The organism is Streptococcus mitis NCTC 12261 (genome assembly GCF_000148585.2).
GTDB classification, from domain to species: domain Bacteria; phylum Bacillota; class Bacilli; order Lactobacillales; family Streptococcaceae; genus Streptococcus; species Streptococcus mitis.
Genome location: NZ_CP028414.1, coordinates 925,730 through 983,400, shown reverse-complemented (window position 1 = coordinate 983,400; position 57,671 = coordinate 925,730). Strand labels below are relative to the sequence as shown.

The following is a 57,671-nucleotide window of genomic DNA, read 5'->3' as shown; positions in this document are numbered from 1 at the left end:
GTCATTGGATTAAGAAAGAGAGCTTGTCTGAAGCTGAAAGAGTAGCAGCCCAGGCTTATGCTAAAGAGAAAGGTTTGACACCTCCTTCAACAGAGAATCAGGGTTCAGGAGATACTGAGGTTAAAGGAGTAGAAGCAATCTATAATAAAGTGAAAGCAGCTAAGAAGGTCCCACTTGATCATATTCCTTACAATCTACAACATACTGTTGAAGTAAAAAATGGTAGCTTAATTATACCTCATTACGACCATTACCATAACATTAAATTTGGTTGGTTTGATGAAGGACTCTATGAAGCACCTAAGGGTTATAGCCTGGAGGATCTCTTTGCGACTGTAAAATATTACGTTGAACATCCTGAAGAACGTCCTCACTCAGATAATGGTTGGGGAAATGCCAGCGACCATGTTCGTAAAAATAAGGCAGACCAAGACAGTAAATCTGATGAAGATAAGGAAGATCGTCATGAATCAGACGAGTCAACTCGTCCTGAATCCAATGAAAAAGAAAATCATACAGGTTCAACCCCTTCAGTAGATAATCTTTATAAACCGAGCACTGATGAAGACGAGACAGAAGAAGTATCTAAAGATACAACAGACGAAGCTGAAGTACCTCAAGTAGAAACCGAAAAAGTAGAAGCCAAACTCAAAGAAGTAGAAGCTCTACTTGCTAAAGTAACGGATGCTAGTTTGAAAGACAATGTGACAGAGAGCCTATCTGGTTTACGAAATAATCTGAGTCTTCAAACCATGGATAATAATGGCATCATGGCAGAAGCAGAGAAACTACTTGCTTTGTTAAAAGGTAGTGAGTCAGTTACGACGAAACCAGAAGCATAAGTTTATCCTATTAAATCAATATGATGTAAGAGTCAGTAGCAATACTGGCTTTTATTTTTTTAAAATGACATAAAAATCTTGACAGATAAACTTAAAAAAGGTAAACTATTTACTGGTTAATTAATTGGTTAAATAACCAGTTTAGAAAAACTGTTTAACCGAGAAAAAGAAGTTAAGAAAAGCTTCATCATTTATTGAAATGAGGGATTTATGAAATTCAGTAAAAAGTATATTGCAGCCGGATCAGCTGTTATCGTATCCTTGAGTCTTTGCGCCTATGCACTGAACCAGCATCGCTCGCAGGAAAATAAGGACAATAATCGTGTCTCTTATGTGGATGGCAGTCAGTCAAGTCAGAAAACTGAAAACTTGACACCAGATCAGGTTAGCCAGAAAGAAGGAATTCAGGCTGAGCAAATTGTCATCAAAATTACAGATCAGGGCTATGTGACGTCACACGGTGATCACTATCATTATTATAACGGGAAAGTTCCTTATGATGCCCTCTTTAGTGAAGAACTTTTGATGAAGGATCCAAACTATCAACTTAAGGATGGAGATATTGTCAATGAAGTCAAGGGTGGTTATATCATCAAGGTAGATGGAAAATATTATGTCTACCTGAAAGATGCAGCTCATGCTGATAATATTCGAACTAAAGATGAAATCAACCGTCAAAAACAAGAACATGTCAAAGATAATGAGAAGGTCAGCTCTGATGTTGCTGTAGCAAGGTCTCAGGGACGCTATACGACAGATGATGGTTATGTCTTTAATCCAGCTGATATTATCGAAGATACGGGTGATGCTTATATCGTTCCTCATGGAGGTCACTATCACTATATTCCAAAAAGTGATTTGTCTTCTAGTGAGTTAGCAGCAGCAAAAGCTCATTTAGCTGGCAAAAATACGCAACCGAGTCAGCTAAGCTATTCTTCAACAGCTAGTGAGAATAATACTCAATCTACAGTGCAAGGATTAACTAGCAAGCCAGAAAGCAAAGTTGAAAATCTCCAAAGTTTATTGAAAGAACTCTACGATTCACCTAGCGACAAACGTTACAGTGAATCAGATGGTCTGGTCTTTGACCCTGCTAAGATTATCAGTCGTACACCAAATGGAGTTGCGATTCCGCATGGTGACCATTATCACTTTATTCCTTACAGCAAGCTCTCTCCTTTAGAAGAAAAGATTGCTAGAATGGTGCCTATCGGTGGAACTGGTTCTACAGTTTCTATAAATGAAAAACCTCATGAAGTAGCGTCTAGTCTAGGAAGTCTTCCAAGTAATCCATCTATATTGAATAAAGCTTCTTCAACGTTAAATAAGGAAATTCCTTCAACATCTGATGGTTATATCTTTAATCCTAAAGATATTGTCGAAGAAACTGCTACAGCTTATATTGTAAGACATGGTGATCATTTCCATTACATTCCAAAATCGACCGTAATTGGGCAACCGACTCTTCCAAACAATGGTCTAACAACACCTTCGCCATCTCTTCCAGTCAATCCTGGTGTTTCACATGAGGAACATGAAGAAGGTGGACACGGCTTTGATGCCAATCGTATTATTGCTGAAGATGAATCAGGATTTATCATGAGTCACGGTGACCACAATCATTACTTCTTCAAGAAGGACTTGACAGCAGAGCAAATTAAGGCTGCTCAGGAACACTTGAAAGGTGCAAATACAGCAACATCAAATCCAGCTCATGATGACGATCACGACGAAGATCATCATGGACACCATCATGATGAAGACCATGATCACGGTTTTGATGCCAATCGTGTCATCAGTGAGGATGAACAAGGTTTTGTCATGTCACATGGAGATCACAATCATTACTTCTTCAAGAAAGATTTGACAGCAGAGCAAATTAAGGCAGCTCAGGATCATCTGAAAACACATCATGATGCAGAGCCTGTAAAACCTCTTGCTAAAACGGTAGAGTCTTTCTCACGAGATGCTAGCGATGAAGAAAAGATTGCTTATATTTCTAAGACCTATGGTGTTCCACTTGAAGCGATTAGAATTTCAAACGGATTCTTTGTCTTTGGAAATCCAGACCAAGCCTACGATCCAACTCATATCCACCCATATGCTGTTCGTAAGGAACATGTTCGTTTGCCATTCCAAACTGGCAATCCAGAACTTGATTTCCTAAACGAACTCTACACGACTGCTTTGAGAGATGGCGTGTCTCCGTATAGCTTACAGGTAGAAAATGGTAGTTTTGTGATTCCTCATGGCGACCATAATCACTACATCAAGGTTCAAACTAAGGGGTATGAAGTGGCTTTGAAAAACAAGATTCCAGCTCTACAATCCAATTATCAACCTGGAGCTTTTGATGAGAAGGCAGTCTTGGAAAAAGTGGATCAACTTCTAGCTGATAGCAGAAGTATCTACAAAGACAAGCCTATCGAACAAAGACAGATTGAGTTAGCCTTAGGTCAGTTTACTGAAAACATGAAGAAACTTGCAACTAACTCTACAGCAGGTTATCTTGCAACCCTTGATCTCTTTGATAAGCAATATATCCATATTGATGAAAGTGTCAAACCTACTGAAACAAGTGCTTTAGATAAGAAATATCAGGCCTTGATTGATAAAATCAATACACTGGATACAGACTCTTATGGACTTCCAAAGAAAGACCTTCTCGTTCGACTCCAAGAGGCTAAGTTGGCTAAAGATGAAGCTGCTTTAGTAGCGGTTGAATCACAACTTCAAGCTCTTCAAGACTTTAATGATCGAACAGGTGTTACAACTGTAGAATACATCAAGTATTTCTACGAACACGTAAATGACGGTCGTTTAAATGATGAACTTCGGAACAAAGTAGCTCAGTTGACTTGGACCTTGTATCAATCTCAATCTTTCCTTAAGGCAGCAGAATTGAACAGACTATTCCCAAGCATCTATCAGGCAAAACAAGAAGTGGAAGAAGCTTTGAAAGCTCAGCCAACTACTGCGAAATCAAGTCAAACAGTTCTAGATACTGAAAAAGTAGATAATCAAAGTGCCAAGACAGCTATTTATGGCTTCTTGAAAGAATTGTACGGAGACTTTATGCCTGAAGAACATGTCAATCATGTTAGCAAGGAAGAAGTAGAAAGTCTTTTGAGCAAGGCAAATCAACTCTTGGAACAAATCCAAGAAGAAGGAATCAGACAATCCTTGGCAGAAGAAGTAGAAAATCTCAAAGCTGCCACAAACAAGGCTGATGCAGACTTGGATGAAGTAAACAGTCAGGTAAAAGATGTCTTGACTCGTATCGCTAGCGCCCTCCAACAAGAGAAGGAAAATGCTGAGCAAGATCCTCAGACACTTGTACTCTATCAAAAACTCTACGATATTCTCATGTCGCTTCACGCATATTTAGAAAACAATAAGGGGTCTGATGCGGACTTTGATAAGGTGGATGCTTTACTAGATCAACTTTCTGCTAAGAGTAAGGATAAAGCTGCTTTACTTGAATTGACAAAAACTATTCTAGTCTTGAATCAAGAAATCAAGTCAAAATCAAGTGCGAGTGAAGAAGCAACTCCAGCAACAAATGCCGAGGCAAATGGTGATAAGACAAGTCCCGAAACTGAAACATCAGCAGCTGCAGAATCTAACAGTGAAACTGCCAGCGACGAAAACAAACCGAGCAACGCAACAGATTCTAAACCTACTGAACCAGCGTCAGAAAAGGAAACAACAGAATCTACAACAAGTACTGGAAATCAAGAAAAACCAGCAGAATAAAAAGAAAGGCGAAGTAGCTGAGCTACCTCGTCTTTTTAGTCTTTATAAGCTACGATACCAATGATGGTATCAACCGCACGTTCCATAGTCTGAAGGCTGACGTATTCAAAACGTCCATGCATATTTTCTCCTCCCGCAAAGATATTAGGAGTTGGGATTCCCATAAAGGAAATCTTAGAGCCGTCTGTCCCTCCACGGATTGGTTCGATTATAGGAGTAATCCCCAAATCTTCCATAACTGCTTTGGCAATGGTAATTGGAGTCATATCTTTTTCAATGACTTCTTTCATATTGTAGTACTGGTCTGTCAAGTTTAGGGTGACACGGTCGCTACCAAGTTCTTGATTCATCTTATCAGCGATAGACTGCATTGCTGCTTTACGAGCTTCAAAGGCATCTTTTTCAAAATCACGAATGATGTAGCTTGCACGCGCCTCTTCGACACTACCTATCACATCCATTAGGTGGTAGAAGCCTTGGTAACCTTCTGTTAACTCGGGTCGGTCATTCTCTGGAAGTTGATTATGAAAATCAATTGCTAGCTGAAGGGCATTGACCATCTGCCCTTTGGCAGTACCAGGGTGGACATTGCGTCCTTGGAAATGCAATTCAGCACCAGCGGCTGAGAAGGTCTCGTACTGAAGTTCTCCGAGAGGTCCGCCATCTACAGTATAGGCAAAATCTACATCGAAATCTTCTGCATCAAATTTATTGGCACCAACACCGATTTCTTCATCTGGACCAAAACCAACACGAATCTCACAGTGCTTGATTTCAGGATGGGCAGTCAGATATTCAATAGCAGTCATAATTTCAGCAATCCCTGACTTGTCATCAGCACCTAGTAAGGTTGTTCCATCGGTTGTGATGAGCGTTTGTCCTGGATATTTCTCTAGACTCTTAAAGTCAGCTGGATCGAGTTTGAAACCAGAATTTCCAAGTTCAATCACACCACCATCGTAGTTTTCAATTACCTGTGGCTTGACTCCTTCGGCATTAAAATCAGCAGTATCCATGTGGGAGATGAAGCCAATCTTACGTGTTAAAGATGGATCATTGGCTGGCAAGGTTCCAATTGCAAAACCATTTGGTAGATAATAAACATTTTGTAATCCAACACGTTTCATTTCAGGGATAAGAACATTGGTTGCGAAGTCAACCTGACTCTGTGTACTTGGAGTAGTAGTAGAGTGTTCATCAGAGCGCGTGTTGACCTTAACGTAGGTCAAGAAGCGGTCCAAGAGATTGGGGTAAGTCATAAAAAACTCCTTTTGAATTCATTTTTTCCATTGTATCATAGAAAGAAAAGAAAAACAAAAGACAGAAGTTAGAGAAATTCGCTATGTTGGCGTTTACTTATTAATGGATAAATGATAAAATAAACTTGATAAAAATATCACAAGGAAGCGATTATGAAAAAAGCAATTTTAATGATGACTTTCGGTTCACCAGAAGAGATTACCTTTGAAGGTGTGGCTGATTTTTTCACAAATATTCGTCGTGGAGTGAGACCTCAAGACCATGAGATTCAAACTCTCTATGATAATTATGTACGAATTGGAGGCACGCCTCTGCAAAGAATTACGCGTGAAGAGGTTGCCTTGGTAGAAGCTAGGCTAGGAAATGAATATAGTGTCTATTTTGCCAATAAGTTTTCTAGACCCTTTATCCCAGACGTGATTGGTCAGATGGAAGCAGACGGAATCGAGCAATGTATTTGTTTGATTTTGGAGCCTCATTATTCTTTTTACTCTGTCATGGGTTATGAGAAATTTTTAGAAAGCAAGCAAATTCAGTTTTTGGTCATTAAGGACTGGTATCAAGAAGAGGCCTTGCTAAACTATTGGGCAGATGAAATTGCTAAGATTTTAAAAGATGAAGTGAAGCAGGATAGCTTTAAAGTCATCTTTTCAGCCCATAGTGTACCCATTTTTGCCTTGGATTTTGGCGATCCTTATATCGATCAAATTTTTGAAAATAGCAAGCTAGTCGCTGAAAAACTAGGTTTGAGTTCCGAGCAATATACCAACACTTGGCAGAGTGAAAGTGATATTGGTATTCCATGGATTAAGCCAGATGTTTTGGAGTATCTCAGAGAACAGACAGAACATCCAGACCATTATATTTTTGTACCTATTAGTTTCATCAGTGAGCATATTGAGGTCTTGTTTGACAACGATGTGGAATGTTATGACTTGTGTCAAGAATTGGGTGTGAACTACCATCGACCACCAATGCCAAATACGGATTCTCGCTTGATTGATGCCTTGATCAATACAGTCAGAGCCAATGAACATCAAGAGTTTAAGGAATTTCTCCCAGAAGAAGAAACCTTTGATGAGTTAGTTCCTTCAGACGAGACTAAAAATATCTTGGCCGAATCTCAAGATTTACAAATGCCGGAGTTTGTGAAAAAACTGATTGAGAAAAAAGGTCGGGAAAATGTTAAGATGCCTTATCTTATTAAGAAAATGCTTGAGAAAGCAGGTAAGTTACCGAAAGAGTAAAGAAAAAAGGATTTAGCTTTGTGCTAAATCCTTTTAATCGATTATTTTTTCTCAAGAAGGGCTTTGATTTCTTGAAGTACTTCCAACTCAGTTGGACCAGCTGGAGCTTCCTCAGCAGCTTCTTTCTTAGTAAGACTTTGAGCTTTTTCAATACCTTTGATTACAAAGAAGAGAACAGTACCGATAACTAGGAAGTTGATAACAGCGCTCAAGAATTTACCATATGTAACACCATTCCAAGCAAGCTCAGCGATGTTTTGTACTTTCGCAGCTTCCAAGGCTGGATTCAAAATAAGTGGAGTGATGATATCGTTAACAAGTGATGTAACGATTGCACCAAAAGCAGTGGCAATGATCACACCGACAGCAAGGTCAACAACATTACCACGAAGCAAGAATGCTTTAAGATCTTTTAACATTTTCATAATTTCCTTTCAAAAAACTCTTACACTTAATTATATATTAATTAAGAAATTCTTGCAAGCTATATGTTTAAAATTTTTCTTATTTTTTAAAAATAAATACCTTACTAAAAATGTAATTGAGGATAATTATTAAGAATTGTGCAATAATTGTTTCAATACGATTCACTCTATTAATATTATTATTTACAAATTGCCCGATAATATTAGGAAACTGAGTTACAAAGAGAAAAGTTAAAAACAAGTCTAAAAGAAAGGTAGAAAGACGTGCTATAGTAAATTTTACTAAACGGATTGACCAATTCTGCCTAGCTTGCTTAAATACAATTGTATCATTTGTGATAAAAGCAAATAGGATACCGATTATATTTGCTAGTCCAGTTGCAAGGAGTTCTCTATGAGTTAGTTGATAAATGACTAATCGGGATAGAATCGAAACAAGAGTAGTTGCTATACCAAAAAAGAGGTAGGCAAAGAGTTCATTATCCAAGAGAATTTGAATACATTTTTTCATGCTTTTAGTATAGCATAAAGCAGGCTATTGTGCTATACTAGTAAGGTTGATTCAAGCAACCCTTGGTGCTTAGCTTCTTTCACCAAGCATATTATACGCGGGAAACCGCCAAAGGAGAAAAAATGAAAAAATTAACTATTCGTGATGTTGCAGATATTGCAATCGTCGCTGCTATCTATGTCGTTTTGACTGTTACACCGCCCCTAAATGCTATTAGCTATGGTGCTTATCAGTTCCGTATTTCAGAAATGATGAACTTTATGGCTTTTTACAATCCTAAGTACATCATCGGAGTTACTATCGGTTGTATGATTGCTAATTTCTTTAGCTTCGGACTGCTAGATGTCTTTGTTGGTGGTGGATCAACCCTAGTATTCCTTAGTCTAGGTGTTTGGCTTTTTGCAAAATACAGCAAAGATTACCTCTTTAATGGATTAATTCGAAAAGATCATTTCTTCTTTTCAATCCTCTTTTCAATTTCCATGTTTACTATCGCTGCCGAGTTGAATATCGTAGCGCAATTACCATTTTTCCTTACTTGGTTTACAACAGGGATTGGTGAATTTGCCTCATTGATTATTGGAGCGATTATTATTGGTAAAATTGGTCGTCGAATCGATTTAACTAAATAGAACCAGAAAAGCTAGGTAGCTATTACCTGGCTTTTTCTTATGGAAAATATCTAAGGAAACTTGACAAGATTTTCTAACTATAGTATACTTTTTAAGTAAGCTGATTTAGCTCAGTTGGCAGAGCGCATCCATGGTAAGGATGAGGTCGCCGGTTCAATCCCGGCAATTAGCATGATATTTACAGGGAAACTCTTGAACACAAGAGTTTTTTTCTTATGCTCGTGAGAAAAATTTTGACTTTTGTATAATAAAAGTCATCCTGCAAAAATTTCCTATTGACAAAACCACTTATTTCAAGTAATATAATAGACGCGATGAGTCGATAGGTAGTCTTCAGGCTACTATTGAGCATAAGGAGGTCATAACGCAGGAGCGGACCTTGATGAGTTGTGTGAACCTGCTCATCACATGAAGATGCCTCTTAGTCCCTAGTCTAGCGACTGGGGATTTTTATTTTCCAAAAAATGATGAAAAAGCTTTGCAATTCATGGAAAAAGTAGTATAATACATCTATTATAGAAATTTTTAGAAAATTCCGAAAGAGGTTATTTATGGGATATACAGTTGCTGTAGTCGGCGCGACAGGTGCTGTCGGAGCTCAGATGATAAAAATGTTGGAAGAATCAACACTTCCAATCGATAAAATTCGTTTACTTGCTTCTGCACGTTCAGCAGGCAAGACTTTGAAGTTTAAAGATCAAGATATTACGATTGAAGAAACAACTGAAACAGCTTTTGAAGGAGTTGATATTGCTCTTTTTTCAGCAGGTGGTTCTACATCAGCTAAGTATGCACCATACGCAGTGAAAGCTGGAGCGGTAGTAGTAGATAATACATCTTACTTCCGTCAAAATCCAGATGTTCCTTTGGTTGTACCAGAGGTCAATGCTCACGCACTTGATGCCCACAACGGTATCATTGCCTGCCCTAACTGTTCAACAATCCAAATGATGGTGGCTCTTGAGCCAGTTCGCCAAAAATGGGGCTTGGACCGTATCATTGTTTCAACTTACCAAGCAGTTTCAGGTGCTGGTATGGGAGCAATTCTTGAGACTCAACGTGAACTTCGTGAAGTCTTGAATGATGGAGTGAAACCACGTGATTTACATGCGGAAATCTTGCCTTCAGGTGGTGACAAGAAACACTATCCTATCGCCTTCAATGCTCTTCCACAAATCGATGTCTTCACTGATAATGATTACACTTACGAAGAGATGAAGATGACTAAGGAAACTAAGAAAATTATGGAAGATGACAGTATTGCAGTATCTGCAACATGTGTGCGTATTCCAGTCTTGTCAGCTCACTCTGAGTCAGTTTACATCGAAACAAAAGAAGTGGCTCCAATCGAAGAAGTAAAAGCAGCTATCTCAGCCTTCCCAGGTGCTGTTCTTGAAGATGATGTAGCTCATCAAATTTATCCTCAAGCCATCAATGCCGTGGGTTCACGTGATACCTTTGTTGGTCGTATCCGTAAAGACTTGGATGCAGAAAAAGGAATTCACATGTGGGTTGTTTCAGATAACCTTCTCAAAGGTGCTGCTTGGAACTCAGTTCAGATTGCAGAAACTCTTCACGAACGTGGATTGGTTCGTCCAACAGCTGAATTGAAATTTGAATTAAAATAGTCATATTGTTTAGGAGTTCAGATGAACTCCTTCTTTGAAATAGAGAGGTGTTTCTCATGTCTTATCAAGATTTAAAAGAGTGTAAAATCATCACAGCCTTTATTACTCCCTTCCATGAGGATGGTTCCATCAACTTTGACGCTATTCCAGCCTTGATTGAGCATTTATTGAGCCATCATACGGATGGAATTCTTCTCGCAGGGACGACAGCTGAGAGTCCAACTTTGACTCACGATGAAGAATTGGAGCTATTTGCAGCTGTACAGAAGATTGTCAATGGACGTGTACCTTTGATTGCGGGTGTAGGTACTAATGATACGCGTGACTCTATTGAGTTTGTCAAAGAAGTAGCGGAATTTGGCGGTTTTGCTGCTGGACTTGCTATTGTTCCTTACTACAACAAACCTTCTCAAGAAGGAATGTATCAGCATTTTAAGGCCATTGCAGATGCTTCTGACCTACCAATTATTATCTATAACATTCCAGGGCGTGTAGTTGTAGAATTAACTCCAGAAACCATGCTTCGTTTGGCTGACCATCCAAATATTATTGGTGTCAAAGAATGTACTAGCTTGGCTAATATGGCTTACTTGATTGAGCACAAACCAGAAGAGTTCTTGGTCTATACTGGTGAGGATGGAGATGCTTTCCATGCCATGAACCTTGGTGCGGATGGGGTTATTTCTGTTGCCTCTCATACAAATGGGGATGAGATGCACGAGATGTTCACTGCAATTGCAGAAAGCGATATGAAAAAAGCCGCAGCTATTCAGCGTAAATTCATTCCTAAGGTCAATGCCCTCTTCTCTTATCCAAGTCCTGCTCCTGTTAAGGCGGTTCTTAACTACATGGGATTTGAAGCTGGACCAACTCGTCTACCTCTAGTTCCAGCACAAGAAGAAGATGCCAAACGAATTGTCAAGGTTGTCGTAGATGGCGACTACGAAGCAACCAAGGCAACTGTAACAGGGGTCTTAAGACCAGATTACTAATAAAGACAATAAAATCCATGACCGCAACAACGATCATGGATTTTTCTATTTTCCTAAACAGAATTGACTAAAGAGTTGGGTAATAAGTTCATCAGGAGCAGCATCTCCAGTGATTTCTCCGAGGATTTCCCAAGTACGAGTCAAATCAACTTGAAGCAAATCAACAGGCATCCCCAGTTCAAGACCTTCATTAACAGCTTGTAGGCTTTCTACTGCCTTTTCAATTAGAGAAATGTGACGGGCATTTGACAAGTAAGTAGCATCTTGTTCAACCAAACCAGCGTTTTCAAAGAAGAGGTTGTTAATTCTCTCTTCAATCTTATCAATGTTTTGATTTTTAAGGACTGAAATACGGATGACATCTTCTGGAAGTTCTGAAGCTTCAATTGCTTCAGGAAGATCAGTTTTATTAAGAAGAATAATACGGTTTGTATCTTGGCTAATTTCAAGAAGTTGTCTGTCTTGAGCAGTCAGTGGTTCGCTAGCGTTTAGCACTAGTAGAACTAGGTCAGCTTCCTTGAGGGCTTTTTTTGAACGCTCAACTCCGATTTGTTCCACGATGTCATCCGTTTCACGAATACCAGCTGTGTCAATCAATTTTAGTGGAACACCGTTGATGTTGACGTATTCTTCGATGACATCTCGAGTTGTACCAGCAATATCGGTTACGATTGCCTTGTCTTCACGCAAGAGGTTGTTGAGAAGGCTTGATTTCCCAACGTTAGGGCGTCCGATGATAGCAGTTGAAATTCCTTCACGGAGGATTTTGCCACGACGGGCTGTCCTAAGGAGATTGGTTAGTAATTGTTCAAACTCCATTGTCTTCTCACGGACAACAGCAGTAGTCGCTTCTTCAACATCGTCATACTCAGGATAGTCAATATTCACCTCGACTTGGGCAAGTGTATTGAGGATTTCTTGACGGGTATTATTGATAAGATCAGAAAGGGAACCATCTAATTGTTTGACCGCAATGTTCATGGCCTTGTCTGTCTTGGCACGGATGATATCCATCACTGCCTCAGCTTGAGTCAAGTCCACACGACCGTTTAGAAAGGCACGTTTAGTAAATTCACCAGGTTCTGCCAATCGAGCTCCTTCACGGATAGCTAACTGGAGAATCTCATTGGTCACCGCAATCCCACCGTGGGTGTTAATCTCGATAATATCCTCACGAGTAAAGGTTTTTGGAGACTTCATGGCTCCAACCATGACTTCGTCCATGACTTTACTAGTCAGAGGATCAACAATGTGACCGTAGTTGAGAGTGTGGCTGGCAACCTTGTTCAAGTCTTTTCCTTTAAAAATCTTTTGCGCAATAGCAAAACTTTCTGTTCCGCTCAGGCGGACAATACCAATAGCCCCTTCACCTAGTGGAGTAGATATGGCAGCGATGGTATCAAATTCACGTGTAATCATAATGTTTCCTTTAATTAATAGCTCTTTTCTTGGAAATTTTCCCAAGTATCCTTTCAAATTGTAACAAATTTGAACTATTTCTTCAATGGATGTTACTTGGAGATTGAAAAAGCCTAAGCAATTCTGCTTAAGCTAGCTTATTTGGTGCGCATTTCCCCTTGTGGGAAGTAGGTTCCTTCTGGCATGTCATTGATGATGACATGGACAGCAGATTGAGGTGCTCCAGTGTTACGGACAACAGCTTCCGTTACTTCCTTAGCAAGAGCTTTCTTTTGCTCGAGCGTGCGTCCTTCAAATAAATCGATGCGTACAAATGGCATAATGGCTTCCTCCACTAGTTTTTGATTTCTTCTATTTTACCACATTTTGCCGTTTAAAGCTTAAGAAAATTATGATATACTAGAATGTAGCAAAAATTTAGAAATGGACGTGAAGCAAGAAACATGGCACAGTTGTACTATCGTTATGGGACCATGAACTCTGGTAAGACAATCGAGATTCTTAAAGTAGCCTATAACTATGAGGAGCAAGGAAAAGGTGTTGTGATTATGACCTCAGCTCTTGATACGCGTGACGGTGTTGGCTATGTGTCGAGTCGAATCGGTATGAAACGCCCTGCCATTGCGATTGAGGAAACAACTGATATCTTCGGTTATATCCGAGATTTACCAGAAAAACCTTACTGTGTGTTGGTTGATGAAGCCCAGTTTCTCAAGCGTCATCATGTTTATGACCTAGCTCGTGTTGTTGATGAGTTAGATATACCCGTCATGGCTTTTGGTTTGAAGAATGACTTTCGCAATGAGTTGTTCGAAGGTTCAAAATACCTCTTGCTCTTAGCAGACAAGATTGAAGAAATCAAGACCATCTGTCAGTACTGTAAGAAAAAGGCGACTATGGTGTTGCGAACTCAAGATGGTGTGCCAGTCTATGATGGCGAACAAATTCAGATCGGTGGAAATGAAACCTATATCTCAGTTTGCCGTAAACATTATTTTGCCCCTGAAATCAATAAGGAGAATGAAGAAAAATGAACATCTATGATCAACTACAAGCTGTAGAAGACCGTTATGAAGAATTAGGAGAGTTGCTCAGTGACCCAGATGTGGTTTCGGACACCAAGCGTTTCATGGAGCTTTCAAAAGAAGAGGCTTCTACTCGTGATACGGTAACTGCCTACCGTGAGTACAAACAAGTCCTTCAAAACATCGTTGATGCAGAAGAGATGATTAAAGAATCTGGCGGGGATGCGGACTTGGAAGAAATGGCCAAGCAAGAGCTCAAAGATGCCAAGGCTGAAAAAGAAGAATACGAAGAAAAACTCAAAATTTTGCTCCTTCCAAAGGATCCAAACGATGACAAGAACATCATTCTTGAAATCCGTGGCGCCGCTGGTGGAGACGAAGCAGCACTTTTCGCTGGAGATTTGCTAACCATGTACCAAAAGTATGCTGAAGCTCAAGGCTGGCGCTTTGAAGTCATGGAGGCTTCTATGAATGGTGTCGGTGGTTTCAAAGAAGTGGTTGCCATGGTTTCGGGGCAATCTGTTTACTCTAAACTCAAGTACGAATCTGGTGCTCATCGTGTGCAACGTGTTCCTGTGACAGAAAGCCAAGGCCGTGTTCATACTTCGACAGCAACAGTTCTTGTCATGCCTGAAGTCGAAGAAGTAGAATACGATATTGATCCAAAAGACCTTCGTGTCGACATCTATCACGCCTCTGGTGCTGGGGGACAGAACGTCAATAAGGTTGCGACAGCAGTTCGTATCGTTCACTTGCCAACCAATATCAAGGTTGAGATGCAGGAAGAACGTACCCAGCAGAAGAACCGTGAGAAGGCCATGAAAATCATCCGTGCGCGTGTTGCTGACCACTTTGCACAAATTGCTCAGGATGAACAAGACGCTGAGCGTAAGTCTACTATCGGTACTGGTGACCGTTCAGAACGGATTCGTACTTACAATTTCCCACAAAATCGTGTCACAGATCACCGTATCGGCTTGACCCTCCAAAAACTAGATACCATTTTGTCTGGTAAATTGGATGAAGTTGTGGATGCCTTGGTTCTTTATGACCAAACGCAAAAATTAGAAGAATTAAACAAATAATGAAATTAGCTCAATTATTTTCAGATTTTGAAGAAGAATTGATAAGACAAGGAGAGGAAGCAGAAAGCCTCTCTTTTGTCTATCGTAGCCTGAAAAATCTATCTTTTACGGACTTTGTTTTTGCCCTCCAGCAGGAAGTGACTGAAGAGGAAGAAGTATTTGTAAAAGAAATTTTCCAACAGTTAGCAACTCATAAACCGGCACAGTACATCATTGGACAGGCAGATTTTTATGGAATGCAGTTAAAAGTTGATGAGCGAGTATTGATCCCTCGTCCAGAAACAGAGGAGTTGGTGGAGCTTATCCTGGCTGAAAATCCTGAGACGAATTTTTCAGTTCTGGATATCGGAACAGGTAGTGGAGCCATTGCCCTTGCATTAGCAAAAAACAGATCAGCTTGGTCGGTGACGGCAGCAGATATTTCCCAAGAGGCTCTTAACCTTGCGTCCGAGAATGCTAAAAATCAAAAACTTAATATATTTTTCAAAAAATCTGATTGTTTTGCAGAAATTTCTGAAAAATATGATATAATTGTATCCAATCCACCCTATATCTCTCGTGAAGATGAGTCAGAGGTTGGCTTGAATGTCTTGCATTCGGAACCTCATCTAGCTCTTTTTGCAGACGAGGATGGCCTAGCTATTTACCGTAGAATTGCGGAAGATGCAACAGACTATCTCAAAGATGGTGGTAAGATTTACCTTGAAATTGGATACAAGCAAGGTCAAAGTGTTCCTGAACTTTTTAGGAAACATCTTCCTGAAAAACGATTACGAACACTTAAGGACCAGTTTGGTCAAGATAGGATGGTTGTAATTGATGATGGACAGGATTAGACAAGAGTTGGAAAATGGTGGAGCGGTCGTTCTACCTACTGAGACAGTTTACGGTCTCTTTGCCAAGGCTCTAGACGAAAAAGCAGTTGACCATGTTTACCAACTCAAACGTCGTCCAAGAGATAAGGCGCTTAACCTCAATATCGCCTCTCTAGAGGACATCTTGCACTTTTCTAAGAATCAGCCAACTTATCTACAAAAACTTGTAGAGACCTTTTTACCAGGTCCCTTAACCATTATTCTCGAAGCTAATGACCGAGTTCCCTATTGGGTCAATTCTGGTCTTGCAACTGTTGGATTTCGGATGCCTAGTCATCCCATTACCCTTGATTTGATTCGAGAGACAGGACCTCTGATTGGACCGTCAGCTAATATCTCAGGTCAGGCAAGTGGAGTGACTTTTAATCAAATTCTAGAGGATTTTGACCAAGAGGTTTTGGGTTTGGAAGACGATCCTTTTCTAACTGGACAGGATTCAACTATTTTGGATTTGTCTGGAGACAAGGTGAAAATCTTACGCCAAGGGGCCATTAAGCGAGAAGATATTCTTGCTCGGTTGCCAGAGATTTCTTTTGAGGAGGAATGAGATGTTAAGAGACTTAAGAGAAACTGATGTGAAAGCAATATGTGAGATCAACCAAGATGCTTTGGGCTATTCTTTTAGTCCAGAGGAAACGGCTAGTCAATTAGCTAGACTATCTCAGGATTCCCATCATTTCTTACTTGCTTATGAGGATGAATCTACTCATGCCTTGCTTGGATATGTCCACGCTGAGGTCTATGAATCACTTTATTCTAAAGCAGGATTTAATATTTTAGCTTTAGCAGTTTCACCTCAAGCACAAGGGCAAGGTATTGGTAAAAGCTTATTACAAGGGTTGGATCAAGAAGCAAAAAGACGTGGTTATGGGTTTATCCGCTTAAACTCTGCCGATCATCGTCTGGGTGCTCATGCATTTTATGAAAAAGTTGGTTATACTTGTGATAAAGTGCAGAAACGATTTATTCGCATCTTTTAGTTTATTTTCTTGTTGCAAAACAAACTAAAGGACCAGTCACACTATAAAGGAGAAGACCTATGATTTTTGACAAAGACGATTTTAAAGCATATGATGCTGATCTCTGGAATGCTATTGCCAAAGAAGAGGAACGCCAACAAAACAACATTGAGTTGATTGCTTCGGAAAACGTAGTTTCCAAGGCAGTTATGGCAGCTCAAGGGTCTATCTTGACGAATAAATACGCTGAAGGTTACCCAGGACGCCGTTATTATGGTGGAACAGATGTAGTAGACGTGGTGGAATCTCTAGCCATTGAACGCGCAAAAGAAATTTTCGGTGCAAAATTTGCCAATGTCCAACCACACTCAGGAAGCCAAGCTAACTGTGCAGCTTACATGGCCTTGATTGAGCCTGGCGATACGGTTATGGGAATGGATTTGGCTGCAGGTGGTCACTTGACTCATGGGGCTCCTGTTAGCTTCTCAGGTCAAACCTACAACTTTGTTTCTTATAGTGTTGATCCTGAAACGGAACTCTTGGATTTTGATGCTATCTTGAAACAAGCCCAAGAAGTAAAACCAAAATTGATCGTAGCAGGTGCTTCAGCCTATTCTCAAATTATCGACTTCTCAAAATTCCGTGAAATCGCAGATGCTGTTGGGGCTAAGCTTATGGTGGATATGGCCCATATCGCTGGTTTGGTTGCAGCTGGTTTTCACCCAAGCCCAGTGCCATACGCTCATATCACTACAACAACGACCCACAAAACTCTTCGTGGCCCACGTGGTGGTTTGATTTTGACCAATGATGAAGACTTAGCTAAGAAAATTAATTCAGCTATTTTCCCAGGTATTCAGGGTGGTCCTTTGGAGCATGTTGTGGCAGCTAAGGCTGTTTCTTTCAAAGAAGTTTTGGATCCAGCCTTCAAGGAATATGCTGCCAATGTTATCAAGAACAGCAAGACTATGGCAGATGTCTTCTTGCAAGACCCTGATTTTCGTATCATTTCTGGAGGAACTGAAAACCACCTCTTCCTAGTGGATGTGACTAAAGTTGTAGAAAACGGCAAAGTTGCTCAAAACTTGCTGGATGAAGTCAATATTACCCTAAATAAAAACTCAATCCCTTACGAAAGCTTGTCACCATTCAAGACAAGTGGTATTCGTATCGGAGCAGCAGCCATTACTGCTCGGAGCTCCCTCACCAAGAAAGTCGCAAAGTGAAAGAACTTATTTTATAAACCTTTAAGAATGCAGAAAATGAAGCTGTCTAAAAAGAAAAAAGAAGTGCGGTTAAAGAATTAACAGATGCCTTCCCATTATACGAGGACTAAAACTTTTATGGACATTTATATTAAGAAAGCTATTCTTTCATCAGTTCAGTCCGGATGACACCGACCTGTTCCTAGCGGATAAGTTTCTCAATATTACTCCAAAAATCGAAGAATACTTGCGTAAAAAAATTGAACGTGTGTATTCAGATGAAGCCAAGTCTGGGATTTTCGAGGAAGAAAATCCCTTCTTCAATCATATTACAGACGATTTGTTGGAGACATCAGTAACGCTGGCTAATCTCTGGAAAGAGGAGTTCAGCATTTCCGAAAATCTCAAGACCAATGACTTGATTTTTGTGCAATTTTCTAAAGAAGGTGTAGAACATTTCGCTTTCTTGAGAATTGCCCTGAGGGAGACCTTGACCCACCTTGGTGGAGAAGTTGATAATCCAATCAAGCTAACTCAGAATAACTTGCCTGGATTTGGAACGAGTGCCGACGAAGCCTTGGTGGTTAATCTTCAGAGTCGCAAGTACCACCTGATCGAGAAACGAATTAAGTACAATGGAACTTTTTTGAACTACTTTTCAGACAATCTTCTTGCTGTCGCTCCTAAGATTTCTCCTAAGAAATCTATCAAAGAACTGGAAAAGACAGCCCAGAGAATTGCCGAATCTTTTAATACAGATGATTTTCAATTTCAATCTAAAGTAAAATCAGCGATTTTCAACAACTTAGAAGAAAGCAATGAACTGTCGCCAGAGAAATTGGCCAACGACCTTTTTGACAATAATCTGACGGCTCGTTTGAGCTTTATTGATCAAGTCAAGGAAGCCGTACCAGAGCCTGTTCAATTTGATGAAATTGATGCCAGTCGTCAGCTTAAAAAATTTGAAAACCAAAAACTTTCCTTGTCAAATGGAATTGAGCTTATCGTTCCCAATAACGTCTATCAAGACGCCGAGTCTGTTGAGTTTATCCAAAACGACAATGGAACCTACTCTATCTTAATCAAAAATATCGAGGATATCCAAAGTAAATAATGTTTAAACGAATTCGAAGAGTGCTTGTACTAGCAGTCTTCCTTTTTGCTGGATATAAAGCTTACCGCGTTCACCAAGATGTCAAGCAAGTCATGACCTATCAACCCATGGTGCGAGAAATCTTGAGTGAAAGAGACACCCCAGCAAACGAAGAGCTTGTGCTCGCTATGATTTATACCGAAACAAAAGGAAAAGAAGGCGATGTTATGCAGTCTAGTGAGTCTGCTAGTGGCGCTACCAATACCATCAATGATAATGCCTCTAGCATTCGGCAAGGCGTTCAAACTCTGACAGACAATCTCTATCTGGCCCAGAAGAAGGGGGTAGATGTCTGGACGGCTGTTCAAGCCTACAATTTTGGACCTGCCTATATAGATTTTATCGCCCAAAATGGCAAGGAAAACACCTTAGCTCTGGCCAAACAGTACTCTCGTGATACTGTTGCTCCCTTGCTTGGTAATACCACTGGAAAGACTTATAGTTATATTCACCCCATTTCCGTTTTTCACGGTGCCGAACTCTATGTAAATGGAGGAAACTATTATTATTCTAGACAGGTGCAACTTAACCTTTACATTATCAAATGTTTCACTCTCTTTTCGACATCTGGTTAGTCCAGATGTTTTTGTTATAAGTTTTCTTTAAGATAGATATATTACTCTAGAAAGGTAAAGGAGGAAATTCCCTATGAGAAAGAAACTCTTTCTGTCCAGTGTTGCGGTCTTGTGGGCAGTAACAGCTATGAATAGTGTCCATGCAGCAACAGATGTTCAAAAAGTTATCGATGAAACCTACGTCCAACCTGAATATGTCCTAGGTTCATCATTGTCTGAAGACCAAAAAAATCAAACCCTTAAAAAACTAGGCTACAATGCCTCAACAGACACCAAAGAACTCAAGACCATGACACCTGATGTCTATTCTAAGATTATGAATGTGGCCAATGACCCTAGCTTACAATTGTATTCATCAGCCAAGATTCAAAAGCTAGGGGACAAATCGCCACTTGAGGTCAAGATTGAAACACCTGAAAACATCACTAAGGTAACTCAGGATATGTACCGAAATGCAGCCGTAACTTTGGGTGTGGAACACGCCAAAATCACTGTAGCAGCCCCCATTCCAGTTACAGGAGAAAGTGCTTTAGCAGGGATTTATTATTCGCTAGAGGCTAATGGAGCCAAGGTACCGCAAGCCAATAAAGATTTGGCTCAAGAAGAGTTGAAGGCTTTGTCAGATATCAATGCTGAAAACAAGGACAAAACTGGCTATGATGCTAATAAATTAAACGTTGCCCTAGCCGATATCAAGTCAGGACTCGCCAAAGCTAAAGAAAGCAAGGGAAATCTGACAGAGGAAGATGTTCGTAAAATTGTTGAAGATACCTTGAAAAATTACAAACTTGATCAGGTTATAACAGGAAACCAGATCAATATCATCATCAATTTTGCTTTGAATCTCTCAAAGAGTGATATCCTCAGCAATACAGACTTCACTAAAACCTTGAATGACCTGAAACAAAGTATTGTTTCACAAGCTGGCGACAGTTTTAAAAATATCAACCTTAACTTTGATGCTGATAAGGCGCTAGAGGACGGTGGTAACTTCTTAAGCTCCCTCTGGCAAGCCATTGTCAACTTCTTCAAGAGTTTTGGTTCTTAAGAAATTTCATGGTATAATAGATGGTAACCGTAACGTTGCCGTCTTTTTTGTCGGCCAATAGAAAGATGAAGAGAATGTTAAAGAAAAATGATATTGTAGAAGTTGAAATTGTTGACTTGACCCATGAAGGGGCAGGAGTTGCCAAGGTAGATGGCTTGGTATTTTTTGTTGAGAATGCATTACCGAGTGAAAAAATTCTCATGCGAGTTCTCAAGGTTAATAAAAAGATTGGTTTTGGGAAAGTGGAAGAATACCTTGTCCAGTCACCACATCGTAATCAAGATCTAGATTTGGCTTACTTGCGTTCAGGAATCGCGGATTTAGGTCATCTTGCCTATCCAGAACAACTCAAATTTAAAACCAAAGCAAGTCAAAGACAGTCTCTACAAGATTGCTGGAATTGATGATATAGAGGTTGCTGAAACTTTGGGTATGAAAAATCCAGTCAAGTACCGCAATAAGGCGCAGGTGCCTGTTCGTCGAGTGAATGGTGTCTTGGAAACAGGATTTTTCCGTAAGAATTCCCACGATCTCATGCCTTTGGAAGATTTCTTTATCCAGGATCCTGTGATTGATGAGGTAGTAGTAGCCCTACGAGACTTGCTCCGTCGTTATGATTTGAAACCTTATGATGAAAAGGAACAAGCTGGCTTGATTCGAAACCTTGTGGTGCGTCGTGGGCACTATTCAGGACAAATCATGGTTATTTTGGTTACAACTCGTCCCAAAGTTTTTCGTGTTGACCAATTAATTGAACAATTAATCAAGCAGTTCCCAGACATCACGTCTGTTATGCAAAATGTCAACGACCAAAACACCAATGCGATTTTTGGCAAGGAATGGCGTACGCTTTATGGTCAAGACTATATTACCGACCAAATGTTGGGAACTAACTACCAAATCGCTGGACCAGCATTTTACCAAGTCAATACTGAAATGGCAGAGAAGCTCTACCAAACAGCTATTGACTTTGCTGAATTAAAAGAAGATGATGTGGTTATCGATGCTTATTCTGGTATTGGAACAATTGGCCTCTCTGTTGCGAAACATGTCAAGGAGGTCTATGGTGTTGAAGTAATTCCAGAAGCGGTTGAGAATAGCAAGAAGAATGCCCAATTAAACAATATTTCAAACGCCCACTATGTCTGTGATACAGCCGAAAATGCCATGAAAAATTGGCTTAAAGATGGAATTCAACCAAGCCTTATCCTAGTGGACCCACCAAGAAAAGGACTCACAGAAAGCTTTATCAAGGCAAGTAGCCAAACAGGAGCTGACCGCATCGCCTATATCTCTTGTAATGTCGCAACCATGGCGCGTGATATCAAACTCTACCGAGAATTGGGATACGAGTTGAATAAAGTACAGCCGGTTGATCTTTTTCCTCAAACGCATCATGTGGAGGCGGTATCACTGCTTGTACGAGTTGAAGCATCAGCGAGGTAAAAGTAGATGTTCAGCCAATGCGACGAGGTAGGACCAAAGGTCGATAAGGTGTGTTCTGGGTATAGGACTCTTTAAAGTAAGTAGGAAATATGATGAGATGATACAGAGAGCCTGAATTGGTCAGGTGACGTGCTTATTTACATTAGACTGATAATGAAAATGGAGAGATTATCGATGGTTATATTGGAATTGTACCAAAATGATTATTCTAAAGATTTAGTTGCGTTTGATTCCATAGAAGATGGGAAAGCCTTTGTAGCTCAAATCCCGGGATACACTCTGGAAACAGAAGATGGTTTTGAAGTGGAGTATTTTAATCCTAAAAACATACCGGATTATATGGAAATTATTTTTAACGGGAATATTGTTCCTTTATCTAAATTTATGTTCGGTCCTGAGGAAAATGTAGACATTATTTGGAAAGAGATTTCAAATTTATCCCTCAAAAACGATAGAGTGATCGAAGGATATTCAAAAATCGATGCATATGTTGTTAACAACGATGAAGTTAAAGCCTATGTCGAAGCGAGAGAAGTGAACTATCGCCAGGCAAAAGACTTTCTAGAAGGCAGTGGATATGAAGTAGACAGAAGCTTTTTCGGAAGTGAAGACGGCGAAGCGATTCTCTACAGAAAAAAAGGTGCCGAAGATTGGCATTTCTTGTGTCACTTAGACCCAATGTTTGTAGAGATTGAAGATGTAGAAGGATATGTTAAAGAAGAGATGGGAGAGATTCAATAGTCAACCAAAGTTCCTTGTGAGTATGTACCTTTGCTAGTAAAAGCGTCAAAACGTTGTAACGAAAGAGATTATGAAAATCTTTGAAGTTAAGACTTTTTCTTGTGTGTCTGAAAAGTCTGTGACTTGTATTCCTTAGTCACCTTATTTACAATTACCTAAATTCTATAGTTAATAAAAATTGAGAGGTTTGTATGTGGACTCAACGTAAACAGTATTTAACCCAATTTATCGAAATTTCGGACTATTTGAAAAAACACGGTTTCTTTCACGATTTTTTAATTGGATCATTCTCTTATGATAGTCAGGAAAAATCCATTTTGTTAACCATTGAGGAAGATTTTACTACAACTAATAATACCAATTCGCCTTCCCTTATTTGGGATTTAAAGTGTAAGGGAGTGCATGATTTCTTAATGGAAGATATGGATGGCCTTTCCAAGTGGTGGATCTCTGAAATACTGATGGACGACGATGATATTCAGTTTCAACTCGTCAATGGATATTTTTCATTTAAAATGGAATCTGTATCTTTAGGTATTCCTCAGGAAATAAATCAAAATTCTGTCCCTAAAGTTTCTTCTTTACATATTGACTACCTTATTCAAGAGTTTAGAGCGGGTATGAATGTTGATGAAACTTCATTTTCTTTTGAGAAGGATAATCAGGATTTTATATGCTATATTGGTTATTCAGAAAATGAGCTCTTGCCATATTGGGCGGGTCTATGTGACTTACCTGATGGTAGAAGATTTCGAACAGCTGATGAACTTTTTGAAGCAAGGATTTATGATGGTAAATCGCTAAAAGAGAGGTGGGATGAAGTTACTATTTATAGTATCAATTCTTTGCCACTTGATGATTGGTTGAGTTGTTAGCCACATTCCGTTGAGACAACTGTTTATGAACCAGAGGATGATTACGCTCTGTATGTTAATGGTGTTAAACTTGAGGGTTTTATTGATGAAGATTCTATATGTAAGACATGTGGTGCTAATCAATGTTATTTGGACGATTATGATGAATATTTTTGCCCCTATTGTAATTTATGGATGTATAAAGATTTTTGGGATAGTGATGAAACACACTATTTTAAAAAAAGACCCCTAGAACCAGAGTTGTTATGGAAACCAAGTAAAGAATTGAATTTTTGTAATGTTCGATTCTTTCCGAATGACAAAGAATATGTGTATTATTGTCCTGATGAGTCAATAGAGAAATTTGATTGGATAGAAGTTCCTGTTGGGAACAAATCTCATTTAAAAGAAGCACAAGTTACTGAAGTTTTCAAGAGACAAGCCAATAAACCGCCATTTCCTCTTGAAAAAATAAAAAAAGTAGAACGAAAACTATCTACTATAAACAAAAAAATTTTAGAAACTCAAAATAGTCTATTAAGTGAAGGAGTTATCTGCGATTTATCAGAAGCTAAAAATATAGTAAACTCAAAGCAAGCTTATGATATCCTAAAAACGCCAATCGGAAACTTTTGGTTAGAGCTTAATGGTTCCCCCATAAAAATTTCCATTGGCGCACATTATCCAAATAATGATGAAGAATACTATGTGGAAGCTTCTTATTACATAAAACCTCTCAATCCAGATTTTGAAAAGTTTAAATCGTTGACAATCTGCTCAGATATTGATTTAAGAAGTTCAAGATTAATAGATAATTTAGGTGGTGAGCATAAAGAGGGTTATAATTGGCAAGTCTATAATATTGATTTAGGTATTGTGGCTCATCCATATTCTTATCTAGAACAGGAAGTCTCTGAAACTCCCGTTGGACTTCCATATTATGTAGAATGGATTGAAAAATATAAAGAACTCTATGGATTTACAGTTGCTTGGAAGTATTTTGTATCTGATGACGATTTGTCAGTTTGGTTTAATACATAAAATTTTCATATAATTTTAATAGATAAATTAGGAGTAATTTAGCATTATATCTAAAAGTAAAATTTATTCCACTAAAAGTTGATTGACGACTTTTAAACAATTTATCCTAGCATAGTTAGGAATGGAGAGATAAGATGATATGGACTAAGGAATATTTTTCTAAAATTGAATTTATTATTCATTGTGGTTGTGAAATTTTTGGTTATTTTGAGTGTAATCTGATGAACTCTGAACTATCCTACCAAGAGTGTGGGAATACTGGAATGATCGTTTTTGAACATAGTCAGAAACTATCCGAAAAAGCCTTATCTAAACTTATGAAATATACGCTACTTATTGATTTTGAGAAATATAGAAAGGGGAATAATTCAAATAAGAATGATAAAGTTATTGGTTATAGAGATGCCTTTTCGATAACTTTCAAGGGCTATAGTCAAGATGGACAAGCTTTATTGATATATAATATGGACTATGTTTACAAGGATTGGTACAATAGACCCGTTGATAGCTTATATAGTTTTATAAGCGATACCTATTTTTCAGATTTTCAAAATAATAGATGTTTTATTGCTCAAGGGCTGATGGCTGGTGTACTTCCGTTTTAGGTATAATAGGAAGATGTAGTACATAATGGAATCAAAAAAGTTATTTAATTATAATTTGATTAGATGAATACCTATAAATTATAAAAAATTCGTTAATAGATAATTTAAAAACTATAGTTGATGGTCAAATTCCCGATATCTTACAAGGAGGAAACGGATGCTAGGAGCAATAGTTGGAGATATTGTAGGTTCAGTTTACTAATGGAACAATATCAAAACGAAGATTTTTCTTTATTTCGTGAGGATTGTTTTTTTACGGATGATATGGTAAGTCCGAATCGCTGAGTGTGTGATTGTGATCTGGTGTCCTAAGTATGAAAAATGGCAAACAGTAAAGTACTCTTTTAAGGTGAAAACCTAAACTGGTTTTAAGGAGGTGTTATATTGATAGAGAGCAGACCTGAGTTTGATAAAATCGTATCATTTGATGAGTTTAATAAATATTATTGGTATCGTGATGAACTTTCACAACTATGTAAGTCATTAGGATTAGAATATAGAGGTACTAAACAAGAACTCAATCATATTATTGAGCAGTACTTTCAGGGGAATTTTATTAAAAAATCATCAATAAAAAATAAAAAGAAACGAGTAGAAGTCGTTACCTTGGACACACCCTTGCTTGAATGTGGATTCTCCTTTAATGCACACTTTAGAGAATATTTCTCAACTTTAACAGATGTTTCGCCATTTAAATTTACTGCTGATATGGCTACAGCTTGGAGAAAAGTAAAAAGAGAAAATGATTTGAGTTTTACAATCCAAGATATGCTAAAAGTCTATTATGGAAATTCAGATTATGCCAAGTATGATCATTCGGTTTGTCAATGGAATCAATTTTTAAAGGATTTCTGTGTAGACGAAAATAGTCGTAACTACTCAAACAAGTTAAAAGTAGCTTCTATTCTTTGGAAAGAAGTTAGAAATTCAAAAGCTGAAAAAATTTATTCAAAGAATCTTTTGACTGAATATGCTGATAAAATAAAAGAGTATGGGAAGTAGAAAAATCAGTCTAAACCAATAGTTCACGAGGAGGAATCTTATGCTAGGAGCAATTATCGGAGATATTATCGGTTCTGTTTACGAATGGAACAATATCAAAACGAAGGACTTTCCTTTATTTCGGAAGGATTGCTTTTTTACAGATGACACGGTTATGACCTGTGCTGTTGCAGAGGCGATTATGAATGGGGGACAAAAAGACGACTTCATTGATGCTATGAAGAAATATGGTAGAATGTATCCTGATGCTGATTATGGTGCTCGGTTTAATGCATGGCTAAACAGCGATAACCGTGAGCCTTATAATAGCTTTGGGAATGGTTCGGCTATGCGTGTTTCTCCATGTGCTTGGACAATGGACTGTGGTTTTTGTGCGAGAACCGGAATGTGGCCATCATCTAGGGAATTTGCGAGTCTTTCTGCAGAGGTAACTCATAATCATCCAGAAGGTATCAAAGGTGCAATGGCTACAGCTGATGCTATCTTTCTGTGTCGTTATTACTTTGGAGGTTATTGCGGAGATTATGAGCAACCAATCAATGACAATCCTACAAAGTGTAAAAGACGGATTAAGGATTATATTGAGCAGGAATACGGCTACAATCTATCTCAAACTTTAGATGAAATCCGCCCTACATACCGTTTCAATGAAACGTGCCAGGATACCGTACCACAGGCCATTATTGCATTTCTAGAAAGTAGAGACTTCGAAGATGCGATAAGAAATGCCATCTCACTTGGTGGCGACAGTGATACTCTCGCTGCAATTACTGGTAGCATAGCCGAGGCGGCATACGGTATTCCTGACTGGATAAAGGATAAGGCCTTTTCTTACTTGGATGAATCCTTAAAGGATGTAGTTATACGATGGGAAAATAGAATAAAAGCGTATTAATCTCCAGTACGTCAGATTTCTCTTTTCTGTATTTTCGTAGTATAATAGGGATACGTTTAGTTTCATATAATGAGATATATATTTTTAACGAATATTAAGGAGAACATTAATGAAAAAAGCAATGGTAATTATCAACCCTACTTCTGGTGGCGAAAAGGCTTTGGATTACAAAGAAAAGCTGGAGAATAAAGCAAAAGAATACTTTGAGCACGTGGAAACCAAAATTACCGAAAAGGCGCTGGATGCAACACATTTTGCTGAAGAAGCTTCTCGTGAGCAGTACGATGCAGTGGTTGTGTTTGGTGGAGATGGGACTGTCAACGAAGTCATTTCGGGTATTGCTGAGAGAGACTACATTCCTAAGTTGGGTATTATCCCAGGCGGTACGGGTAACCTCATTACGAAACTGTTGGAAATCAATCAAGACATCGATGGCGCGATAGATGAACTGGATTTTGATTTAACCAATAAGATTGATATCGGAAAAGCGAATGACAATTATTTTGGTTATATCTTTAGTATCGGTTCTCTACCTGAGGCGATTCACAATGTTGAAATCGAGGACAAAACAAAATTCGGTATTTTAGCCTATGCTGTAAATACCATGAAGTCTGTCATGACAGATCAGGTCTTTAACATTAAGGTTGAGACAGAAAATGGAAATTATGTTGGTGAAGCTAGCCATGTGTTGGTTCTCTTGACAAATTACTTCGCTGATAAAAAAATCTTTGAAGAAAACAAAGATGGCTATGCTAATATTTTGATTCTGAAGGATGCTTCTATATTCTCCAAATTATCCGTTATTCCTGATTTACTAAAAGGGGATGTTGTCGCAAATGATAATATCGAGTATATCAAAGCTCGTAATATTAAAATTTCTTCTGATAGTGAATTGGAGTCAGATGTTGACGGTGATAAGTCAGATAACCTACCTGTAGAAATCAAAGTCCTAGCTCAGCGAGTAGAAGTATTTTCAAAACCGAAAGAGTAGAAGGTAAAAATTAGTTTATTATTCACAACGAAATTAAGTCCTATATCAACGATTGGAGGAGGAATGAATTCTCTATTTGATGAATTTCGAATAATTTGTTCTCATTTAAACCAAATCGGAATCACTCCGACGCTCATGGGGTCTTTGGGGTTTGAATACCGTTCAAATGAAGAATGGAGGCCGTCTGACATTGACATTCATGTGCCTGGTGATCCTAGAGGTTGGGAAGCGCCTGATCATCTCAGAATTTATGAGTGGGACAAGATAATGAAAGTGATGAAACACTTAGGCTATGACTTAATAGATATTCATGAGCATGAATTCAAAAAAGATGGACTGAGTGTTGAATTCGGAAGTATCGATTCTTTACCTGATTTTGCAGGAGTTTCGGAATCGGATATAGAGCTGATTCATCTCGAAAACATCACTTTTCGCGTTCCAAGTTTGGAACAGTTTTTAAGTATTTACAAGGCTTCTTCCCAAGATTCCTATCGAAATGATCACAATAACAATAAGGATTTTAAAAAAATAGAGTGGTTGCAAAGATATTTTTTAATCATCATTTGAAAAGTAGCAAGTTGTAAGACTGGCTGCTTTTTTATTTATAGAACCAAACCACTAGAATCTACGGATAAGCCTTGAAAATAAAATACGAAAGTAGTATACTAGAATCACAATTATGAAAACGTTTGCGTAAAATTGGAATTAAAACTTTAGGAGACAAATTGATGGAATTAAGTGCTATTTACCATAGGACTGAGTCGGAGTATGCCTATCTTTATAAGGATAAGAAGATTCATATTCGGATTCGAACTAAGAAAGGGGATATTGAAAGCATCAACTTGCATTATGGGGATACTTTTATCTTTATGGAGGAGTTTTATCAGGATACAAAAGAAATGTCCAAGATAACTTCTGATGGCTTATTTGATTATTGGCAGGTTGAAGTGTCCGTTGACTTTGCACGTATCCAGTATCTCTTTGAAGTCACGGATACAGAAGGTCAAAGTATTTTGTATGGTGATAAAGGGTGTGTGGACAATTCTCTAGAAAATCTTCATGCTATTGGAAATGGATTTAAGTTGCCCTATCTTCATGAGATTGATGCCTGCAAGGTTCCTGATTGGGTTTCAAATACGGTATGGTATCAGATATTTCCTGAGAGATTTGCCAATGGAAATGCTCGATTAAACCCAGAAGGAACATTAGACTGGGATTCATCAAGCACACCTAAAAGTGATGATTTCTTTGGTGGTGATTTACAGGGGATTATTGACCATCTGGATTATTTGCAAGACTTGGGGATTACTGGACTTTATCTTTGTCCTATATTTGAATCCACGAGCAATCATAAGTACAATACGACGGATTATTTTGAAATTGACCGTCATTTTGGAGACAAGGAGACCTTCCGGGAGCTGGTCGAGCAAGCTCATCAGCGTGGCATGAAAATCATGCTGGATGCGGTATTTAACCATATTGGTTCGCAATCTCCTCAATGGCAAGATGTTGTCGAAAATGGTGAGCAATCTGCTTATAAGGATTGGTTCCATATTCAACAATTCCCAGTGACAACTGAAAAGCTAGTTAATAAGAGAGACTTACCTTATCATGCTTTTGGTTTCGAGGACTATATGCCTAAACTAAATACAGCCAATCCAGAGGTCAAGGACTATCTTTTAAAGGTTGCGACTTATTGGATTGAAGAGTTTGATATCGATGCTTGGCGTTTGGATGTGGCTAATGAGATTGACCATCAGTTCTGGAAGGATTTTCGTAATGCAGTTTTAGCTAAAAAGCCTGATCTTTATATCCTAGGAGAAGTCTGGCATACGTCTCAGCCTTGGTTAAATGGAGATGAGTTCCATGCGGTCATGAATTATCCTTTATCTGATAGTATCAAGGACTATTTCTTACGAGGAATTAAGAAGATTGATCAGTTCATCGATGAAATCAATGGTCAGTCTATGTATTACAAACAGCAGATTTCAGAGGTTATGTTTAATCTCTTGGATTCGCATGATACAGAACGAATCTTGTGGACGGCAAATGAAGATGCTCAACTGGTTAAATCAGCCCTAGCCTTTCTCTTTTTACAAAAGGGAACACCCTGCATTTATTACGGAACCGAGTTAGCTTTAACCGGAGGACCAGACCCAGATTGTCGACGTTGTATGCCTTGGGAACGTGTATCAAGTGACAATGATATGCTGAATTTCATGAAGAAATTGATCCAGATTCGCAAACATGCGTCAGCAACCATTCAGCATGGCAAGTATAGCCTAAAAGAAATTAAAGCTGATGTAGTAGCCTTGGAATGGAAATACGAAGGCCGGTTCCTTAAAGCAATCTTTAACCAATCAAAAGAAGACTATATTATAGAGAAAGAAGCAGTATCACTAGCAAGCAATTGCCAAGAATTAGAGAATCAGCTTGTGATTTATCCAAATGGGTTTGTGATTTTTCATTAAAGAACAATTATGAGCGACAGGAAAGTTGTAGTATAGAGAAGACTTTACAAACAGACTATTTGTCCTCTTGCTACAAATGATATATAATTTAACATAGAGAAAATAGGAGGACTAATCGAATGGAATTAAAAGATTTTACAGAAAAAGAACAGGAAATGATTAAGAAGGGACTTACGACGTCTAAGATTAGTGACAAGGAAACTGCTGAGAAGATTCTTGCGCTAGTACCACAAGACTTGATTAAGCGAATTCCATTTTTCGTCAGAAAACATGCTACGACTCGTACGATTAAACGCATTTCAATTGAACACCCTGAACTCTACGCTGCAGCTCAAACAAGTGGTGAGATTCCGGAAAAAGAACGCGAAGAATTGCGTCAGATTATCACGACTATCTTTGAGCAAAAGATGAATAAGCATAGTATTAAGTAGAGAATGAAAAAATATTTTATTGGCGGTCTGGGAAGCAATATCTATCATAGCAAGGATTTTCTTCAAGAACTAGATTCGCAGGTTTATTTTCTAAGTCCATATGAAAAGCATCTTCGAGATGAAACAGAATTGAAATTATGGTTTAAAAATGAGATTGTAGAGGAAGAATCTATCTGTCTGATAGGTCATTCTCTTGGAGGAGATTTGGCGCGTTATCTCGCATCGGAATTTCATGAAGTGAAAAAACTGATTCTTTTGGATGGTGGCTATCTAGATTTAGATAAGATTTTAACTTTAGATGCGGAATTAGAGGAAACTAAAAACTATATCAAATCTCAAGTCGTTTCAGACTTAGCTCTTCTTATTTCTAAAGAAAAATCTGAAGCAAAGCATTGGTCAGAAAATATGGAGAAAGCCGTAAGACAGTCATATCACTGGAATTCTAAGTATAATAGATATGAGTTAGCTATAAAATATGAAAATATAGAAGCGATACTCCGCCTACGGAGGAAAATACAAGCTTTTAAGAGAGAAGTGGGAGATACCTTGTTTATCAGTCCTCGCTATCCTAATGAAGCTACATGGAGAGAGGAAGCCCTAAAAGAATTGCCAGACTATTTTGATACTATTCTTTTAGAGAACTTTGGCCATGAGCTTTATACTGAAGCCCCTAGAGAAATCGCTAGTCTAATTAATGAGTGGCTCGCTTATTCTCAATGAGCTACTTGCATTACTTAAAATGTTATAAGATTTAAATCTAAAAATCATTATTACTCATATAACAAAAAACGAACAGGCTCTTTTTCTGTCATTCAGAAGAGAACTTGTTCGTTTTTATCTTGCTTTTTTAAAACACGCGATACACATAGGGATTCTCTGGTTTATCGACTTTGGTAAAACTATCGATTTCCAAGGTTGGGAGGTTTTGTTTGAGTTCTTTATGATAGTGATTGACCAGTTTTCCTTTGGCTGTTATCCAGGTATTATTCTCATACTGACGGGTATTTCCCTTGGTCAGCAATCCATAGACACCAGAATCTGCGATACAATGGATAATGCCGAAGCGGAATAGAAATTGGCTATTGGCATGACTGGGGTCGTTATAGACAAAGCCTGTGAACTGGACTGTCTTGCCCTCAAATTCATCTGGATAGTCGTAGATGGCTTCCATGACTTCCATATAGTTTTCGTTGGTAATCTGAATGCTATCTTGGGATAAGTATTTATTCGCCGAAGTTCGCATTTCCTTTTCATAAGCTGCTTTTGAAAAATAAGAACTGGTATCTGGTTTCAAATATTGGCTTGTCGTTCCTTCACTGGTCTGAATGGCTTGATCCGTGCCTTCTGATAAAGGAAAATGGTAGCCTTTGGCAGAAACGGTCTGAGAATCCAAGCTAACAGTTGGAAAAGTTAAACCGACGACAATAGGAATGGCAAGAAGAGCAATACTAGTTCCTTTAGATAATCGGCTATTCAGATGACTGTGGGTTTTGACTTGCTTCATCCAGATATACAGCTGGACGATTGCCAAGATAAAGGAAAGCACCATGGAAATATAGGCCAGATAGGAATAGTGCATGTTGATGTACTGGTTTAATTTGCCGGACAGATGGAGATAAATAGTCAATTCAAAATAGCCAGCTAAAACTAAAAATCGAATCATAGGACGACTCCAATCAAGAGAGAATATACTAAGACAACGAGTGTCACAATCGTAATGAACTGACTGATAAATCGTGCTTTCAAGTAATTTTTCATCATGAGAATATTTTTGATATCCAGCATTGGGCCAATTACGAGAAAGGCCAAAACTGGTGCTAAGCCGAAACTCGAGAGAAGAGAAGATCCGATAAAAGCATCAGCCTCACTACAGAGAGAAAGAAGAAAGGCTAAAATCATCAAGAGCAGGATGGCAAAAAGAGGGGTTGCACTGATAGAGGTCAGAATCCGTGTCGGAACATAGACCTGTATAACAGAGGCAAAGAGACAGCCAAATACCAAATAACGCCCCGTATCAAAAAATTCATCAATGGCCTGCACAAAGACCTGAAAAACTTTTTTTGCAGAGCTCAAGTGAGAAAAATCATGCTCATGACAAGCCAACCGATCTTCTTTTTGAATCGGTTCTTGCCAGAAAAATCCTAGAAAAATCCCAAGTATCACAGCCACAACGATGGAACCCAGAGCTCGCAATAGGGCGATATGGAAGGAGTTGCCAAAGGCAGAATAGGTCGCAAAGAGAACAATGGGATTGATAACAGGTGCTGTCACAAGAAAGGGAACGGCTGTGTAACTGGGAACCTTTTTTTCCAGAAAACGATTGATAATGGGGACGATTCCACATTCACAAGAAGGGAAAAGCATCCCGACAAAGGTCCCAAAAAAGATTCTCCCCCAACGATTTCGAGGGAGAAAATGATAAACCTTTTCAGGTGTGATATAAACCTCAATCAGCCCTGAAACAATACTTCCTATCAGAACGAAGGGTAGGGCTTCAATGATTATAGAGAGAAAAATAGCCCCAGTCTGAAGCACACTAGAAGGGAGTTGTTGGAAAGCAGTCATCTAGTTTTTCTTTTCTGCTTTGGCTTTTTTCTCTTTGTCATCAGGGAAAGTGACTTGTTTCAAATCAGGGAGTTTAGCAAACTCCTCAAACATCTTGTCCAAGTCATCAGTTTTTGTAAATTTTACAGCCATAGGTGCACCTCGATTCTAAATTCTATCTCTATTATACTATTATTTTAAGGAAAAGGGAAAAGTTAAAATTGAGTATCTAACGAATAATAGAGCTTGATATATCCTGATATACACTATGATTGTGATATAATAGTTGTGGAATAACGGAGGAAATGATGGATCATGAAACAATCGGTCAGGTTACCGATGAAGTAAAAGAAATTTTTGATATTGTTCTTGAAGCGAGCGACATAAAGGTCAACAAAGACGGTTTGAGAAGCCATATGATAAAACGCCATCACAATGATGTGATTCATCATATTGAAGACCTGGAACTCATACTAAGGAACCCAGATTTCGTCGGGGTCAATCCACGAGAGAAAGACGCCAGTTTCGAATATGTAAAAAGATTTGATGATAATGTTCTTGTTTCCATCAAGTTACATAAAAGTGGAGATTTCTTTTATGTTCTGACCATGTATCGCTTACAAGATTTCAAGTTACAAAGTCGTATTAAGTCTGGGTAGATTGAGAAAGCTTGACAAAAAAATAGATAGTGCTAGAATAACATTAACGAAAGACATTTGAGGGCAGAAAGGTTCCTGCCGCACCTTGAAGAAGGTATCTGAGATGCTGGGTACACCGACCAGCCAAATGTCCGTTATTTCAAAGGAGGGGCTTAAATGCTCCTTTTTTATTTAAAATTTCAAAATAGATTATCCCCACCGCAGACTCTGTCTTGCGGTTTTTTATTTTTCAAAAACACGCATTTTGGACGATTAGAAATAGAAATCTAAATGCTATTCTTCACCACAACAATTAGGATAAATAATTTTTAACACGAGGGCTCTCCTTTCACCAAATTTGAGTCTGCCGATCCCTTGGCTATCCTTTCCTTTCACAAACGAGTCGCTTATTCAATTATAAGTTTACGTGCTCCTAGTCACAGTCAGTTGTGCTTGATGGAAAGAATGACACCTATAAAAATGCGAGGTAGTGACTATACCACTCACTTATTCACCACCCCGTGATTTGTAGTAGTGATAGGCTTTCTCGCTATTATTATAAAACAAAATAAAGAGCACAACACTTTTTCATTCTGTGTTGTGCCTTGAGTGAAACGAAAGGAATTAATTATAAAAGTTTAAAAAGTCAATGTGTTATTCCAGGTCAGGAACATCTTCCAGAACTGGCTATTATGTCTGATCCATTAAATACTTTTGATGTCATGGAGTGGTAAAAAAAGGTGGCAATGCTCTCTAAGTACAAGTTATTGCACTATAGAATATAAATCTATTCCCCACATATTGTTTTTAAATACTGTAAGAGCTAATTTGAAACGTTTAGCTTATGGTATAATAGATTCATGGATAAAAAATATGAAAAAATCTCCCAGGATTTGGGAGTGACGTTAAAGCAAATTGATACTGTTCTAAGTTTGACAGCTGAAGGGGCGACTATTCCCTTTATTGCGCGTTATCGCAAGGATATGACTGGTAGTTTGGATGAGGTGACAATTAAGGCCATTATCGACTTGGATAAAAGCCTGACAAATCTCAACGACCGTAAGGAAGCTGTCTTAGCTAAGATTCAAGAACAAGGCAAGTTGACCAAGGAATTGGAAGAAGCTATCTTAGCTGCCGAAAAATTAGCAGACGTTGAAGAACTCTATCTTCCTTACAAGGAAAAGCGTCGGACCAAGGCAACTATTGCCCGTGAAGCTGGGCTCTTTCCTCTTGCTCGCTTGATTTTGCAAAATGTAGCTGACTTAGAGAAAGAGGCTGAAAAGTTTGTCTGTGAAGGATTTGCGACTGGGAAGGAAGCCCTGTCTGGTGCAGTTGATATCTTGGTCGAAGCCTTATCGGAAGATGTGACCTTGCGTTCCATGACTTATCAGGAGGTGCTGAGACACTCCAAACTCACTTCTCAAGTTAAGGATGAAAGTCTGGATGAAAAGCAAGTTTTTCAGATTTACTATGATTTTTCTGAGACAGTTGGGAATATGCAAGGCTATCGTACCTTGGCGCTCAATCGTGGGGAGAAACTAGGGATTTTGAAGGTCGGTTTTGAACATGCGACGGACCGTATTCTAGCTTTCTTTGCAGCTCGTTTCAAGGTGAAGAATGCCTATATTGATGAAGTTGTTCAACAGTCAGTTAAGAAAAAGGTCTTGCCTGCTATCGAACGACGCATTCGGACAGAATTAACCGAAAAAGCAGAAGAAGGGGCTATCCAACTCTTTTCTGACAATCTGCGAAATCTCCTCTTGGTTGCTCCGCTGAAAGGGCGTGTGGTTCTAGGATTTGACCCTGCCTTTCGTACAGGTGCCAAGCTAGCTGTCGTGGATGCAACAGGAAAAATGCTGACAACTCAGGTCATTTATCCTGTCAAACCAGCCTCTGCTCGTCAAATCGAAGAAGCCAAGAAAGATTTGGCAGACTTGATTGGTCAATACGGCGTGGAAATTATTGCTATCGGAAATGGGACGGCCAGTCGTGAAAGCGAAGCCTTTGTGGCAGAAGTTCTTAAAGATTTTCCTGAGGTCAGCTATGTTATCGTCAATGAAAGTGGTGCTTCTGTCTATTCTGCCAGTGAACTAGCTCGTCAGGAGTTTCCAGACTTGACCGTTGAAAAACGCTCTGCTATTTCTATTGCCCGTCGCTTGCAAGATCCCCTTGCTGAATTGGTCAAAATCGATCCTAAGTCAATCGGTGTCGGTCAATATCAGCATGATGTCAGTCAAAAGAAATTGTCTGAAAGTCTGGACTTTGTCGTCGATACCGTGGTGAACCAAGTCGGTGTCAATGTCAATACAGCCAGCCCAGCTCTTCTTTCCCATGTCGCTGGACTCAACAAAACTATTTCTGAAAATATTGTCAAATACCGTGAGGAAGAAGGAAAAATCACTTCACGCGCTCAAATCAAGAAGGTTCCTCGTCTGGGAGCCAAGGCTTTTGAGCAGGCTGCTGGTTTCCTCCGTATCCCAGAAAGTAGCAATATCCTTGATAATACAGGAGTTCACCCAGAAAATTACGCTGCTGTCAAGGAACTTTTCAAACGCTTGGATATCAAAGACTTGAACGAAGAAGCCCAAAGCAAACTCAAGTCCCTATCAGTCAAAGATATGGCGCAAGAGCTAGACCTTGGTCCTGAAACCCTTAAAGATATCATTGCCGACCTTCTCAAACCAGGTCGAGATTTCCGTGATTCCTTTGATGCACCTGTGCTTCGCCAAGATGTCCTAGATATCAAGGATTTAGTGGTTGGTCAGAAGCTAGAAGGTGTTGTGCGTAACGTCGTTGACTTCGGTGCCTTCGTTGACATAGGGATTCACGAGGACGGCTTGATTCATATTTCCCATATGAGTCGCAAATTTATCAAACACCCAAGCCAAGTGGTGTCCGTTGGTGATTTGGTGACCGTTTGGGTCAAGAAAATCGATACTGAACGTGAAAAAGTCAATCTGTCGCTCCTCGCTCCAAATGAAACTGACTGATTACGTTAAGCAGGTTTCACTAGAAGACTTCGGCAGACCTTTTATCCATCATGTCCAGTGGAATTCTCGTCTACGTTCGACAGGTGGGCGATTTTTCCCCAAAGATGGGCATTTGGATTTTAATCCCAAGGTTTATCAGGAATTGGGGTTGGATGTTTTTAGGAAAATTGTCCGACATGAACTCTGTCATTATCACCTCTATTTTCAAGGGAAGGGCTATCAACACAAGGATAAGGATTTTAAGGAACTGTTGAAAGCAGTGGATGGATTACGCTTTGTACCAACCTTGCCAAATAGCCACTCTAAACCACTCAAGCTCTATCGTTGTCAATCCTGCCAGCAAGCTTATCATCGCAAGCGAAGGATTAATACCAAACGCTATCGCTGTGGACTTTGTCGAGGTAAATTGCTTCTGATAAATCAGCCTGAGGACTGATGAAAGCCGAGCCTACCTGTGATATACTATGTTTAACATAGCAGAAAGAGGAAATATCATGAACAGTAAATTTTATAAAATGAGACGAAATCGCATGATTTCAGGAGTTTTGGCAGGTCTGTCAGACAAGTGGAATTTTGATGTTACCCTTGTTCGTTTTCTATTTGCTATTTTTACAGTCGCAAACTTTGGACTTGGCGTGATTATCTATATCATCCTAGCTTCTATCATGCCTACCAAGGAAGAAATCGAAGCAGAAATGTACGGAACAGGCCCACGTAAACGCAAAGAAGCTCAAGCCATTGACGATAATGAAGGCTGGTTTTGGTGAGGTTTAACAGGAAATATTTATTATTTGCACTATTTAAAAGAAGTGACATAAATGACTGAAAATCCCTTGTTGCTATTTAGCGACAAGGGATTTTGGTATTTAATTATAATCTGTTTCGTCTTTAGAAAGACGAATTACCTGATCAGCCATTTTCCAAATACTAGGATTGTGAGTTGCGATGATAATTGTTCTATTTGCATTACGAAGTTCAAGGAGAATTTCCATAATTTCCTTAGAATTTTTAGGATCTAGTGAGGCGGTTGGTTCATCAGCTAGAATTAAAGGAGGATTTTTTAGGATAATCTTGGCAAGTGCTACGCGTTGAGCTTCACCACCAGATAATTCATAGATTTTTTGGTTGAGACTTAGATAATCCAGTCTTACAGCTTGCAGTGCTTGAAGAAGAAGTCTCTCTTTTTCTTGTTTCTTGTTCTTTTTTTTACCAATCATTCCCAGCTCAAGGTTTTCTCGAATGGTCTGACTTTCTAATAGTCCAAAGTTCTGGAAGAGATAGCCAAGTTCGTTACGATAAAATTCCTCATTTTTTACTGAAGTCAAAGGATTTCCTTTGTAAAATATTTCCCCTTTATCGAAAGTCTCTAGTTTTGCTAGCATATTCAGCAAAGTGGTTTTGCCACAACCACTATCTCCTATCAAAGCATACACCATACCACTTTGAAAATTAAGACTCAAGTCTGAAAAAATGACACGAGAACCAAATTGTTTCCAAATATGTTGTAATTCAATCATACTATCCTCCTTTGATGATGCTAGCATAAGTTTTACTTTCCTTTTTATCACAGATTTTCAATAGAGAAACAGCTAATCCTGAAAAACTGAGAAATAAAATCAGGGTAATCCAGATATTCTTAGAAATAATGAAAGCTAGACTACTTCCGACAAAGAGAGCTATTATTTGAGAAGTGATATATCTACAGTGTAATTCAAAGAAATAATACCCAGCTATTTTTTTCAAGAATATGGTTTTGCGAAAGGCTTCAAAATAGAGTAGGTTTAAACTTGTAAAAAGTAAAATTGAAGTCAAGATAGCAAAAATACCACTCGCTAAATTACTATAAATTTCGATTTTAATTTTTTGATTTAACTGGAGGTAGGTCTCTCTAGCAAAGGATAATCCTGAAATCATAGGATCAAGTTGATAGTACTTCAAAAGTTCTTGTGTTTGCTGTAAATCGGTAAAATAGAGATATTCTAGATTCGTAAACCAAAATATAGAAGAATCTTTTCCAAGTGCCTTAGGAGAAACTACGATAAAAATAGGGGTTGACAACCATTGATCATAAGAAATATGGGTAGTATTATAAATGAATACATCTTTTTTTTGATCAGTATAAGTTATACTAACTTCGACTCTATGCTTTGTATCACTACTGTATAATCGATTAGTTAAATCTTCTTGTATGTTTGGTTTTATTTGTTCCTCATTTTTCTTTTGTTCTTGAGGTAGTATTACAAGAACCTGTCCATCTTTTAGATTATTGATTTTTTTAAAGGTTTCTGATGTTAACTCTATACCTTCTTTTTTGAAGTAGTCAGGTGTTACATAGAGAATATTTTTCCCTTCCAAGTCATAGGGATTTTGTTCAGAATCATTATGAGTTGAAAGAGAATGCTTTATAGCTTGAATAGCGAGATTATGTTTGACTAAAAAGGCATTTCCATTTTCTAAAGAATATTGAATAAAGTCAAACCATTTATTAGCATTCATTTTGAGTTCATCTATATTTTTTCTTTGACTTGAACGACCTGTTTGAAGATTAACAATATTGGAGTGTTGTTTCCAAGTAGCTTGTCCAGCCTCATTTTTCATAAATATATGATGATAAATGGACAAGCGCCCAAATCCTACAATAACTAATAAGATAGACAGAGCTTGACCAAAGTAAAGAATACGTAAAATTGACTTAATTGGTAATTTTCCTTTAATGATAGAGATAAGATGAACTCTTTTCAAAGAAATAGTAAAAAGAAAAGCGATGAGAAGACTTAGCAAGAGAAGCAGGCTATTATAAAAAATAAATAGTATTACTAAAAAAGTCTGAATTTCATAAGGATAGCCTAGGTAAATTACTAAAACACTAGCTATTAGGGAAGCAGGCAAGCCGAAAAGAAGGATATCAAGTCCGTCTCTTATGATAGAACGAAAGAAGAGATTTCTGAGACGTTCTCCATTAATCAGTCTTATTCCTGATTGAGAGAGAGATTGAATCTGTCCGATAACAATAAGTGATAAAAAGGTTAATAAAAAAATGAAAAGACTAGTAAGTTGATTGGGTTGGGCAATGAGGGTCAATACGAAGGAGACTCTATTATTTTCAAATGTGTTAACTTTTTCTAGTCCAAGTTGTTTAAGGTGAATAGCTAATTCTTGATTTGTTAGCGATCCACTGATAATATTGTAATTGTTGAGAAGATTACTTTTATTGATACTTTCTTGACTTGCTTGAGGCATCCAGTCTGGAAGTTTCCCATCTCCAAAAACTTCGTAGTAAGTTTGTGATTTTCCATCACTATCTACTTCCCAAATGGTTCTTGCGATAAGACTATTATGTTCTTTAGCAAGACTATTTAATTTTTCCTTAACGATAGAATAATCTGCTTGCCCGCTTAATACTGCTGCACCTGGGAAAAGGGTTTGTGGAAGAGAGTCTTTCCAAAAGGACAAAGCACCAATCAGAAAGAGTGCCAGAAGAAGATTGCTGATGAAGAGAAATATACGTTTCATAGGAACCTCTTTCTAAAAAAGAGGGAGATCAACCTCCCTCTTCATTGCAGTTATGCGAATTATAGCTTACTACTTTTTAAAATAAGCACTAAAAAACTAAAGTTTTACAAGGTATCGAAGAAAACCCTTTCACAATTATATTTTACTCCTTTTTTAAAAATAAAACAAGTGATGATAGGACTTCGTATAGTAGATATTTTCAAAAAATTCCCCAATCTTACAAAAATGTAAGATTAAAGTCTCTTTTGTAAGGTTAGGTTATGGCAAGCGGTCTTTTTTTGATGTAAACTAGACTCATAAAGAACAAAGGAGTAACATCATGAAACAAATCTTACATAAGAAAACTAGAAAACCAAGCAATAAAGATATCGAGCGTGTTCAGCTGGGATGCGCAATGATGCAAGAAACATTTCATTTGATGGGATATTAAGAAAGGAGATTCTCATGACACTTTTAGATGTAAAACACGTTCAAAAAATTTATAAAACTCGTTTTCAGGGCAACCAAGTAGAAGCCCTCAAGGATATTCACTTTACCGTAGAAAAGGGTGACTACGTTGCCATCATGGGTGAGTCTGGTTCTGGTAAATCCACTCTTCTCAATATTCTAGCTATGCTGGATAAACCAAGTCGTGGGCAGGTTTATCTTAATGGAACAGACACAGCAACCATTAAAAATTCACAGGCTTCTAGCTTCCGTCGTGAAAAATTAGGCTTTGTCTTCCAAGACTTTAACTTGCTAGATACGCTTTCTGTCAAGGATAATATCTTGCTTCCGCTTGTCTTGTCAAGAAGACCCATTACGGAGATGATGAAGAAATTGGTGGTGACAGCTGAGAATCTAGGTATCAACCAATTGCAAGAGAAGTACCCTTACGAGATTTCTGGTGGTCAGAAACAGCGTGTAGCAGTAGCACGCGCCATCATCACAGAACCTGAAATTCTCCTTGCGGATGAGCCAACAGGAGCCCTTGACTCCAAATCATCTGCAGCCTTACTTGATGTCTTTGATGAAATCAATGAGCGCGGCCAAACTATTCTCATGGTAACTCACTCAACGGCAGCAGCTAGCAGAGCCAAGCGCGTGCTCTTTATCAAAGACGGCATTCTTTACAATCAAATCTACCGTGGAGAGAAGACAGAGCGTCAGATGTTCCAAGAAATCTCTGATACCTTGACTGTCATGGCAAGCGAGGTGAATTAGTATGTTTCGATTAACCAATAAGTTAGCGGTATCGAACTTGATTAAAAACCGCAAACTCTACTATCCTTTTGCGCTGGCTGTTCTCTTGGCAGTCACTGTCACCTATCTCTTTTACTCTCTAACCTTCAATCCCAAGATTGCTGAAATCCGTGGAGGAACAACCATTCAGGCTACACTTGGATTTGGTATGTTTGTCGTCACCCTTGCGTCAGCCATTATCGTCCTCTATGCCAATAGTTTTGTCATGAAGAACCGTTCCAAGGAACTAGGAATTTATGGCATGTTGGGCTTGGAAAAGCGTCATCTTATCAGTATGACCTTTAAGGAGTTAGTGGTATTTGGGATTCTAACTGTTGGAGCGGGTATCGGTATTGGAGCCTTGTTTGATAAGTTAATTTTCGCTTTCTTGCTCAAACTGATGAAATTGAAGGTTGAGCTGGTCGCTACCTTCCAAATGAATGTTGTCATTGCAGTACTTGTTGTCTTTGGATTGATTTTCCTAGGCCTCATGTTCCTGAATGCCCTTCGAATCGCCCGTATGAATGCCCTCCAGCTTTCTCGTGAAAAAGCTAGTGGTGAGAAAAAAGGTCGTTTCCTACCTCTACAAACTATTCTTGGTTCCATAAGTTTAGGGATTGGCTACTATCTTGCCCTTACTGTAAAAGATCCTCTCACAGCCCTAACAACCTTCTTCCTAGCTGTTTTACTGGTTATCTTTGGTACTTATCTATTGTTTAATGCAGGAATTACCGTTTTCCTCCAAATCTTAAAGAAAAATAAGAAATACTATTACCAACCAAATAACCTTATCTCAGTCTCTAACTTGATTTTCCGTATGAAGAAAAATGCAGTTGGATTAGCAACAATCGCTATTTTGTCAACAATGGTCTTGGTTACCATGTCTGCAGCGACAAGCATTTTCAATGCTTCAGAATCCTTTAAAAAAGTGATGAATCCGCATGACTTTGGCATTACTGGACAAAATGTTGAAAAAGAAGATTTGGACAAACTCTTGAGCCAGTTTGCAAGTGACAAAGGTTATAGTGTCAAAGAGAAAGAAGTGCTTCGTTACAGTAACTTTGGTATTGCAAATCAAGAAGGAACCAAGTTAACCATTTTTGAAAGGGGACAAAATCGTGTCCAACCTAAAACAGTCTTCATGGTATTTGACCAAAAAGACTATGAAAATATGACTGGTCAGAAGCTTTCTCTATCAGGCAATGAGGTCGGCCTCTTCGCTAAGAATGATGGACTGAAAGGACAGAAAGCTCTAACTCTAAATAACCATCAATTTTCTGTAAAAGAAGAATTTAATACAGATTTTATTGTGAACCATGTCCCAAATCAGTTTAATATTTTTACTACTGATTACAATTACCTTGTTGTACCTGATTTACAAGCATTTTTAGACCAATTTCCAGATTCGGCTATCTATAATCAGCTTTACGGTGGTATAAATGTAAATATCAGTGAAGAAGAACAACTCAAAGTCGCTGAAGAATATGAAAAATACTTACAAAAGTTTAATGCTCAATTAAACACTGAAGGTAGCTATGTGTATGGTAGCAATCTAGCAGATGCTAGTGCTCAAATGAGTGCCCTCTTTGGTGGTGTCTTCTTTATCGGTATTTTCCTATCCATTATCTTTATGGTCGGAACCGTTCTGGTCATCTATTACAAACAAATTTCTGAAGGCTATGAAGACCGTGAACGCTTTATTATCTTGCAGAAAGTCGGTTTAGATCAAAAGCAAATCAAGCAAACCATCAACAAACAGGTTTTAACTGTTTTCTTCCTTCCTTTGCTTTTTGCCTTCATACATCTAGCCTTTGCCTACCATATGCTTAGTCTGATTTTAAAAGTGATTGGTGTAATAGATACGAATATGATGTTGATTGTGACCTTGTCTATCTGCGCTATCTTCCTCATCGCCTATGTGCTGATTTTCATGATTACTTCAAGAAGTTATCGCAAGATTGTCCAAATGTAAAAAAGATACCTCGACTTCAAAATCGAGGTATTTCTTGTATTCTAAATGCTGAAAAGTTGTCCGAGCAGGAAGGTAACTCCCATGGTCAAGAGACCAATAGCGAGGTTCCGAATCATAGCTGTTTTGGTTGGTGCTTTTCCAAGTCTGGCACTAGTGTAACCAGTGAGAAGAAGGGCCACACCGACGATAAGGACGGTAGCAGGGATACGGTATTCACTTGGGAAAATGGTAATTGAAAGCATGGGTGGTAAGCTACCAAGGAAAAAAGAAATAAAGCTAGAGATAGCAGCATGCCATGGATTGGTAAACTCTTCATACTCTATCCCATATTTTTCCTCTACCAAAGCCTTGAGCGGATTATTTAAAAAGGCTTTGTTGGTCAAGAGTTGAGCAGAGGTTTCACATTCTCCATTTTGGATATAGGCTGCATAGAGAGACTTTTTGGCTAGTTCCATATCTTGGTCTAGCAAGACTTGCTCACGCGCAACGGCTGCTTCCTCGGTATCTTTTTGAGTTGAAACAGATACATATTCTCCACCAGCCATCGAAAAGGCACCAGCTAAGATAGCTGCAAATCCTGATAAAAAGATAATCCAGATATTACTCGTAGCACTAGCAACCCCGATAACCACACCAGCAATGGAAATAATTCCATCATTGGCACCAAGAACACCCGCACGCAGGATATTTAAACGACCTGCAAAATTTGAATCGATTTCGTGATTTGTTTCTGACATACTATTCTCCTTTTGATCCAGTATAAAGGAAAAATATAGGGAAATCAATCTTTTAAAACTGTCTGAAAAAAGTTGCACTATTCTAATGATGTAAAAATGTCGTCATCTTATCTAATCGATCAAACACAGAAGGGTAAGAGTATAGAATGGCATGAAAGAATTTTAAATTAAATACTATCATCATTTCGTTCACTTTATAATCGTTTACAAGAAAATAATCATTGTTAAATCGAGTAAAATCTAACTATTTTGCGAACCTTTTTATATTTTTTCCGTAAAACGCTTTACAAGTTCTTGAAAACATGATATAGTAATGGGGCTTAGAAAATGAGATGATGTTTTCTAGCAAATATAAACCCGAGTAAAAAATGCCTACGGACAGGCAGGGTTGAATGCCGAAGCGTGGTTGAAAAACCACATTATTGATAGGGTTAAAAGCCTACTTTTATAAGTTGATGTTAGGACACTTGTCCTAATTCATAAATTTTTAGTGTGGTGAAAGCACACGTCATCTTGTGAAACGATCAATAAAGTACGTAATATTTGCTACTAGAGAGTTAGGAAACATCGGGAACAGACATACTCAACAGAAACAAACATAAAAACGTCAGAAGATTGCAGAGCAGGTGAAAACCTGCTCTTTTTTCATGAGTCAACCTTTAGTTCCTTAGTTTTCATAAGGTCCTAAAAATATGGAAAGGAGTATGTCTTGAAAGAGTTAGATCAAAACCAAGCTCCAATTTATGAGGCCTTGGTGAAGTTACGCAAGAAAAGGATTGTTCCCTTTGATGTTCCAGGTCACAAGCGTGGACGAGGAAATCCAGAACTTGTCGAACTCTTAGGAGAAAAATGTGTAGGCATTGATGTCAATTCGATGAAACCCTTGGATAATTTAGGTCACCCCATTTCGATTATTCGGGATGCAGAGGAGCTAGCAGCTGATGCTTTTGGAGCTAGCCATGCCTTTCTCATGATTGGAGGAACAACTTCATCGGTGCAGACTATGATTCTCGCAACCTGCAAGGCAGGAGATAAGATTATTCTGCCACGAAATGTCCACAAATCTGCTATCAATGCGCTGGTTCTATGTGGTGCCATTCCCATCTATATCGAGATGAGTGTGGATCCTAAAATTGGTATCGCTTTAGGTCTTGAAAATGACCGAGTAGCACAGGCCATAAAGGACCATCCAGATGCCAAGGCCATTTTGATTAACAATCCTACTTACTACGGAATCTGTTCAGACCTAAAGGGGTTGACAGAAATGGCTCATGAAGCTGGCATGATGGTTTTGGTAGATGAGGCCCACGGGGCGCACTTACATTTTACTGATAAACTTCCAATTTCTGCTATGGATGCAGGTGCTGATATGGCAGCAGTTTCTATGCATAAGTCTGGTGGGAGTTTGACCCAAAGTTCGCTTCTTTTAATCGGGGAGCAGATGAATCCTGAATACGTACGTCAGATTATCAATCTTACCCAGTCAACATCCGCCTCTTATTTGTTGATGGCTAGTCTGGATATTTCGCGTCGCAACTTGGCTCTTCGTGGTAAAGAGTCGTTTGAGAAGGTCATTGAGCTATCCGAGTACGCTCGTCGTGAAATTAATGCCATTGGCGGTTACTATGCTTACTCAAAAGAGTTAATAGATGGTGTGTCGGTCTGTGATTTTGATGTAACCAAGCTGTCAGTTTACACTCAGGGGATTGGCTTAACAGGTATCGAGGTTTATGACCTCCTACGAGACGAATATGACATTCAGATTGAGTTTGGTGATATTGGCAATATCTTGGCCTATATTTCGATTGGTGATCGTATCCAAGACATCGAGCGTTTGGTCGGTGCTTTGGCTGATATCAAGAGACTTTACTCGAGAGATGGAAAAGACTTGATAGCTGGAGAATATATTCAGCCCGAGTTAGTGCTGTCTCCACAAGAAGCCTTCTATTCAGAAAGAAAAAGTTTAACCTTGGATGATTCTGTTGGACAAGTCTGTGGAGAATTTGTTATGTGTTACCCTCCAGGAATCCCTATCTTGGCTCCTGGTGAACGCATTATACGTGAAATTGTAGACTATATCCAATTTGCCAAGGAACGTGGTTGCTCCCTCCAAGGGACGGAAGATCCTGAGGTCAATCACATCAACGTCATTAAGAGAAAGGAGAACTAGATGGATTTATGGTTTTCTGAAGTTCATACTCCAGATGTGAAATTGTCCCTGAGAACAGCCAAGCAACTCTACGCTGGTAAAAGTGAATGGCAGGATATCGAAGTCTTGGATACACCAGCTTTTGGGAAAATACTGATTTTAAATGGGCATGTCTTGTTTTCAGATGCGGATGATTTTGTCTACAATGAAATGACCGTCCACGTTCCCATGGCTGTCCACCCAAATCCCAAGAAAGTATTGGTTATTGGGGGTGGTGATGGCGGTGTCGCCCAAGTATTAACACTCTATCCTGAGCTGGAACAAATCGATATTGTGGAACCAGATGAGATGTTGGTTGAAGTCTGTCGTGAGTATTTCCCAGACTTTGCTGCAGGGCTAGATGATCCTCGTGTTACCATTTACTACCAAAATGGGCTACGCTTTTTGCGAAACTGCGAAGATGATTACGATATTATCATCAACGATGCGACAGATCCGTTTGGCCATACGGAAGGGCTCTTTACCAAGGAATTCTACGGCAATAGTTATAGGGCTCTGAAAGAAGACGGTATCATGATTTACCAGCATGGGAGTCCCTTCTTTGATGAGGATGAGTCAGCTTGCCGAAGTATGCATCGCAAGGTCAATCAAGCCTTTCCAATCAGCCGGGTCTATCAGGCCCATATTCCAACCAGTCCAGCTGGCTATTGGTTATTTGGGTTTGCATCGAAAAAATACCACCCTGTCAAAGATTTTGACAAGGAAGGCTGGAAAAAACGCCAGCTTTTCACAGAATACTACACTGCAAACTTACATGTGGGGGCCTTCATGTTGCCTAAGTATGTAGAAGACATTTTAGAAGAAGAGGAAGGAAAAAAATGAGTCGTTTACTAGTTATTGGATGTGGGGGCGTTGCCCAAGTTGCTATTTCAAAGATTTGCCAAGATAGCGAAACCTTTACAGAAATTATGATTGCTAGCCGTACTAAGTCAAAATGTGATGACTTGAAGGCTAAACTGGAAGGCAAAACAAGTACAAAGATTGAGACAGCTGCTCTTGATGCAGATAAGGTTGAAGAAGTAATTGCCCTGATTGAAAGCTACAAGCCAGAAGCAGTTTTGAACGTAGCACTACCATATCAAGATTTAACCATTATGGACGCTTGTTTGGCAACAGGTGTTCACTATATCGATACAGCTAACTACGAAGCCGAGGATACGGAAGATCCTGAATGGCGTGCTATTTATGAGAAACGTTGCAAGGAACTTGGTTTTACAGCCTACTTTGACTACTCATGGCAATGGGCTTATCAGGAGAAATTCAAGGAAGCAGGCTTGACCGCTCTTCTTGGTTCAGGTTTTGACCCAGGTGTGACTAGTGTCTTTTCAGCCTATGCCCTCAAACACTATTTTGATGAAATCCACTATATCGACATTTTAGACTGTAATGGTGGTGACCACGGTTATCCGTTTGCAACAAACTTCAACCCAGAAATCAATCTACGCGAGGTTTCTGCGCCAGGTTCTTACTGGGAAGATGGAAAATGGGTCGAAGTCGAAGCTATGTCTATCAAGCGTGAGTATGATTTCCCTCAAGTTGGACAAAAAGATATGTATCTCCTTCACCATGAAGAAATTGAATCATTGGCCAAGAATATTCCAGGTGTCAAACGCATTCGTTTCTTTATGACTTTTGGTCAATCATACTTGACGCACATGAAATGTTTGGAAAATATCGGTCTCCTTCGTACGGATACCATTAACTTTAACGGCCAAGAAATTGTTCCAATCCAATTTTTGAAAGCCTTGCTTCCAGACCCTGCAAGCCTTGGTCCACGTACTGTAGGTAAAACCAATATTGGATGTATCTTTACAGGTGTAAAAGATGGCGTTGAAAAGACCATCTACATCTACAATGTCTGCGACCATCAGGAATGTTACGCAGAAGTTGGTTCGCAAGCTATTTCTTACACAACAGGTGTTCCAGCCATGATAGGTACAAAATTAGTCATGAACGGTACTTGGAAACAACCAGGAGTTTATAACCTTGAAGAATTGGATCCAGATCCATTCATGGAAGCTTTGAATGAGTATGGTTTGCCTTGGGTTGTGGTTGAAAATCCACAAATGGTGGACTAATGAAGCTAGAACAAGTACCAACGCCAGCCTATGTCATTGACTTGCCCAAGTTAGAAGGCAACTGTCGTATTTTACAATATGTACAAGAAGAAGCTGGTTGCAAGGTTTTGCTTGCCCAGAAGGCTTATTCCCTCTACAAAACCTATCCCTTGATTAGCCAGTATCTATCAGGTACGACAGCCAGTGGACTCTATGAAGCTAAGCTAGCTAGGGAAGAATTTCCAGGAGAAGTCCATGTATTTGCGCCAGCCTTTAAGGATGCGGACTTGGAGGAATTGCTGGAGATAACAAATCATATCGTCTTTAACTCAGAGAGACAGTTGCGTAAACATGGGGCCCGTTGTCGGGATGCTGGTGTAAGCGTGGGTTTGCGACTTAACCCTCAGTGTTCAACTCAAGGTGACCACGCGCTCTATGACCCTTGTGCACCTGGCTCCCGTTTTGGAGTAACTTCAGACAAGATACCGAGTGATTTGCTGGATTTGGTGGATGGTCTTCATTTTCACACCCTTTGCGAGCAGGGAGCAGATGATTTAGAGACAACTTTGAAAGCAGTAGAAGAGCAATTTGGAGCCTATTTGCATCAGGTCAAATGGCTCAATATGGGGGGCGGACACCACATCACAAGAGAGGACTATGATGTAGATTTGCTGATTTCTGAGATCAAGCGTATCCGAGAAACTTACAATCTTGAAATCTATATCGAGCCTGGTGAAGCCATTGCGCTCAATGCAGGTTATCTAGCAACTGAAGTATTGGATATTGTCGAAAACGGTATGGAAATCTTGGTTTTAGACGCCTCTGCGACCTGCCATATGCCTGATGTACTTGAGATGCCCTATCGTCCACCTTTGAGAAATGGATTTGCCGCTCAGGAAAAAGCCCATACCTATAGACTTTCTTCCAATACCTGTCTGACAGGAGATGTGATTGGTGATTATAGCTTTGAAAATCCAGTTCAAATCGGTGATAGACTTTATTTTGAAGATATGGCTATTTACTCATTTGTCAAAAATAATACCTTTAATGGTATTGGATTGCCAAGTCTCTATCTCATGGATGAGCAGGGTGACTGCAGATTAGTCAAATCTTTTGGTTATCAAGACTTTAAAGGGAGATTATCATGATGGACAGTCCCAAAAAATTAGGCTATCGCATGCCAGCAGAATACGAGCCCCATCATGGTACCCTTATGATATGGCCAACTCGACCAGGTTCATGGCCCTTTCAAGGAAAGGCTGCCAAAAGAGCTTTCAGCCAGATCATTAAGACTATAGCAGAAGGGGAAAGAGTCTATCTTTTGGTTGGCCAAGACTACTTAGCTGAAGCCCAATCTTATCTTGGAGACAAGGTTATTTATCTAGACATTCCCACCAATGATGCCTGGGCGCGTGATACGGGTCCGACCATTCTTATCAATGATGAAGGCCAGAAATTAGCCGTGGATTGGTCTTTCAATGCTTGGGGTGGTGCTGTTGATGGTCTTTATCAAGATTATGAAGATGATGACCAAGTAGCCAGTCGTTTTGCTGAGACCTTGGAAATGCCTGTTTATGATGCCAAGCCTTTTGTACTGGAAGGCGGAGCGATACATAGCGATGGTCAAGGAACCATTCTCGTGACTGAAAGTTGCTTGCTTAGTTCTGGTCGCAATCCTCATCTTAGTAAGGAAGAAATCGAAACCACCTTATTAGAGTGCCTTGGAGCTGAAAAAGTTATCTGGCTTCCTTATGGTATTTATCAGGACGAAACCAATGAACACGTTGACAATGTTGCTGCCTTTGTTGGTCCTGCTGAGCTTGTTTTGGCTTGGACAGACGACAAAAGCGATCCTCAATATGCCATGTCAGCAGCTGATTTAGCGCTTTTAGAAAAGGAAACAGATGCAAAAGGTCGTCAGTTCACCATTCATAAACTTCCAATTCCAGCTCTTCATCAAGTTGTAACCAAAGAGGATTTACCAGGCTACATCTATGAAGAAGGAGAAGAAGAGCGATACGCAGGTGAACGACTAGCAGCTTCCTACGTAAACTTTTATATTGCCAACCAGGCTGTCCTAGTTCCTCAGTTTCAGGATAAAAACGACCAAGTGGCCTTAGATATCCTCAGCAAGTGTTTTCCAGACCGTAAAGTTGTCGGAATACCAGCCAGAGATATTCTTTTAGGTGGTGGCAATATCCACTGTATCACCCAACAAATCCCAGAATAGGAGAAAAAGATGAGAAATGTAAGAGTTGCAGCCATTCAGATGCAATGCGCTAAGGATGTGTCAACAAATATCCAAACCGCAGAGCGTTTAGTACGTCAGGCTGCAGAACAAGGCGCACAAATTATTCTTTTACCCGAATTGTTTGAACGTCCATACTTTTGTCAGGAACGTCAGTATGACTACTACCAGCATGCCCAGTCGGTGACAGACAATACTGCCATTCAGCATTTTAAGGTGATTGCTAAGGAACTACAAGTTGTTTTACCGATCAGTTTCTATGAAAAAGATGGCAATGTCTTGTATAACTCCATTGCCGTTATTGATGCAGATGGGGAAGTGCTGGGTGTTTATCGAAAGACCCACATACCAGATGATCATTACTATCAAGAGAAATTTTACTTTACGCCTGGCAACACAGGTTTCAAGGTCTGGGATACTCGCTATGCCAAGATTGGGATCGGTATCTGTTGGGATCAATGGTTCCCTGAAACAGCGCGCTGTCTTGCATTGAATGGTGCTGAATTGCTCTTTTATCCTACAGCCATCGGTTCAGAGCCGATTTTGGATACAGATAGTTGTGGTCATTGGCAACGTACCATGCAAGGACACGCAGCAGCAAATATTGTTCCAGTCATCGCAGCCAATCGTTATGGATTAGAGGAAGTCGCTCCAAGTGAGGAAAATGGTGGACAGAGTTCCAGTCTTGACTTCTACGGTTCATCCTTTATGACGGATGAAACAGGAGCTATTCTAGAACGAGCTGAAAGACAAGAAGAAGCTGTTCTGTTAGCAACTTATGACCTAGACAAGGGAGCAAGCGAACGCCTAAACTGGGGCTTGTTTCGAGATAGAAGACCCGAAATGTATCAATGGATTACGGACTAGCAAGCAAACCTATATTTACAAATTTTAGAATATCTGACGACTGTCATGATAAAAAAAGCAAATAGCAGTAACCTCTGCCTATTTGCTTTTCTTTTTATAAAATATATTTCTCAATAGCACGCGCAACGCCGTCTTCTTCGTTGCTTGCTGTAACGGCATCCGCAAGAGATTTGACATAATCACTGGCATTTCCCATAGCAATACCAAGGCCTGCAAACTGGAGCATTTCGATATCGTTATTAGCATCGCCCATAGCCATAATCTCTGAGGAATCAATCTTCAAAATATCTGCTAGTCGAGAAAGAGCAGTGGCCTTTGTCGTTCCAAGTGGCATCGCTTCATAAATGACAGGCTGCGAACGAACTCCACTAAATCGTTGGCAAAGCTCCTCAGCAAAACGCTGCTCAAAATCGTCCGTTTGGCTATCTGTCCCCAAAAACATCCCTTGAAACATACGGTACTTGCCACTAGTCGCTTCCTCAAGAGAAATTTCAGTCAGGTCTGAAAAGACCAGCTTGGCATCATTTTGAACAATTTCATTAGGCTTACCACCGAGGACAAAATAATGCTCCTCATCAAAAAGAGTCAACTGAACATCACTTTTTTCAGCTAGGTCATAGAGATATTCGATGTCTGCTGGACTAAGTTCTTGCCAGTCAACTAGTCCCCAGTCACTTGTCTGGTGAGTTGAACAACCGTTATTGACAATGACATACTCATTCTGGAGGTCGAGTCCCAATTTTTTGTAGTAGGGGAGGACACCGAAAAGCGGGCGACCTGTACAGAGAACCAGTTTGACACCTTTTTCAATAGCTTGGTGAATAGCAGTAATGTGAGCTTGTGGGATTTCCTTGGCTTCATTGAGGAGGGTTCCGTCCATATCCAAGGCTAGTAGTTTAATCATAGGTCTTCCTTCTTTTTCTTTTGGTATTATTATAGCATATTTTGGAGGAAAGGAGGAGGAATCTTCGGGCTAATCATGGTATAATAAAAGGTAATGAAAAATTCTAACGAGGCGGAGATGAAATTACTTTATACTGATATTCGGACTTCTTTGACAGAAATTCTAACTAGAGAGGCAGAAGAGTTAGTTGCTGCTGGCAAGCGGGTCTTTTACATCGCTCCCAACTCTCTTTCTTTTGAAAAGGAACGCGCCGTGCTGGAATGCTTGTCCCAGCAGGCTTCTTTTGCGATTACCGTCACGCGCTTTGCTCAAATGGCTCGTTACCTGATTTTGAATGATTTGCCAGCTAAGATCAGTCTTGATGATATCGGTCTTGGTATGGCCTTTTACAGATGTCTTACTGAACTTGATCCAAAAGACTTACGAGTATACGGCGCCATCAAGCAGGATCCTCAGTTTATCCAGCAGTTGATTGATCTTTATCATGAGATGACCAAAGCTCAGATGAGTTTTGTGGACTTGGAGAGTTTGACGGATGAGGATAAGAGAGCCGATTTACTCTTGATTTTTGAGAAAGTAACGGCCTACCTCAATCAAGGGCAGTTAGCTCAGGGAAGTCAGTTATCCCATTTGATTGAAGCTATTGAGAATGACAAGGTAAGTAGTGATTTTACTCAAATCGCCTTGGTTATTGATGGATTTACCCGTTTTTCTGCTGAGGAAGAGCGGATTGTGGACTTACTTCATGCCAAGGGTGTTGAGATTGTTATTGGGGCTTATGTTAGTAAGAAAGCCTATACCAGTCCATTCTCTGAAGGCAATCTCTATCAAGCCAGTGTGGAGTTTCTCCATCATCTAGCCTTTAAATACCAAACACCTGCCCAGGATTATTCTCAAACTCATGAGAAGATGGATAGCTTTGACAAGGCCTCTCGTTTGCTGGAGTCTTCTTATGACTTTTCAGAACTTTCCTTGGAAATTGATGATAGGGACCGTGAAAACTTACAAATCTGGTCTTGCTTGACGCAAAAGGAGGAGTTGGAGCTAGTAGCTCGGAGCATTCGTCAGAAATTACATGAGAACTCAAATCTGAGTTACAAGCATTTTCGTATTCTCTTGGGGGATGTGGCTTCTTATCAGTTATCTCTTAAAACCATTTTTGACCAGTACCAGATTCCTTTCTATCTTGGTAGAAGCGAATCCATGGCCCACCACCCTTTGACACAGTTTGTCGAGTCTATTTTAGCTTTGAAACGCTATCGTTTCCGTCAGGAGGATTTGATTAACCTTCTCAGAACAGGTTTGTATACCGACCTTAGTCAGGCTGATATTGATGCTTTTGAGCAATATATCCGCTATCTTGGTATCAATGGCTTGCCAGCCTTTCAGCAAGCCTTCACCAAATCCCACCATGGAAAATTTGATTTAGGGCGTTTAAATGCTCTTCGTCTGCGTATTGTAACACCTCTTGAGACTCTCTTTGCCAGCCGAAAACAAAAGGCTGAAAATCTCTTACAAAAGTGGAATGTCTTTCTAAAAGAAGGAGCAGTAACTAAGCAGTTACAAGATTTGACAGCTACTATGAAAGTTCTTGAACAGGAAAGACAAGCCGAAGTTTGGAAGGCATTCTGCCATGTTTTAGAACAATTTGCGACTGTTTTTGCTGGTTCACAGGTTAGTCTAGAGGACTTTCTAGCCCTGCTCCATTCTGGAATGAGTCTATCTCAATACCGTACCATTCCAGCGACAGTGAACACCGTTCTGGTGCAGAGTTATGATTTGATTGCGCCACTGACAGCTGACTTTGTCTATGCCATTGGGCTGACTCAGGACAATTTACCAAAAATCGCGCAAAATACCAGTCTTTTAACTGATGAAGAAAGACAAAGCTTAAACCAAGCGACAGAAGAAGGCGTTCAATTGCTGATTGCCAGCAGTGAAAACCTCAAGAAAAATCGCTACACTATGCTTTCCTTGGTCAATTCTGCGCGTAAGCAGTTGATTCTGTCATCTCCAAGCCTTTTTAATGAAAGTGAAAGCAAGGAGTCAGCTTATCTTCAAGAGCTGGTGAGTTTTGGATTTAGTCGAAGAGAAAAGAGAATGAGCCATAAAAATCTTAGCAAAGAAGATATAGGTTCATATCACAGCCTTTTGTCCAGTCTGGTTGCCTATCACCAGCAGGGCGAGATGAGTGAGACTGAGCAAGATTTGACATTTATTAAAGTTCTAGCGCGTGTCATGGGTAAAAAACTAGACCAGCAAGGTCTGGAAAATCCAGCCCTCCCAACCAGCCCAAGCAGTAAACCCTTAGCAAAGGACACCTTACAGGCTCTCTATCCTGCTGAACAGGAATTTTACCTGTCTACCTCTGGTTTGACGGAGTTTTACCGCAATGAATACAGTTATTTCCTCCGTTATGTTCTAGGCTTGCAAGAAGAATTACGCCTGCGTCCTGATGCCCGCAGTCACGGAAATTTCTTGCACCGTATCTTTGAACGCGCCTTACAGTTGCCTAACGAAGATTCCTTTGACAAACGTTTAGAACAAGCTATCCAAGAAACCAGTCAAGAACGTGAATTTGAGGCTATTTATCAGGAAAGTTTGGAAGCCCAGTTTACCAAGGAAGTTTTGCTTGATGTTGCACGAACGACTGGCCACATTCTCCGTCATAATCCAGCCATCGAAACCATCAAAGAGGAATCGAATTTCGGTGGGAAAGAGCAAGCCTTTATTCAATTGGACAATGGTCGCAGTGTTTTTGTACGAGGTAAGGTTGACCGCATTGACCGATTGAAAGCTGATGGAGCGATTGGAGTGGTAGACTACAAATCCAGTCTGACTCAGTTCCAATTTCCTCATTTCTTTAATGGGCTTAATTCCCAACTGCCAACCTATTTAGCTGCCTTAAAAAGAGAAGGGGAGCAGAACTTTTTTGGTGCCATGTACTTGGAAATGGCTGAACCAGTCCAATCTTTGATGGCCGTTAAAAGTCTGGCAGGTGCAGTAGTAGAAGCTAGCAAGTCTATGAAATACCAAGGGCTCTTTTTAGAAAAAGAAAGCAGTCATTTAGGTGAATTTTACAATAAAAATAAGGCCAATCAGCTGACGGATGAGGAATTCCAGCTTCTACTGGACTACAATGCCCATCTTTACAAGAAAGCGGCTGAGAAGATTTTAGAAGGCCAATTCGCCATTAATCCTTATACTGAAAACGGCAGAAGTATTGCACCGTATGTTCAGCAACATCAAGCCATTACAGGATTTGAAGCTAATTACCATTTAGGCCAAGCCCGTTTCCTAGAAAAGTTGGACTTAGCTGATGGCAAACGTCTGGTCGGAGAAAAACTCAAGCAAGCTTGGTTTGAAAAAATAAGAGAGGAGTTGAATCGATGAAGCCCATTCCCTTTTTAACTGAGGAGGAAATTCAAAAACTGCAAGAAGCAGAAGCAAATTCGAGCAAGGAACAAAAGAAAACTGCCGAACAAATCGAAGCCATCTACACTTCTGGTCAGAATATCCTTGTCTCAGCGTCGGCTGGTTCTGGGAAGACTTTTGTCATGGCCGAGCGTATTCTGGACCAATTGGCGCGTGGTATCGAAATTTCTCAACTCTTTATCTCAACCTTTACCGTCAAGGCTGCGACTGAACTCAAAGAACGCTTGGAGAAAAAAATCAGCCAGCAAATCCAAGAAACGCATAATGTCGATCTCAAACAACACTTGGGCCGCCAGTTGGCAGACCTACCCAACGCAGCCATCGGGACCATGGACTCTTTCACGCAAAAATTCCTTGGTAAACATGGCTATCTGCTTGATATTGCGCCAAATTTCCGTATTTTACAAAACCAAAGCGAGCAACTTCTTCTAAAAAACGAAGTCTTTCATGAGGTATTTGAAGCCCATTACCAAGGCAAACAGAAAGAGACCTTTAGTCATTTGCTGAAAAATTTTGCAGGGCGTGGCAAGGATGAACGGGGGCTGCGCCAGCAGGTCTATAAAATCTATGACTTCCTCCAATCCACCAGCAATCCTCAGAAATGGCTGAGTGAATCTTTCCTCAAAGGCTTTGAAAAAGCTGATTTTACTAGTGAAAAAGAAAAACTGACTGAGCAAATCAAGCAAGCCCTTTGGGATTTGGAAAGCTTTTTCCGTTATCATCTGGGTAATGATGCCAAGGAGTTTGCAAAGGCTCCCTATTTAGAAAATGTTCAGTTGATTCTGGATGAAATTGGCTCCTTAAATCAAGAGTCCGATAGTCAGGCTTATCAGGCAGTGCTTGCGCGTGTTGTCGCAATTTCGAAAGAGAAAAACGGTCGGGCCCTGACTAATGCCAGTCGCAAGGCTGATTTGAAGCCACTGGCGGATGCCTACAACGAAGAAAGAAAGACCCAGTTTGCTAAACTAGGACAACTGTCAGACCAGATAACCATTCTCGACTATCAAGAACGTTATCATGGAGATACCTGGGAACTAGCTAAGACTTTCCAAACCTTCATGAGTGATTTTGTGGAAGCTTATCGTGAACGTAAGCGTCAGGAAAACGCCTTTGAATTCGCTGATATCAGCCATTACACCATTGAGATTTTAGAGAAATTTCCTCAAGGCCGTGAGGCTTATCAGGATCGCTTCCACGAAGTCATGGTCGATGAGTATCAGGA

At 39.5% G+C, this 57,671-nt stretch carries 50 protein-coding genes, 1 tRNA gene, 5 pseudogenes and 1 riboswitch (2 of these 57 running past the window's edge); of the genes and pseudogenes, 44 read left to right on the top strand and 12 right to left on the bottom strand.

Features of this window, described 5'->3' with window-relative positions:
• Together SM12261_RS05125 and SM12261_RS05120 are read left to right on the top strand one after the other, a co-directional pair.
• Positions 1-842, top strand: partial view of a pneumococcal-type histidine triad protein gene (locus SM12261_RS05125; RefSeq protein ID WP_078228407.1) — the 3' portion only. The gene continues 2,287 nt to the left of window position 1, outside the view; 842 of the gene's 3,129 nt are visible here — the last part of the coding sequence; the start codon falls outside the window, past its left edge; it ends in the stop codon at positions 840-842.
• A gap of 210 nt (positions 843-1,052) precedes the next feature.
• The gene (locus SM12261_RS05120; RefSeq protein WP_078228405.1) at positions 1,053-4,598 is read left to right on the top strand and encodes a pneumococcal-type histidine triad protein; all 3,546 of its coding nucleotides are present in this window, start codon (positions 1,053-1,055) and stop codon (positions 4,596-4,598) included.
• A 35-nt stretch (positions 4,599-4,633) separates the two neighbouring features.
• Here SM12261_RS05120 and pepT read toward each other — a convergent pair whose 3' ends face one another.
• Positions 4,634-5,857, bottom strand: a complete 1,224-nt coding sequence (gene pepT / locus SM12261_RS05115; RefSeq protein WP_004254300.1) for a peptidase T — start codon at positions 5,855-5,857, stop codon at positions 4,634-4,636.
• 153 nt (positions 5,858-6,010) lie between these two features.
• Here pepT and hemH point away from each other — a divergent pair, with 153 nt between their 5' ends.
• Positions 6,011-7,105 (top strand): ferrochelatase, encoded by a 1,095-nt coding sequence (gene hemH / locus SM12261_RS05110; protein ID WP_070527626.1) that lies wholly within the window; start codon positions 6,011-6,013, stop codon positions 7,103-7,105.
• Between the two features lie 41 nt (positions 7,106-7,146).
• Here the strand turns inward: hemH and mscL are convergent, their stop codons facing one another.
• Both mscL and SM12261_RS05100 read right to left on the bottom strand, forming a co-directional pair.
• The gene (mscL, locus tag SM12261_RS05105; protein WP_033687014.1) at positions 7,147-7,524 is read right to left on the bottom strand and encodes a large conductance mechanosensitive channel protein MscL; all 378 of its coding nucleotides are present in this window, start codon (positions 7,522-7,524) and stop codon (positions 7,147-7,149) included.
• 85 nt (positions 7,525-7,609) lie between these two features.
• Positions 7,610-8,041, bottom strand: a complete 432-nt coding sequence (locus SM12261_RS05100) for a GtrA family protein (RefSeq protein WP_078228403.1) — start codon at positions 8,039-8,041, stop codon at positions 7,610-7,612.
• Between the two features lie 28 nt (positions 8,042-8,069).
• Positions 8,070-8,166: riboswitch (PreQ1 riboswitch) on the top strand.
• Between SM12261_RS05100 and SM12261_RS05095 the strand changes: the two genes are divergently transcribed.
• The 4 genes from SM12261_RS05095 (at position 8,164) to dapA (ending at position 11,293) form a co-directional block, all read left to right on the top strand.
• Positions 8,164-8,673, top strand: a complete 510-nt coding sequence (locus SM12261_RS05095) for a QueT transporter family protein (RefSeq protein WP_078228402.1) — start codon at positions 8,164-8,166, stop codon at positions 8,671-8,673. Its footprint overlaps the riboswitch before it by 3 nt.
• 99 nt (positions 8,674-8,772) lie before the next feature.
• A tRNA-Thr gene (locus tag SM12261_RS05090) sits at positions 8,773-8,845 on the top strand.
• Positions 8,846-9,224: 379 nt separating this feature from the next.
• The gene (locus SM12261_RS05085; RefSeq protein WP_078228400.1) at positions 9,225-10,301 is read left to right on the top strand and encodes an aspartate-semialdehyde dehydrogenase; all 1,077 of its coding nucleotides are present in this window, start codon (positions 9,225-9,227) and stop codon (positions 10,299-10,301) included.
• A 56-nt stretch (positions 10,302-10,357) separates the two neighbouring features.
• Positions 10,358-11,293: a 4-hydroxy-tetrahydrodipicolinate synthase gene (gene dapA / locus SM12261_RS05080; protein WP_078228398.1), complete on the top strand. Its 936-nt coding sequence runs from the start codon at positions 10,358-10,360 to the stop codon at positions 11,291-11,293.
• Positions 11,294-11,338: 45 nt separating this feature from the next.
• On the opposite strand, the gene mnmE is transcribed toward dapA, so the two are convergent.
• Both mnmE and SM12261_RS05070 read right to left on the bottom strand, forming a co-directional pair.
• Positions 11,339-12,712 (bottom strand): tRNA uridine-5-carboxymethylaminomethyl(34) synthesis GTPase MnmE, encoded by a 1,374-nt coding sequence (gene mnmE, locus SM12261_RS05075; protein ID WP_078228397.1) that lies wholly within the window; start codon positions 12,710-12,712, stop codon positions 11,339-11,341.
• Between the two features lie 137 nt (positions 12,713-12,849).
• Positions 12,850-13,032 (bottom strand): 4-oxalocrotonate tautomerase, encoded by a 183-nt coding sequence (locus SM12261_RS05070; protein ID WP_001117401.1) that lies wholly within the window; start codon positions 13,030-13,032, stop codon positions 12,850-12,852.
• Between the two features lie 123 nt (positions 13,033-13,155).
• On the opposite strand from SM12261_RS05070, the gene SM12261_RS05065 reads away from it, so the two are divergent.
• The 22 genes and pseudogenes from SM12261_RS05065 (at position 13,156) to SM12261_RS04960 (ending at position 31,834) form a co-directional block, all read left to right on the top strand.
• A complete protein-coding gene (locus tag SM12261_RS05065) occupies positions 13,156-13,746 on the top strand; it encodes a thymidine kinase (RefSeq protein WP_000068129.1) in 591 nt (196 codons plus the stop codon).
• The gene (gene prfA / locus SM12261_RS05060; RefSeq protein WP_001028815.1) at positions 13,743-14,822 is read left to right on the top strand and encodes a peptide chain release factor 1; all 1,080 of its coding nucleotides are present in this window, start codon (positions 13,743-13,745) and stop codon (positions 14,820-14,822) included. Before SM12261_RS05065 ends, prfA begins: the two co-directional genes overlap by 4 nt.
• On the top strand, positions 14,822-15,658 hold the full coding sequence (prmC, locus tag SM12261_RS05055; protein ID WP_000761870.1) for a peptide chain release factor N(5)-glutamine methyltransferase: 837 nt from the start codon (positions 14,822-14,824) through the stop codon (positions 15,656-15,658). The genes prfA and prmC overlap by 1 nt, the downstream gene beginning before the upstream one ends.
• Positions 15,642-16,244 carry an L-threonylcarbamoyladenylate synthase gene (locus SM12261_RS05050; RefSeq protein WP_000969299.1) on the top strand — a complete coding sequence of 201 codons (603 nt, stop codon included), beginning with the start codon at positions 15,642-15,644 and terminating at the stop codon, positions 16,242-16,244. The genes prmC and SM12261_RS05050 overlap by 17 nt, the downstream gene beginning before the upstream one ends.
• 1 nt (position 16,245) lies before the next feature.
• On the top strand, positions 16,246-16,677 hold the full coding sequence (locus SM12261_RS05045; RefSeq protein ID WP_000942963.1) for a GNAT family N-acetyltransferase: 432 nt from the start codon (positions 16,246-16,248) through the stop codon (positions 16,675-16,677).
• A gap of 59 nt (positions 16,678-16,736) precedes the next feature.
• Positions 16,737-17,932 (top strand): annotated as a pseudogene (gene glyA / locus SM12261_RS05040) (serine hydroxymethyltransferase).
• A 67-nt stretch (positions 17,933-17,999) separates the two neighbouring features.
• Positions 18,000-18,975: pseudogene (locus SM12261_RS05035) on the top strand (nucleoid-associated protein).
• Positions 18,975-19,589, top strand: a complete 615-nt coding sequence (pmp23, locus tag SM12261_RS05030) for a cell wall hydrolase Pmp23 (protein ID WP_023947700.1) — start codon at positions 18,975-18,977, stop codon at positions 19,587-19,589. The pseudogene SM12261_RS05035 and the gene pmp23 overlap by 1 nt, the downstream one beginning before the upstream one ends.
• Positions 19,590-19,662: 73 nt before the next feature.
• The gene (locus SM12261_RS05025) at positions 19,663-20,637 is read left to right on the top strand and encodes a DUF1002 domain-containing protein (protein ID WP_001227733.1); all 975 of its coding nucleotides are present in this window, start codon (positions 19,663-19,665) and stop codon (positions 20,635-20,637) included.
• Between the two features lie 74 nt (positions 20,638-20,711).
• A pseudogene (gene rlmD / locus SM12261_RS05020) lies at positions 20,712-22,083 on the top strand (23S rRNA (uracil(1939)-C(5))-methyltransferase RlmD).
• A gap of 174 nt (positions 22,084-22,257) precedes the next feature.
• On the top strand, positions 22,258-22,824 hold the full coding sequence (locus SM12261_RS05015) for a hypothetical protein (protein WP_000234986.1): 567 nt from the start codon (positions 22,258-22,260) through the stop codon (positions 22,822-22,824).
• Positions 22,825-23,015: 191 nt separating this feature from the next.
• A complete protein-coding gene (locus tag SM12261_RS05010) occupies positions 23,016-23,699 on the top strand; it encodes a hypothetical protein (RefSeq protein WP_000269884.1) in 684 nt (227 codons plus the stop codon).
• Positions 23,700-23,873: 174 nt separating this feature from the next.
• Positions 23,874-24,719 (top strand): hypothetical protein, encoded by an 846-nt coding sequence (locus tag SM12261_RS05005; protein WP_033685117.1) that lies wholly within the window; start codon positions 23,874-23,876, stop codon positions 24,717-24,719.
• Positions 24,720-24,853: 134 nt separating this feature from the next.
• Entirely contained in the window at positions 24,854-25,324 is a 471-nt protein-coding gene (locus SM12261_RS05000) for a hypothetical protein (RefSeq protein WP_000638311.1), read from the top strand.
• Positions 25,325-25,481: 157 nt separating this feature from the next.
• A pseudogene (locus tag SM12261_RS09605) lies at positions 25,482-25,609 on the top strand (ADP-ribosylglycohydrolase).
• Between the two features lie 99 nt (positions 25,610-25,708).
• Positions 25,709-26,326, top strand: a complete 618-nt coding sequence (locus tag SM12261_RS04990) for an SAP domain-containing protein (protein WP_000573124.1) — start codon at positions 25,709-25,711, stop codon at positions 26,324-26,326.
• 40 nt (positions 26,327-26,366) lie between these two features.
• The gene (locus SM12261_RS04985) at positions 26,367-27,221 is read left to right on the top strand and encodes an ADP-ribosylglycohydrolase family protein (protein WP_000899996.1); all 855 of its coding nucleotides are present in this window, start codon (positions 26,367-26,369) and stop codon (positions 27,219-27,221) included.
• 109 nt (positions 27,222-27,330) lie between these two features.
• Positions 27,331-28,212, top strand: a complete 882-nt coding sequence (locus SM12261_RS04980) for a diacylglycerol/lipid kinase family protein (protein ID WP_000710105.1) — start codon at positions 27,331-27,333, stop codon at positions 28,210-28,212.
• A gap of 63 nt (positions 28,213-28,275) precedes the next feature.
• Complete coding sequence (locus SM12261_RS04975) at positions 28,276-28,779, top strand: hypothetical protein (RefSeq protein ID WP_001086568.1); 504 nt, start codon at positions 28,276-28,278, stop codon at positions 28,777-28,779.
• A 161-nt stretch (positions 28,780-28,940) separates the two neighbouring features.
• The gene (locus SM12261_RS04970) at positions 28,941-30,683 is read left to right on the top strand and encodes a glycoside hydrolase family 13 protein (protein WP_000423477.1); all 1,743 of its coding nucleotides are present in this window, start codon (positions 28,941-28,943) and stop codon (positions 30,681-30,683) included.
• Between the two features lie 119 nt (positions 30,684-30,802).
• On the top strand, positions 30,803-31,114 hold the full coding sequence (locus SM12261_RS04965; protein WP_000420556.1) for a hypothetical protein: 312 nt from the start codon (positions 30,803-30,805) through the stop codon (positions 31,112-31,114).
• Between the two features lie 3 nt (positions 31,115-31,117).
• Positions 31,118-31,834, top strand: a complete 717-nt coding sequence (locus SM12261_RS04960) for an alpha/beta fold hydrolase (protein ID WP_000759780.1) — start codon at positions 31,118-31,120, stop codon at positions 31,832-31,834.
• A gap of 127 nt (positions 31,835-31,961) precedes the next feature.
• On the opposite strand, the gene SM12261_RS04955 is transcribed toward SM12261_RS04960, so the two are convergent.
• Genes SM12261_RS04955 through SM12261_RS09680 form a run of 3 tightly spaced genes read right to left on the bottom strand, consistent with a single transcriptional unit; the run spans position 31,962 to position 33,811 of the window.
• Entirely contained in the window at positions 31,962-32,777 is an 816-nt protein-coding gene (locus SM12261_RS04955) for a TIGR03943 family putative permease subunit (protein ID WP_000617852.1), read from the bottom strand.
• Positions 32,774-33,679 (bottom strand): permease, encoded by a 906-nt coding sequence (locus SM12261_RS04950; protein ID WP_000123630.1) that lies wholly within the window; start codon positions 33,677-33,679, stop codon positions 32,774-32,776. Before SM12261_RS04950 ends, SM12261_RS04955 begins: the two co-directional genes overlap by 4 nt.
• The gene (locus tag SM12261_RS09680; protein ID WP_004234728.1) at positions 33,680-33,811 is read right to left on the bottom strand and encodes an SPJ_0845 family protein; all 132 of its coding nucleotides are present in this window, start codon (positions 33,809-33,811) and stop codon (positions 33,680-33,682) included. It lies immediately after the preceding gene.
• Between the two features lie 155 nt (positions 33,812-33,966).
• Between SM12261_RS09680 and SM12261_RS04940 the strand changes: the two genes are divergently transcribed.
• The 5 genes and pseudogenes from SM12261_RS04940 (at position 33,967) to SM12261_RS04920 (ending at position 38,053) form a co-directional block, all read left to right on the top strand.
• Positions 33,967-34,317 (top strand): PBECR3 domain-containing polyvalent protein, encoded by a 351-nt coding sequence (locus SM12261_RS04940; RefSeq protein WP_000349514.1) that lies wholly within the window; start codon positions 33,967-33,969, stop codon positions 34,315-34,317.
• Positions 34,318-34,925: 608 nt separating this feature from the next.
• Positions 34,926-35,053: pseudogene (locus SM12261_RS09755) on the top strand (DUF1919 domain-containing protein); the annotation flags it as partial.
• A gap of 103 nt (positions 35,054-35,156) precedes the next feature.
• On the top strand, positions 35,157-37,286 hold the full coding sequence (locus tag SM12261_RS04930) for a Tex family protein (protein WP_000359160.1): 2,130 nt from the start codon (positions 35,157-35,159) through the stop codon (positions 37,284-37,286).
• On the top strand, positions 37,273-37,722 hold the full coding sequence (locus tag SM12261_RS04925; RefSeq protein ID WP_000778597.1) for a SprT family protein: 450 nt from the start codon (positions 37,273-37,275) through the stop codon (positions 37,720-37,722). Before SM12261_RS04930 ends, SM12261_RS04925 begins: the two co-directional genes overlap by 14 nt.
• Positions 37,723-37,780: 58 nt before the next feature.
• On the top strand, positions 37,781-38,053 hold the full coding sequence (locus tag SM12261_RS04920; protein WP_001085044.1) for a PspC domain-containing protein: 273 nt from the start codon (positions 37,781-37,783) through the stop codon (positions 38,051-38,053).
• 99 nt (positions 38,054-38,152) lie between these two features.
• Here SM12261_RS04920 and SM12261_RS04915 read toward each other — a convergent pair whose 3' ends face one another.
• Both SM12261_RS04915 and SM12261_RS04910 read right to left on the bottom strand, forming a co-directional pair.
• Positions 38,153-38,803 carry an ABC transporter ATP-binding protein gene (locus SM12261_RS04915; protein WP_000571617.1) on the bottom strand — a complete coding sequence of 217 codons (651 nt, stop codon included), beginning with the start codon at positions 38,801-38,803 and terminating at the stop codon, positions 38,153-38,155.
• Position 38,804: 1 nt separating this feature from the next.
• Positions 38,805-40,799, bottom strand: a complete 1,995-nt coding sequence (locus SM12261_RS04910; protein ID WP_000821057.1) for a DUF1430 domain-containing protein — start codon at positions 40,797-40,799, stop codon at positions 38,805-38,807.
• Positions 40,800-41,243: 444 nt separating this feature from the next.
• Between SM12261_RS04910 and SM12261_RS04905 the strand changes: the two genes are divergently transcribed.
• Positions 41,244-42,002, top strand: a complete 759-nt coding sequence (locus SM12261_RS04905; RefSeq protein WP_000173358.1) for an ABC transporter ATP-binding protein — start codon at positions 41,244-41,246, stop codon at positions 42,000-42,002.
• 1 nt (position 42,003) lies between these two features.
• Positions 42,004-43,992: an ABC transporter permease gene (locus tag SM12261_RS04900; RefSeq protein WP_000489393.1), complete on the top strand. Its 1,989-nt coding sequence runs from the start codon at positions 42,004-42,006 to the stop codon at positions 43,990-43,992.
• Between the two features lie 41 nt (positions 43,993-44,033).
• Here the strand turns inward: SM12261_RS04900 and SM12261_RS04895 are convergent, their stop codons facing one another.
• Positions 44,034-44,729, bottom strand: coding sequence for a VIT1/CCC1 transporter family protein (locus SM12261_RS04895; RefSeq protein ID WP_000005264.1), 696 nt, complete (start codon positions 44,727-44,729; stop codon positions 44,034-44,036).
• 709 nt (positions 44,730-45,438) lie between these two features.
• Between SM12261_RS04895 and SM12261_RS04890 the strand changes: the two genes are divergently transcribed.
• Genes SM12261_RS04890 through aguB form a run of 6 tightly spaced genes read left to right on the top strand, consistent with a single transcriptional unit; the run spans position 45,439 to position 52,110 of the window.
• Positions 45,439-46,899 carry an aminotransferase class I/II-fold pyridoxal phosphate-dependent enzyme gene (locus SM12261_RS04890; RefSeq protein WP_000661003.1) on the top strand — a complete coding sequence of 487 codons (1,461 nt, stop codon included), beginning with the start codon at positions 45,439-45,441 and terminating at the stop codon, positions 46,897-46,899.
• Complete coding sequence (gene speE / locus SM12261_RS04885) at positions 46,900-47,760, top strand: polyamine aminopropyltransferase (protein ID WP_000366713.1); 861 nt, start codon at positions 46,900-46,902, stop codon at positions 47,758-47,760.
• Positions 47,757-49,016, top strand: coding sequence for a saccharopine dehydrogenase family protein (locus SM12261_RS04880; RefSeq protein WP_000088766.1), 1,260 nt, complete (start codon positions 47,757-47,759; stop codon positions 49,014-49,016). Before speE ends, SM12261_RS04880 begins: the two co-directional genes overlap by 4 nt.
• A complete protein-coding gene (nspC, locus tag SM12261_RS04875) occupies positions 49,016-50,143 on the top strand; it encodes a carboxynorspermidine decarboxylase (protein ID WP_000764388.1) in 1,128 nt (375 codons plus the stop codon). The genes SM12261_RS04880 and nspC overlap by 1 nt, the downstream gene beginning before the upstream one ends.
• Positions 50,140-51,225 carry an agmatine deiminase gene (gene aguA / locus SM12261_RS04870; RefSeq protein WP_000969480.1) on the top strand — a complete coding sequence of 362 codons (1,086 nt, stop codon included), beginning with the start codon at positions 50,140-50,142 and terminating at the stop codon, positions 51,223-51,225. Before nspC ends, aguA begins: the two co-directional genes overlap by 4 nt.
• A gap of 9 nt (positions 51,226-51,234) precedes the next feature.
• The gene (gene aguB / locus SM12261_RS04865; RefSeq protein ID WP_001246745.1) at positions 51,235-52,110 is read left to right on the top strand and encodes an N-carbamoylputrescine amidase; all 876 of its coding nucleotides are present in this window, start codon (positions 51,235-51,237) and stop codon (positions 52,108-52,110) included.
• A gap of 94 nt (positions 52,111-52,204) precedes the next feature.
• On the opposite strand, the gene SM12261_RS04860 is transcribed toward aguB, so the two are convergent.
• Positions 52,205-53,014, bottom strand: a complete 810-nt coding sequence (locus tag SM12261_RS04860) for a Cof-type HAD-IIB family hydrolase (RefSeq protein WP_000593586.1) — start codon at positions 53,012-53,014, stop codon at positions 52,205-52,207.
• 117 nt (positions 53,015-53,131) lie between these two features.
• Between SM12261_RS04860 and rexB the strand changes: the two genes are divergently transcribed.
• On the top strand, positions 53,132-56,407 hold the full coding sequence (rexB, locus tag SM12261_RS04855) for an ATP-dependent nuclease subunit B (protein ID WP_004239416.1): 3,276 nt from the start codon (positions 53,132-53,134) through the stop codon (positions 56,405-56,407).
• Positions 56,404-57,671, top strand: the 5' portion of a protein-coding gene (addA, locus tag SM12261_RS04850) for a helicase-exonuclease AddAB subunit AddA (protein ID WP_000802633.1). 2,383 nt of this gene lie beyond the right edge of the window; only the first 1,268 of its 3,651 coding nucleotides appear in the window; it begins with the start codon at positions 56,404-56,406; the stop codon falls past the right edge of the window. The genes rexB and addA overlap by 4 nt, the downstream gene beginning before the upstream one ends.

Bases quoted from the DNA above. Each gene is read 5' to 3' on its own strand.
- SM12261_RS05120 (WP_078228405.1), top strand. From the start codon at position 1,053: ATGAAATTCAGTAAAAAGTATATTGCAGCCGGATCAGCTGTTATCGTA.
- pepT (WP_004254300.1), bottom strand. From the start codon at position 5,857: ATGACTTACCCCAATCTCTTGGACCGCTTCTTGACCTACGTTAAGGTC.
- hemH (WP_070527626.1), top strand. From the start codon at position 6,011: ATGAAAAAAGCAATTTTAATGATGACTTTCGGTTCACCAGAAGAGATT.
- mscL (WP_033687014.1), bottom strand. From the start codon at position 7,524: ATGTTAAAAGATCTTAAAGCATTCTTGCTTCGTGGTAATGTTGTTGAC.
- SM12261_RS05100 (WP_078228403.1), bottom strand. From the start codon at position 8,041: ATGAAAAAATGTATTCAAATTCTCTTGGATAATGAACTCTTTGCCTAC.
- SM12261_RS05095 (WP_078228402.1), top strand. From the start codon at position 8,164: ATGAAAAAATTAACTATTCGTGATGTTGCAGATATTGCAATCGTCGCT.
- SM12261_RS05085 (WP_078228400.1), top strand. From the start codon at position 9,225: ATGGGATATACAGTTGCTGTAGTCGGCGCGACAGGTGCTGTCGGAGCT.
- dapA (WP_078228398.1), top strand. From the start codon at position 10,358: ATGTCTTATCAAGATTTAAAAGAGTGTAAAATCATCACAGCCTTTATT.
- mnmE (WP_078228397.1), bottom strand. From the start codon at position 12,712: ATGATTACACGTGAATTTGATACCATCGCTGCCATATCTACTCCACTA.
- SM12261_RS05070 (WP_001117401.1), bottom strand. From the start codon at position 13,032: ATGCCATTTGTACGCATCGATTTATTTGAAGGACGCACGCTCGAGCAA.
- SM12261_RS05065 (WP_000068129.1), top strand. From the start codon at position 13,156: ATGGCACAGTTGTACTATCGTTATGGGACCATGAACTCTGGTAAGACA.
- prfA (WP_001028815.1), top strand. From the start codon at position 13,743: ATGAACATCTATGATCAACTACAAGCTGTAGAAGACCGTTATGAAGAA.
- prmC (WP_000761870.1), top strand. From the start codon at position 14,822: ATGAAATTAGCTCAATTATTTTCAGATTTTGAAGAAGAATTGATAAGA.
- SM12261_RS05050 (WP_000969299.1), top strand. From the start codon at position 15,642: ATGATGGACAGGATTAGACAAGAGTTGGAAAATGGTGGAGCGGTCGTT.
- SM12261_RS05045 (WP_000942963.1), top strand. From the start codon at position 16,246: ATGTTAAGAGACTTAAGAGAAACTGATGTGAAAGCAATATGTGAGATC.
- pmp23 (WP_023947700.1), top strand. From the start codon at position 18,975: ATGTTTAAACGAATTCGAAGAGTGCTTGTACTAGCAGTCTTCCTTTTT.
- SM12261_RS05025 (WP_001227733.1), top strand. From the start codon at position 19,663: ATGAGAAAGAAACTCTTTCTGTCCAGTGTTGCGGTCTTGTGGGCAGTA.
- SM12261_RS05015 (WP_000234986.1), top strand. From the start codon at position 22,258: ATGGTTATATTGGAATTGTACCAAAATGATTATTCTAAAGATTTAGTT.
- SM12261_RS05010 (WP_000269884.1), top strand. From the start codon at position 23,016: ATGTGGACTCAACGTAAACAGTATTTAACCCAATTTATCGAAATTTCG.
- SM12261_RS05005 (WP_033685117.1), top strand. From the start codon at position 23,874: ATGTATAAAGATTTTTGGGATAGTGATGAAACACACTATTTTAAAAAA.
- SM12261_RS05000 (WP_000638311.1), top strand. From the start codon at position 24,854: ATGATATGGACTAAGGAATATTTTTCTAAAATTGAATTTATTATTCAT.
- SM12261_RS04985 (WP_000899996.1), top strand. From the start codon at position 26,367: ATGCTAGGAGCAATTATCGGAGATATTATCGGTTCTGTTTACGAATGG.
- SM12261_RS04980 (WP_000710105.1), top strand. From the start codon at position 27,331: ATGAAAAAAGCAATGGTAATTATCAACCCTACTTCTGGTGGCGAAAAG.
- SM12261_RS04975 (WP_001086568.1), top strand. From the start codon at position 28,276: ATGAATTCTCTATTTGATGAATTTCGAATAATTTGTTCTCATTTAAAC.
- SM12261_RS04970 (WP_000423477.1), top strand. From the start codon at position 28,941: ATGGAATTAAGTGCTATTTACCATAGGACTGAGTCGGAGTATGCCTAT.
- SM12261_RS04965 (WP_000420556.1), top strand. From the start codon at position 30,803: ATGGAATTAAAAGATTTTACAGAAAAAGAACAGGAAATGATTAAGAAG.
- SM12261_RS04960 (WP_000759780.1), top strand. From the start codon at position 31,118: ATGAAAAAATATTTTATTGGCGGTCTGGGAAGCAATATCTATCATAGC.
- SM12261_RS04955 (WP_000617852.1), bottom strand. From the start codon at position 32,777: ATGATTCGATTTTTAGTTTTAGCTGGCTATTTTGAATTGACTATTTAT.
- SM12261_RS04950 (WP_000123630.1), bottom strand. From the start codon at position 33,679: ATGACTGCTTTCCAACAACTCCCTTCTAGTGTGCTTCAGACTGGGGCT.
- SM12261_RS09680 (WP_004234728.1), bottom strand. From the start codon at position 33,811: ATGGCTGTAAAATTTACAAAAACTGATGACTTGGACAAGATGTTTGAG.
- SM12261_RS04940 (WP_000349514.1), top strand. From the start codon at position 33,967: ATGGATCATGAAACAATCGGTCAGGTTACCGATGAAGTAAAAGAAATT.
- SM12261_RS04930 (WP_000359160.1), top strand. From the start codon at position 35,157: ATGGATAAAAAATATGAAAAAATCTCCCAGGATTTGGGAGTGACGTTA.
- SM12261_RS04925 (WP_000778597.1), top strand. From the start codon at position 37,273: ATGAAACTGACTGATTACGTTAAGCAGGTTTCACTAGAAGACTTCGGC.
- SM12261_RS04920 (WP_001085044.1), top strand. From the start codon at position 37,781: ATGAACAGTAAATTTTATAAAATGAGACGAAATCGCATGATTTCAGGA.
- SM12261_RS04915 (WP_000571617.1), bottom strand. From the start codon at position 38,803: ATGATTGAATTACAACATATTTGGAAACAATTTGGTTCTCGTGTCATT.
- SM12261_RS04910 (WP_000821057.1), bottom strand. From the start codon at position 40,799: ATGAAACGTATATTTCTCTTCATCAGCAATCTTCTTCTGGCACTCTTT.
- SM12261_RS04905 (WP_000173358.1), top strand. From the start codon at position 41,244: ATGACACTTTTAGATGTAAAACACGTTCAAAAAATTTATAAAACTCGT.
- SM12261_RS04900 (WP_000489393.1), top strand. From the start codon at position 42,004: ATGTTTCGATTAACCAATAAGTTAGCGGTATCGAACTTGATTAAAAAC.
- SM12261_RS04895 (WP_000005264.1), bottom strand. From the start codon at position 44,729: ATGTCAGAAACAAATCACGAAATCGATTCAAATTTTGCAGGTCGTTTA.
- speE (WP_000366713.1), top strand. From the start codon at position 46,900: ATGGATTTATGGTTTTCTGAAGTTCATACTCCAGATGTGAAATTGTCC.
- SM12261_RS04880 (WP_000088766.1), top strand. From the start codon at position 47,757: ATGAGTCGTTTACTAGTTATTGGATGTGGGGGCGTTGCCCAAGTTGCT.
- nspC (WP_000764388.1), top strand. From the start codon at position 49,016: ATGAAGCTAGAACAAGTACCAACGCCAGCCTATGTCATTGACTTGCCC.
- aguA (WP_000969480.1), top strand. From the start codon at position 50,140: ATGATGGACAGTCCCAAAAAATTAGGCTATCGCATGCCAGCAGAATAC.
- aguB (WP_001246745.1), top strand. From the start codon at position 51,235: ATGAGAAATGTAAGAGTTGCAGCCATTCAGATGCAATGCGCTAAGGAT.
- SM12261_RS04860 (WP_000593586.1), bottom strand. From the start codon at position 53,014: ATGATTAAACTACTAGCCTTGGATATGGACGGAACCCTCCTCAATGAA.
- rexB (WP_004239416.1), top strand. From the start codon at position 53,132: ATGAAATTACTTTATACTGATATTCGGACTTCTTTGACAGAAATTCTA.